General features: G+C 66.6%; 56 protein-coding genes and 1 pseudogene (1 of these 57 cut by a window edge). 35 read left to right on the top strand and 22 right to left on the bottom strand.

Features of this window, described 5'->3' with window-relative positions; all coding sequences use genetic code 11:
* From ffh to leuB, 9 genes are all read left to right on the top strand, one after another.
* Positions 1–500, top strand: partial view of a signal recognition particle protein gene (gene ffh / locus H261_RS07160; RefSeq protein WP_008615885.1) — the end only. Its footprint begins 865 nt before the window's first position; only the last 500 of its 1,365 coding nucleotides appear in the window; its start codon lies beyond the left edge, outside the window; its stop codon occupies positions 498–500.
* Positions 501–546: 46 nt separating this feature from the next.
* Positions 547–921: a 30S ribosomal protein S16 gene (gene rpsP / locus H261_RS07155; RefSeq protein ID WP_008615884.1), complete on the top strand. Its 375-nt coding sequence runs from the start codon at positions 547–549 to the stop codon at positions 919–921.
* A gap of 6 nt (positions 922–927) precedes the next feature.
* A complete protein-coding gene (rimM, locus tag H261_RS07150; protein WP_040475910.1) occupies positions 928–1,461 on the top strand; it encodes a ribosome maturation factor RimM in 534 nt (177 codons plus the stop codon).
* Complete coding sequence (gene trmD, locus H261_RS07145; protein ID WP_008615879.1) at positions 1,448–2,167, top strand: tRNA (guanosine(37)-N1)-methyltransferase TrmD; 720 nt, start codon at positions 1,448–1,450, stop codon at positions 2,165–2,167. The genes rimM and trmD overlap by 14 nt, the downstream gene beginning before the upstream one ends.
* A gap of 3 nt (positions 2,168–2,170) precedes the next feature.
* Positions 2,171–2,617 carry a 50S ribosomal protein L19 gene (gene rplS, locus H261_RS07140; RefSeq protein WP_008615877.1) on the top strand — a complete coding sequence of 149 codons (447 nt, stop codon included), beginning with the start codon at positions 2,171–2,173 and terminating at the stop codon, positions 2,615–2,617.
* Between the two features lie 172 nt (positions 2,618–2,789).
* Complete coding sequence (gene leuC, locus H261_RS07135) at positions 2,790–4,193, top strand: 3-isopropylmalate dehydratase large subunit (RefSeq protein WP_008615874.1); 1,404 nt, start codon at positions 2,790–2,792, stop codon at positions 4,191–4,193.
* 87 nt (positions 4,194–4,280) lie between these two features.
* Positions 4,281–5,567 (top strand): SGNH/GDSL hydrolase family protein, encoded by a 1,287-nt coding sequence (locus H261_RS07130; protein WP_008615872.1) that lies wholly within the window; start codon positions 4,281–4,283, stop codon positions 5,565–5,567.
* Positions 5,568–5,694: 127 nt separating this feature from the next.
* Positions 5,695–6,300, top strand: a complete 606-nt coding sequence (gene leuD, locus H261_RS07125; protein ID WP_008615871.1) for a 3-isopropylmalate dehydratase small subunit — start codon at positions 5,695–5,697, stop codon at positions 6,298–6,300.
* Between the two features lie 94 nt (positions 6,301–6,394).
* Positions 6,395–7,504, top strand: a complete 1,110-nt coding sequence (leuB, locus tag H261_RS07120) for a 3-isopropylmalate dehydrogenase (RefSeq protein WP_008615870.1) — start codon at positions 6,395–6,397, stop codon at positions 7,502–7,504.
* 186 nt (positions 7,505–7,690) lie between these two features.
* Here leuB and rbfA read toward each other — a convergent pair whose 3' ends face one another.
* From rbfA to H261_RS07090, 6 genes are all read right to left on the bottom strand, one after another.
* On the bottom strand, positions 7,691–8,122 hold the full coding sequence (gene rbfA, locus H261_RS07115) for a 30S ribosome-binding factor RbfA (RefSeq protein ID WP_008615869.1): 432 nt from the start codon (positions 8,120–8,122) through the stop codon (positions 7,691–7,693).
* A gap of 36 nt (positions 8,123–8,158) precedes the next feature.
* Positions 8,159–10,774 (bottom strand): translation initiation factor IF-2, encoded by a 2,616-nt coding sequence (gene infB / locus H261_RS07110; RefSeq protein ID WP_008615867.1) that lies wholly within the window; start codon positions 10,772–10,774, stop codon positions 8,159–8,161.
* A gap of 27 nt (positions 10,775–10,801) precedes the next feature.
* Positions 10,802–11,398, bottom strand: coding sequence for an RNA-binding protein (locus H261_RS07105; RefSeq protein ID WP_008615865.1), 597 nt, complete (start codon positions 11,396–11,398; stop codon positions 10,802–10,804).
* Between the two features lie 12 nt (positions 11,399–11,410).
* On the bottom strand, positions 11,411–12,922 hold the full coding sequence (gene nusA / locus H261_RS07100; protein ID WP_008615863.1) for a transcription termination factor NusA: 1,512 nt from the start codon (positions 12,920–12,922) through the stop codon (positions 11,411–11,413).
* A gap of 15 nt (positions 12,923–12,937) precedes the next feature.
* Positions 12,938–13,435, bottom strand: coding sequence for a ribosome maturation factor RimP (gene rimP, locus H261_RS07095; RefSeq protein ID WP_040475908.1), 498 nt, complete (start codon positions 13,433–13,435; stop codon positions 12,938–12,940).
* 158 nt (positions 13,436–13,593) lie between these two features.
* Positions 13,594–14,808 (bottom strand): 6-phosphofructokinase, encoded by a 1,215-nt coding sequence (locus H261_RS07090; RefSeq protein WP_008615859.1) that lies wholly within the window; start codon positions 14,806–14,808, stop codon positions 13,594–13,596.
* Positions 14,809–14,907: 99 nt separating this feature from the next.
* Here H261_RS07090 and H261_RS07085 point away from each other — a divergent pair, with 99 nt between their 5' ends.
* From H261_RS07085 to H261_RS07040, 10 genes are all read left to right on the top strand, one after another.
* The gene (locus H261_RS07085) at positions 14,908–15,120 is read left to right on the top strand and encodes a DUF1289 domain-containing protein (protein WP_008615858.1); all 213 of its coding nucleotides are present in this window, start codon (positions 14,908–14,910) and stop codon (positions 15,118–15,120) included.
* A 143-nt stretch (positions 15,121–15,263) separates the two neighbouring features.
* Positions 15,264–15,566: a 50S ribosomal protein L21 gene (gene rplU / locus H261_RS07080; protein WP_008615857.1), complete on the top strand. Its 303-nt coding sequence runs from the start codon at positions 15,264–15,266 to the stop codon at positions 15,564–15,566.
* Between the two features lie 31 nt (positions 15,567–15,597).
* Complete coding sequence (gene rpmA, locus H261_RS07075) at positions 15,598–15,867, top strand: 50S ribosomal protein L27 (RefSeq protein ID WP_008615856.1); 270 nt, start codon at positions 15,598–15,600, stop codon at positions 15,865–15,867.
* A gap of 76 nt (positions 15,868–15,943) precedes the next feature.
* Positions 15,944–17,164 (top strand): GTPase ObgE, encoded by a 1,221-nt coding sequence (gene obgE, locus H261_RS07070; RefSeq protein ID WP_008615855.1) that lies wholly within the window; start codon positions 15,944–15,946, stop codon positions 17,162–17,164.
* Entirely contained in the window at positions 17,161–18,273 is a 1,113-nt protein-coding gene (gene proB, locus H261_RS07065) for a glutamate 5-kinase (RefSeq protein ID WP_008615854.1), read from the top strand. The genes obgE and proB overlap by 4 nt, the downstream gene beginning before the upstream one ends.
* A complete protein-coding gene (locus H261_RS07060; protein WP_040475907.1) occupies positions 18,270–19,538 on the top strand; it encodes a glutamate-5-semialdehyde dehydrogenase in 1,269 nt (422 codons plus the stop codon). Before proB ends, H261_RS07060 begins: the two co-directional genes overlap by 4 nt.
* A gap of 154 nt (positions 19,539–19,692) precedes the next feature.
* Positions 19,693–20,304, top strand: coding sequence for a nicotinate-nucleotide adenylyltransferase (locus H261_RS07055; protein WP_008615851.1), 612 nt, complete (start codon positions 19,693–19,695; stop codon positions 20,302–20,304).
* On the top strand, positions 20,214–20,717 hold the full coding sequence (gene rsfS / locus H261_RS07050; protein WP_235062887.1) for a ribosome silencing factor: 504 nt from the start codon (positions 20,214–20,216) through the stop codon (positions 20,715–20,717). The genes H261_RS07055 and rsfS overlap by 91 nt, the downstream gene beginning before the upstream one ends.
* The gene (rlmH, locus tag H261_RS07045; protein ID WP_008615837.1) at positions 20,717–21,175 is read left to right on the top strand and encodes a 23S rRNA (pseudouridine(1915)-N(3))-methyltransferase RlmH; all 459 of its coding nucleotides are present in this window, start codon (positions 20,717–20,719) and stop codon (positions 21,173–21,175) included. The genes rsfS and rlmH overlap by 1 nt, the downstream gene beginning before the upstream one ends.
* Positions 21,176–21,258: 83 nt before the next feature.
* The gene (locus H261_RS07040; RefSeq protein ID WP_008615835.1) at positions 21,259–21,774 is read left to right on the top strand and encodes a hypothetical protein; all 516 of its coding nucleotides are present in this window, start codon (positions 21,259–21,261) and stop codon (positions 21,772–21,774) included.
* 180 nt (positions 21,775–21,954) lie between these two features.
* On the opposite strand, the gene H261_RS07035 is transcribed toward H261_RS07040, so the two are convergent.
* On the bottom strand, positions 21,955–22,653 hold the full coding sequence (locus H261_RS07035; RefSeq protein WP_008615834.1) for a class I SAM-dependent methyltransferase: 699 nt from the start codon (positions 22,651–22,653) through the stop codon (positions 21,955–21,957).
* On the bottom strand, positions 22,650–23,135 hold the full coding sequence (locus H261_RS07030; RefSeq protein ID WP_040475919.1) for a tRNA (cytidine(34)-2'-O)-methyltransferase: 486 nt from the start codon (positions 23,133–23,135) through the stop codon (positions 22,650–22,652). Before H261_RS07030 ends, H261_RS07035 begins: the two co-directional genes overlap by 4 nt.
* Positions 23,136–23,291: 156 nt before the next feature.
* On the opposite strand from H261_RS07030, the gene petA reads away from it, so the two are divergent.
* The 5 genes and pseudogenes from petA to H261_RS07010 all read left to right on the top strand — a co-directional run bounded on the left by petA (position 23,292) and on the right by H261_RS07010 (position 28,494).
* Complete coding sequence (gene petA / locus H261_RS07025; protein WP_040475906.1) at positions 23,292–23,846, top strand: ubiquinol-cytochrome c reductase iron-sulfur subunit; 555 nt, start codon at positions 23,292–23,294, stop codon at positions 23,844–23,846.
* Between the two features lie 11 nt (positions 23,847–23,857).
* A pseudogene (locus H261_RS25985) lies at positions 23,858–25,090 on the top strand (cytochrome b); the annotation flags it as partial.
* A gap of 12 nt (positions 25,091–25,102) precedes the next feature.
* Complete coding sequence (locus H261_RS25980; protein WP_322096290.1) at positions 25,103–25,855, top strand: cytochrome c1; 753 nt, start codon at positions 25,103–25,105, stop codon at positions 25,853–25,855.
* A 139-nt stretch (positions 25,856–25,994) separates the two neighbouring features.
* A complete protein-coding gene (gene msbA, locus H261_RS07015; protein WP_008615830.1) occupies positions 25,995–27,779 on the top strand; it encodes a lipid A export permease/ATP-binding protein MsbA in 1,785 nt (594 codons plus the stop codon).
* Between the two features lie 19 nt (positions 27,780–27,798).
* Entirely contained in the window at positions 27,799–28,494 is a 696-nt protein-coding gene (locus H261_RS07010) for a lysophospholipid acyltransferase family protein (RefSeq protein ID WP_008615829.1), read from the top strand.
* Between the two features lie 2 nt (positions 28,495–28,496).
* Here H261_RS07010 and H261_RS07005 read toward each other — a convergent pair whose 3' ends face one another.
* Entirely contained in the window at positions 28,497–28,898 is a 402-nt protein-coding gene (locus tag H261_RS07005) for a hypothetical protein (RefSeq protein ID WP_040475904.1), read from the bottom strand.
* A 30-nt stretch (positions 28,899–28,928) separates the two neighbouring features.
* Positions 28,929–29,384, bottom strand: a complete 456-nt coding sequence (locus H261_RS23265; protein ID WP_008615827.1) for a BPSL0067 family protein — start codon at positions 29,382–29,384, stop codon at positions 28,929–28,931.
* A 128-nt stretch (positions 29,385–29,512) separates the two neighbouring features.
* On the opposite strand from H261_RS23265, the gene H261_RS06995 reads away from it, so the two are divergent.
* The 7 genes from H261_RS06995 to H261_RS06965 all read left to right on the top strand — a co-directional run bounded on the left by H261_RS06995 (position 29,513) and on the right by H261_RS06965 (position 38,340).
* A complete protein-coding gene (locus H261_RS06995) occupies positions 29,513–30,787 on the top strand; it encodes a 3-deoxy-D-manno-octulosonic acid transferase (RefSeq protein ID WP_008615825.1) in 1,275 nt (424 codons plus the stop codon).
* Positions 30,774–31,751 carry a tetraacyldisaccharide 4'-kinase gene (lpxK, locus tag H261_RS06990; RefSeq protein WP_008615823.1) on the top strand — a complete coding sequence of 326 codons (978 nt, stop codon included), beginning with the start codon at positions 30,774–30,776 and terminating at the stop codon, positions 31,749–31,751. Before H261_RS06995 ends, lpxK begins: the two co-directional genes overlap by 14 nt.
* The gene (locus H261_RS06985) at positions 31,748–32,617 is read left to right on the top strand and encodes a lysophospholipid acyltransferase family protein (RefSeq protein WP_008615820.1); all 870 of its coding nucleotides are present in this window, start codon (positions 31,748–31,750) and stop codon (positions 32,615–32,617) included. The genes lpxK and H261_RS06985 overlap by 4 nt, the downstream gene beginning before the upstream one ends.
* Positions 32,614–33,528 carry an SAM-dependent methyltransferase gene (locus H261_RS06980; protein ID WP_040475902.1) on the top strand — a complete coding sequence of 305 codons (915 nt, stop codon included), beginning with the start codon at positions 32,614–32,616 and terminating at the stop codon, positions 33,526–33,528. Before H261_RS06985 ends, H261_RS06980 begins: the two co-directional genes overlap by 4 nt.
* Positions 33,529–33,577: 49 nt before the next feature.
* Positions 33,578–34,678, top strand: a complete 1,101-nt coding sequence (locus tag H261_RS06975; RefSeq protein ID WP_008615816.1) for a hypothetical protein — start codon at positions 33,578–33,580, stop codon at positions 34,676–34,678.
* Positions 34,679–34,843: 165 nt separating this feature from the next.
* Complete coding sequence (locus H261_RS06970) at positions 34,844–37,948, top strand: EAL domain-containing protein (protein WP_152426748.1); 3,105 nt, start codon at positions 34,844–34,846, stop codon at positions 37,946–37,948.
* A gap of 20 nt (positions 37,949–37,968) precedes the next feature.
* On the top strand, positions 37,969–38,340 hold the full coding sequence (locus H261_RS06965) for a response regulator (protein ID WP_008615806.1): 372 nt from the start codon (positions 37,969–37,971) through the stop codon (positions 38,338–38,340).
* A 27-nt stretch (positions 38,341–38,367) separates the two neighbouring features.
* On the opposite strand, the gene H261_RS06960 is transcribed toward H261_RS06965, so the two are convergent.
* Together H261_RS06960 and H261_RS06955 are read right to left on the bottom strand one after the other, a co-directional pair.
* Entirely contained in the window at positions 38,368–39,408 is a 1,041-nt protein-coding gene (locus tag H261_RS06960) for an alpha/beta hydrolase (RefSeq protein WP_008615804.1), read from the bottom strand.
* 22 nt (positions 39,409–39,430) lie between these two features.
* Positions 39,431–41,914, bottom strand: a complete 2,484-nt coding sequence (locus H261_RS06955; protein ID WP_235062885.1) for a sensor histidine kinase — start codon at positions 41,912–41,914, stop codon at positions 39,431–39,433.
* A gap of 118 nt (positions 41,915–42,032) precedes the next feature.
* Here H261_RS06955 and H261_RS06950 point away from each other — a divergent pair, with 118 nt between their 5' ends.
* Positions 42,033–42,611, top strand: coding sequence for a YqaA family protein (locus H261_RS06950; protein ID WP_008615800.1), 579 nt, complete (start codon positions 42,033–42,035; stop codon positions 42,609–42,611).
* Between the two features lie 545 nt (positions 42,612–43,156).
* Here the strand turns inward: H261_RS06950 and H261_RS06945 are convergent.
* The 10 genes from H261_RS06945 to H261_RS06900 form a co-directional block, all read right to left on the bottom strand.
* Positions 43,157–43,507 (bottom strand): phasin family protein, encoded by a 351-nt coding sequence (locus H261_RS06945; RefSeq protein WP_008615798.1) that lies wholly within the window; start codon positions 43,505–43,507, stop codon positions 43,157–43,159.
* A gap of 199 nt (positions 43,508–43,706) precedes the next feature.
* Complete coding sequence (locus tag H261_RS06940) at positions 43,707–44,138, bottom strand: CBS domain-containing protein (RefSeq protein ID WP_008615797.1); 432 nt, start codon at positions 44,136–44,138, stop codon at positions 43,707–43,709.
* Positions 44,139–44,255: 117 nt separating this feature from the next.
* Positions 44,256–45,641: a phosphoglucomutase/phosphomannomutase PgmG gene (pgmG, locus tag H261_RS06935; protein ID WP_008615795.1), complete on the bottom strand. Its 1,386-nt coding sequence runs from the start codon at positions 45,639–45,641 to the stop codon at positions 44,256–44,258.
* 1 nt (position 45,642) lies between these two features.
* Positions 45,643–47,271, bottom strand: coding sequence for an alpha-D-glucose phosphate-specific phosphoglucomutase (locus tag H261_RS06930; RefSeq protein WP_008615792.1), 1,629 nt, complete (start codon positions 47,269–47,271; stop codon positions 45,643–45,645).
* A gap of 63 nt (positions 47,272–47,334) precedes the next feature.
* The gene (locus tag H261_RS06925) at positions 47,335–47,721 is read right to left on the bottom strand and encodes a GxxExxY protein (RefSeq protein WP_008615790.1); all 387 of its coding nucleotides are present in this window, start codon (positions 47,719–47,721) and stop codon (positions 47,335–47,337) included.
* Between the two features lie 573 nt (positions 47,722–48,294).
* Entirely contained in the window at positions 48,295–48,765 is a 471-nt protein-coding gene (locus tag H261_RS06920; RefSeq protein ID WP_008615788.1) for a DUF2971 domain-containing protein, read from the bottom strand.
* 154 nt (positions 48,766–48,919) lie between these two features.
* On the bottom strand, positions 48,920–50,227 hold the full coding sequence (locus H261_RS06915) for a UDP-glucose dehydrogenase family protein (RefSeq protein WP_008615786.1): 1,308 nt from the start codon (positions 50,225–50,227) through the stop codon (positions 48,920–48,922).
* 13 nt (positions 50,228–50,240) lie between these two features.
* Positions 50,241–51,113 carry a UTP--glucose-1-phosphate uridylyltransferase GalU gene (gene galU / locus H261_RS06910; RefSeq protein ID WP_040475899.1) on the bottom strand — a complete coding sequence of 291 codons (873 nt, stop codon included), beginning with the start codon at positions 51,111–51,113 and terminating at the stop codon, positions 50,241–50,243.
* 101 nt (positions 51,114–51,214) lie between these two features.
* Positions 51,215–51,700 (bottom strand): J domain-containing protein, encoded by a 486-nt coding sequence (locus tag H261_RS06905; protein WP_008615783.1) that lies wholly within the window; start codon positions 51,698–51,700, stop codon positions 51,215–51,217.
* Between the two features lie 9 nt (positions 51,701–51,709).
* Positions 51,710–52,012, bottom strand: a complete 303-nt coding sequence (locus tag H261_RS06900) for an STAS domain-containing protein (protein ID WP_008615781.1) — start codon at positions 52,010–52,012, stop codon at positions 51,710–51,712.
* Between the two features lie 180 nt (positions 52,013–52,192).
* Here H261_RS06900 and H261_RS06895 point away from each other — a divergent pair, with 180 nt between their 5' ends.
* From H261_RS06895 to H261_RS06885, 3 genes are all read left to right on the top strand, one after another.
* Positions 52,193–54,148: an acetoacetate--CoA ligase gene (locus tag H261_RS06895; protein WP_008615780.1), complete on the top strand. Its 1,956-nt coding sequence runs from the start codon at positions 52,193–52,195 to the stop codon at positions 54,146–54,148.
* A gap of 62 nt (positions 54,149–54,210) precedes the next feature.
* Entirely contained in the window at positions 54,211–54,981 is a 771-nt protein-coding gene (locus tag H261_RS06890; protein ID WP_008615778.1) for a carbonic anhydrase, read from the top strand.
* A 7-nt stretch (positions 54,982–54,988) separates the two neighbouring features.
* Positions 54,989–55,789, top strand: coding sequence for a hypothetical protein (locus tag H261_RS06885; RefSeq protein WP_008615776.1), 801 nt, complete (start codon positions 54,989–54,991; stop codon positions 55,787–55,789).
* Positions 55,790–55,792 lie beyond the last annotated feature (3 nt).

The following is a 55,792-nucleotide window of genomic DNA, read 5'->3' as shown; positions in this document are numbered from 1 at the left end:
TCGCCGGGCGCATTCTCGGCATGGGCGACGTGGTCGGCCTGGTCGAGAAGGCCATGGAGACGCTGGACCAGGAAGAGGCCGAGCGTCTTGCCAAGCGCATGGAGAAGGGCAAGTTCGACCTGGACGACATGCGCAAGCAATTCGCCCAGGTCCGCAAGATGGGTGACCTGAAGGGCATCCTCGGCATGCTGCCCGGCATCGGCAAGATGGCCGGCGCGCTGAAGGACGCCAATATCGACAACAAGATGGTCGCCCGCCAGGAAGCGATCATCACGTCCATGACCAAGGCCGAGCGCCGCAATCCCGACCTGATCAAGGCGTCGCGCAAGAAGCGCATCGCCGCGGGCGCCGGGGTCGAGGTCCAGGACGTCAACAAGCTGCTCAAGCAGTATCAGCAGATGGCCGACATGATGAAGAAGGTCGGCAAGCTGGGTCAGAAGGGGCTGATGCGGCACGGCATCGGCGGCCTGCTGCCCCCCGGCATGAAGTTCGGGCGCTGACCGGCGCCCAAAGGTTATTCGGTTTCGAACAGAGGAAGACCTAAGAATGGCTCTGAAGATTCGTCTCTCCCGCGGCGGCGCCAAGAAGCGTCCGTTCTACAAGATCGTCGTCGCCGACGCCCGCGCGCCGCGCGATGGCCGCTTCATCGAGAAGGTGGGCACCTACAACCCCATGCTGCCGAACGACAACGGCCAGCGCTGGATTCTCGACGAGGACCGCGTCAAGCATTGGCTCTCCGTCGGCGCCCAGCCGACCGACCGTCTGGTCCGCTTCTTCGCCGACAAGGGCCTGATCGCCAAGCCGGCGCGGCCTGAGCAGACCAAGCAGCCCCAGCCCAAGGCCAAGGCGCTGCAGCGCGCCAAGGACCAGGCCGAGCGCGACGCGGCCGCCGCCGCCGCCGCTTCCGAAGCGGGCGAGTAATTCCCCATGGGACCTCGTGTCCGCGTCGGCGTGATCGTCGGCGTCCATGGGGTCCGGGGTGCGGTCCGCATCAAGAGCTTTACCGAGGAGCCGGCCGATATCGGCTATTACTCCCCGATGGAGGACGAGGCGGGCGGCACCAAATTCCGGCTGAAGGTGACGGGCGAGGTCAAGGGCCTGGTCATCGCCACGCTGGAGGGAATTGCCGACCGCAACGCCGCCGAGGCGCTGAAGGGCACCGGATTGTGGGTGCCCCGCGAGCGTCTCCCCGGCAGATTGGCCGAGGACGAGTTCCTCTATTCCGATCTGATCGGGCTGGTGGTGGAGGCGGTCGACGGCAAGAGGTTGGGCACCGTCAAGGCGGTGGCCGATTACGGGGCCGGTGACGTGCTGGACATCAAGCTGGAGCCGAAAGGCGACATGATGGTGCCCTTCACCAAGGACTCGGTGCCGGAAGTGGATATTGCGGGCGGTCGGCTGGTGGTGGTTCCGCCGGTCTACGCGCCCGATGAGAACGAGGAGAGGAATGGTGGAGCATAGGGACCCCTGGCGGGCCACATTGCTCACCATCTTCCCCGAGATGTTTCCGGGGCCGCTCGGCCTGTCTTTGGCAGGAAGGGCGCTGGAGGAGGGCAAGTGGGCTCTCGACACGGTGGATATCCGGAGCTTCGCTTCGGATAGGCACCGGTCGGTGGACGACTCGCCCTTCGGCGGCGGAGCCGGAATGGTGATGCGTCCCGACGTGCTGGACGCCGCCATCCAGGGCAGCCCGGCGCCGGGGCCTCTGGTGTACATGACGCCGCGCGGCCGGCTGCTGAACCAGAACCTGGTTCGTGAGCTGGCGGCGGGGCCGGGTGTGAGGGTTCTGTGCGGGCGTTTCGAAGGGGTCGACCAGCGGTTGCTGGAGGCCCACGGGGCGCTCGAGATCAGCGCCGGCGATTTCGTCCTTTCGGGCGGCGAGCCGGCGGCGCTGGTGATGTTGGACGCCATCGTCCGCCTGCTTCCCGGCGTGATCGGGAAGGAGGAATCGCTGGCGGAAGAGAGCTTCGAATGGGGATTGCTTGAGTATCCCCATTATACCCGGCCCCAGGTATGGGACGGGCGAACGGTGCCGGAGGTCCTGCTTTCCGGTCACCACGAGAAGATTCGCGCATGGCGGAAACGTCAGGCGGAGGACATAACCCGGCAGCGCCGGCCCGATCTCTGGGATCGGTACGTCGCGGCCAAGAACGTGAGTGAGGGTTGAGCCATGGTTAACATCATTGAGCAGCTCGAGAAGGAGCAGATCGAGAAGCTGACCGCCGATCGCGGCGTCCCCAGCTTTGCTCCGGGCGATACGCTGAAGGTCAACGTCAAGGTGATCGAAGGCAACCGCGAGCGCGTCCAGGCCTATGAGGGCGTCTGCATCGCCCGCAAGAACGACGGCCTGAACTCGTCCTTCGTGGTGCGCAAGATCAGCTACGGCGAGGGCGTCGAGCGTATCTTCCCGCTGTACTCCCCGAACATCGCCTCCATCGAGGTGGTGCGCCGCGGCGACGTACGCCGGGCCAAGCTGTACTACCTGCGCGACCGTCGCGGCAAGTCGGCCCGTATCGCCGAGCAGACCACCGGCCATTCCGGCAAGGTGGCCGCCGCCGAGCGCGCCGACGCCGCCGCCGTCAAGGCCGCCAAGGTCGCCGCCGCCAAGGAAGAGTAGTCTCTTCCTTTCGGTTCCTTGGTTCCGCCCTCGTATCAGCCTCCTTCCCGCCGGGAAGGGGGCTGTTCGGGGACCGGATGCTTGACTGGTTGGTGCGGCCTCTTAGCCCCAGGGGCGTTCGCGTCCCGAGATATCAGGCCGCCTGAGTGCTGCTTCATTCTAGGGATTCGACATGGCCAAGCCCCGCACGCTGTTCGACAAGATCTGGGACGCCCATCTGGTGGACGTCCAGGACGACGGTACCTGCCTGATCTACATCGACCGCCACATGGTCCACGAGGTCACCAGCCCGCAGGCCTTCGAGGGCCTGGAGATGTCGGGCCGCAAGGTGCGCCATCCCGAGATGACCCTGGCCGTGGCCGACCACAACGTGCCGACCACCGACCGCTCCAAGGGCATCGAGAACGAGGAGAGCCGGATTCAGGTCGAGACCCTGGAAGCCAACGCCCGGAAGTTCGGCGTCGAATACTTCGCCATGGACGACATCCGCCAGGGCGTGGTGCACATCGTCGGGCCGGAACAGGGTTTCACCCTGCCCGGCACCACCATCGTCTGCGGTGATTCCCACACCGCCACCCACGGCGCCTTCGGCTCCCTGGCCTTCGGCATCGGCACCTCCGAGGTGGAGCACGTGCTGGCCACCCAGACCCTGGTGCAGAAGCCGGCCAAGAACATGCGCATCACCGTGACCGGCAAGCCCGGCTCCGGCGTCACCGCCAAGGACATCGTGCTGGCCATCATCGGCAAGATCGGCACCGCCGGCGGGACCGGCTACGTGGTGGAATTCGCCGGCGAGGCCATCCGCGACCTGTCCATGGAAGGCCGCATGACGGTCTGCAACATGACCATCGAGGCCGGTGCCCGCGCCGGCCTGATCGCCCCCGACGACAAGACCTTCGCCTACATCGCCGGCAAGCCGCGCTCGCCCAAGGGCGCCGCCTTCGAGGCAGCGGTCAGCTACTGGAAGACCCTGTTCACCGACGAAAGCGCCCATTTCGATGCCGAGGTGACCCTCGACGCCTCCGCCCTGGTGCCGCAGATCACCTGGGGCACCAGCCCCGAGGACGTCATTCCGATCACCGGCACCGTGCCCAACCCCGCCGACATCAAGGACGAGGCCAAGCGCAAGGCCGTCGAGCGCTCGCTCGACTACATGGGCCTCACCGCCGGCCAGAAGGCCACCGACATCGCCATCGACGTAGTGTTCATCGGCTCGTGCACCAACGGCCGTATCGAGGATTTCCGCGCCGCCGCCGAGATCTTCAAGGGCCGCAAGGTCGCCCCGGGCGTCCAGGTCCTGGTGGTTCCCGGTTCGGGCCTGGTCAAGGAGCAGGCCGAGGAAGAGGGCCTGGACAAGGTATTCCTCGAGGCGGGTGCCGAATGGCGCGAGCCCGGCTGCTCCATGTGCCTGGCCATGAACGCCGACCAGTTGAAGCCGGGCCAGCGCTCGGCGTCGACCTCGAACCGCAATTTCGAGGGCCGCCAGGGCCGCGGCGGGCGCACCCATCTGGTCAGCCCCGCCATGGCCGCCGCCGCCGCCGTCACCGGCAGGCTGACGGATGTGCGGAGTCTGTAAGCGACGAGACCGGGCCACCGGAGCAGATGACGGGCTTTAAACCCGACAGGTCGAAAATGGTCCGGATATTCGGGGAGCAATGACGCAATGAGCCTGGAACGTGCATCTCCTGCAAAGAAGTTCTTTATTCTTTGCCTTGCTGCACTCATGCCGTTCATTCTTGCTGAGATCGCGCTACAGATTTACTACGGGCAGAAAGATGGGAATTTTTCGGAACGGAATGTGAAATTCACTCATATCCCGTATGTGGGCTATGCCCATAAGCCGAACTCCCGTGTCAAGAAAGCCCTGTTTTCCGATCGCCATGGCTTTGTGACCAATGGCGATGACGGAGACCGCGACCTGACCGTCAAGCCGGCCAATGAATTCCGGGTGTTTATCCTGGGCGGCAGCACGGTGGCCGGAAGCTGCGTCCCGGCTCCGTCCCTGAGCATCACCGCCCGGCTCGAGACATCCCTCAAGGAGATGTTCGCCGCAAACAAGATCAATCTTGTTCCGCACGTCATCAACGCGGGAGTCAGTGCCTATTTCTCGGCTCAGGAATCGGCACTGCTCGATCGAGTCATCACCGGCCTGGCCCCCGATTACATCATCATGTTCGATGGCGCAAACGACTTTTACAACTCATTCGGTGAAGGGTGGAGCGGCAGCGACATCAAGGGATTGCTGCGGTCCAATTACGGCGGCGATGCGCTGGCCCTTTATGATTCCTACAACAATATGTTCACCTTTGGGGGGCTGCTGAAGCAGCTTCCGATCATTCTGCAGGACCATCTGGCCCTGGCGCGCTTCACCATGGATAATTACAGACGGGTCCTGAACAAGCTCACCAAGGAGCGCGCCCGCGCCCGAAATATCCTGGAAAAGGGTGATGCCAGCGTCGAGATTCCGGTTCCTACCGCCGAGGAGCGGTTCGCTCCGCAGGTTGACCGTCTCGAGCGCAATATCCGTTCCTCCCTGTCCCTGACTCTCGGCTGGCCGCAGATGTCGTATGCCTACGTTCTTCAGCCCATCATGTATGAAGGCGTGCCCATGAGTACAGAAGAACAGGAAATTTTTGAAAATTGGGATAAGGGTGCCTGGGGCAAGGATACCGGGCCGCTGAAGGCTCGCGAGAAATTTTTTGGCCGCGTCGGAGAGCGCGTCACTGCTCTGGCAAAGAGCTATGCAAGCCAAAAGCAGTTGGTATTCTTGGATATGACGCATGCATTCGCGAGCAAGCCTGCCGACGTGACTTACGCATGCGACCATGTTCACTATACGCCGGCTGGATATACTGTGATTAATTCCGTCCTGGCGGATAAACTGGGACCCCACATCATGGAGGCCGCGCGGATGGCCAGTCGGCGCGGAGAACTTGATCGGAAGTTGTAAGGGCGATAATGGCTGCATGATGCGGGGTGGCGCCGCAGGCGCGGGAGCGATAATGTTCTCGCGGCGTTTGCGCCCCCGTCCCTTTCAGTCGAGGGAAGAGAATGAATCGAGGGAGACGGACGTAGTTATGGAAAAGTTCACCACTCTCACCGGCGTCGCGGCGCCGCTGCCCATGATCAACGTCGACACCGACATGATCATCCCCAAGCAGTTCCTCAAGACCATCAAGCGCACCGGGCTGGGCAAGAATCTGTTCGACGAGATGCGCTACACCCAGGACGGCAAGGAAGTCCCCGACTTCGTGCTGAACAAGCCGGCCTATCGCTCGGCCAAGATCCTGGTGGCCGGCGCCAATTTCGGCTGCGGCTCGTCGCGTGAGCATGCGCCGTGGGCCATCGGTGATTTCGGCATCCGCTGCGTCATCGCGCCCAGCTTCGCCGACATCTTCTTCAACAACTGCTTCAAGAACGGCATCCTGCCCATCACCTTGCCGCAGGAGCAGGTGGACAAGCTGCTGGACGACGCCAATCGCGGCGCCAACGCCATTGTCACCGTCGATCTGGCGCGTCAGGTCATCACCGGCCCCGACGGCGGCTCCATCGCCTTCGAGGTCGATCCCTTCCGCAAGCATTGCCTGCTGAACGGCCTGGACGACATCGGTTTGACGCTCCAGCGCGAAGGCAAGATCGCGGCGTTTGAGGAAGCCCGCAAGGTGTCCTCGCCCTGGCTGTAGCCAAGGGAATTCGTTTCCATCCGTTGCTTGACGGGGCCTCGCCCAGGCGTTAGGCAGGCATCCGATCGATATATCCTAGGTTCGGGAGAGTAGTATGGCCGCCAAGAAGCTTTTGATCCTTCCCGGTGACGGCATCGGCGTCGAAGTGATGGCGCAGGTCCGCCGGATCATCGACTGGATGGCCCGCAAGCGGAAGATCGAGTTCGAGATCACCGAAGGCCTGATCGGCGGCTCCTCCTACGACGTGCACGGCACCCCGCTGTCCGACGAGACCCTGGCCGCCGCCATGGCCGCCGACGCCGTGCTGCTGGGCGCCGTGGGCGGCCCCAAGTGGGACGACCTGCCCTTCGATGTCAAGCCCGAGCGCGGCCTGCTGAAGATCCGCAAGGAAATGGGCCTGTTCGCCAATCTGCGCCCCGCCACCGTGCTGGAAGCCCTGGCCGACGCCTCGACGCTGAAGAACGAAGTGGTCGCCGGCCTGGACATCATGATCCTGCGCGAGCTGACCGGCGGCCTGTATTTCGGCCAGCCGCGCGGCATCGACACCCTGCCCGACGGCACCCGCAAGGGCTACAACACCCTGGTCTACACCACGCCCGAAATCCAGCGCATCGGCCGCGTCGCCTTCGACCTGGCGAGGAAGCGCAACAAGAAGCTCTGCTCGGTGGACAAGGCCAACGTGCTGGAATGCACCGTGCTGTGGCGCGAAGAGATGATCAAGCTGCAGAAGGAGGAGTTCCCCGACGTGGAACTCAGCCACATGTACGTGGACAACGCCGCCATGCAGTTGGTGCGCAATCCCAAGCAGTTCGACGTGATGGTCACCGAGAACATGTTCGGCGACATCCTGTCCGATTGCGCCGCTATGCTGACCGGCAGCCTCGGCATGCTGCCGTCGGCCTCCTTGGGTGAAGCCGACGCCCAGGGCCGCCGCAAGGCCCTCTACGAGCCCGTCCACGGCTCGGCCCCCGACATCGCCGGCAAGGACATGGCCAACCCGCTGGCCACCATCATGTCGTTCGCCATGTGCCTGCGCTACTCGTTCGACATGGCCGCCGAGGCCGACCTGATCGAGAATGCCGTCAAGAACGTCCTGAAGGGCGGCCTGCGCACCGCCGACATCATGCAGCCCGGCAAGGCCAAGGTCTCCACCACCGTCATGGGTGAAGCCGTGGTCCGCGAGTTGGACAAGCTCAACGCCTGATCCTCAGGCGACGAAACGCGGCGGCGGTCCCGAAAGGGGCCGCCGTTTTGTTTTGGGGAAAGAAGATGCGAAGGGACTCGTCCCTTCGCGCATCCCTATTCCTTGTTTATAGGAAAAACTGAAGGTGCGGAAGCTGTGCTTCCGCGTGGGTGCGGGCGGCAGCCCGCTCGCGCCAGCGATCCCCTACTACTGCCCGTCGTCGCCGTCGGTGGGAAAGTCGTCGTTCTCGGCCGAAGCATGGGCGATGTCGCGCCGCACTTCCGGCGAGTTGAGGATCGAGTCGATGCGCGACGCGGTATCGAAGGTGGTGTCTTCCTGGAACCACAGATCGGGCACGGCGCGCAGTTCTACCATGCGGGCCAGTTCATGGCGCAGGAAGGCCTTGGCGCGTTTCAGGCCGGTCAGGATGGGGGCGACTTCGCCACCGCCCAGCGGCACCACGAAGACCGTGGCGTTGCGCAGATCGGGGCTGACCCGGACCTCGGTGACGGTGATGGCGCGGCCCTGGAGGTCGGGGTCGCGGAACTCGCCGCGCTCGATCACCATGGCGATGGCGTGGCGCAGTTCCTCGCCGACGCGAAGCTGGCGCTGGGACGGTGGCTTGGCACCCCGGCTCATGGCAAAGACTCCGCCGCGAGAGACACGATCACCCCGTTACAGGGTGACCGCGATCTCCTCGATCTCGAAGCATTCGATGACGTCGCCGACCCGGATGTCCTCGTAATTGGTGAAGGACATGCCGCACTCGTAGCCCTCGCGGACGTCCTTGACGTCGTCCTTGAAGCGCTTGAGCTGGGCGAGGTCGCCGGTATGGATGACCACGTTGTCGCGCAGCAGGCGCACCTTGGACCCGCGCTTGACGGTGCCCTCGGTGATCATGCAGCCCGCCACCTTGCCGACCTTGGTGATGTTGAACACCTCGCGGATGGAGGCGTAGCCCAGGAAGCGCTCGCGCAGTTCCGGCGCCAGCATGCCCGACAGCATCTTCTTCAGGTCGTCGGTGACGTCGTAGATGATCGAGTAGTAGCGGATGTCGACGCCGTCGCGCCGCGCCATGTCGCGGGCCTGGGGATTGGCGCGGACGTTGAAGCCGATCAGCAGGCCGTTGGAAGCCTTGGCCAGGGTGATGTCCGACTCGTTGATGGCGCCGACGGCGGCATGCAGGATGCGCACCTTGACGTTTTCGTTGCCCATCTTCTCCAGGGTGGACGAGATGGCCTCGATGGAGCCCTGCACGTCGCCCTTGATGACCACGGGCAGTTCCTGGGCCTCGCCCGACTTGATGGCCGAGAACATCTGCTCCAGGGTGCCGCGCTGGGCCAGCTTGGCCTTGGCCTCGCGGTCCATGCGCTGGCGGTAGCCGGCGATTTCGCGGGCGCGGCCCTCGTCCTCGACGGTGACGAAATCGTCGCCGGCGGCGGGGGTGCCCTGCAGGCCCAGCACCTCGACCGGAGTGGAGGGGCCGGCTTCCTTGATGGAATTGCCGTGGTCGTCGACCAGGGCGCGGACGCGGCCCCATTCGGCGCCGGCCACGAACACTTCGCCGACCCGGATCGTCCCCTTCTGCACCAGCACGGTTGCCACCGAGCCGCGGCCCTTTTCCATCTTGGCCTCGACCACCACACCCTGGGCGGCACGGGTCGGGTTGGCCTTGAGGTCGAGGATTTCGGCCTGCAGCAGGATGGCTTCTTCCAGCTTCTCGAGGTTCATGCGCTTCTTGGCGGACACCTCGATGGCCAGGACGTCGCCGCCCAGTTCCTCGGTCACCAGTTCGTGCTGCAACAGCTCCTGGCGGACCTTTTCGGTATTGGCGCCGGGCTTGTCGATCTTGTTGATGGCGACGATGATCGGCACGCCGGCGGCCTTGGCGTGGCGGATGGCTTCCACCGTCTGCGGCATGATGCCGTCGTCGGCGGCCACCACCAGCACCACGATGTCGGTCACCTTGGCGCCGCGGGCGCGCATGGCGGTGAAGGCCTCGTGGCCGGGAGTGTCGATGAAGGTGATCTTGTCGCCCGAGCTCATGGTCACCTGATAGGCGCCGATGTGCTGGGTGATGCCGCCGGCTTCGCCCGACACCACGTCGGTGGCGCGCAGCGCGTCCAAGAGCGAGGTCTTGCCGTGGTCGACGTGACCCATGACGGTGACCACCGGCGGACGCGAGATCAGCACCTCGTCGGTGTCGGCCTCGCCCTCCAGGCCGACCAGGACGTCGGCTTCGGACACGCGCTTCATGTTGTGGCCGAACTCGGTGACCACCAGCTCGGCGGTGTCGGCATCGATGTTCTGGTTGATGGTGGCCATCACGCCCAGGCGCATCAGGCACTTGATCACGTCGGCGCCGCGCACCGCCATGCGGTTGGCCAGCTCCTGCACCGTGATGCTTTCGGGCACGATCACCTCGCGGATGACCTTTTCCGAGCCCTTCTGCATGTGCTTCAGGCGCTCGCGTTCGCGGGCGCGCTTGACGGCGGCCAGCGAGCGGCCGCGCTCGGAGCGGTCGTCGTCGGTCAGCGCGTCGGTGATGGTCAGCTTGCCGGTGCGCCGCCGCGGTTCGGTGCGCTTGACCGGGGCGGGCTTGTGGGCGGCGGCGCGCTTCTTGGCGCGCTCCTCTTCCTCTTCCTCTTCCTCGGTGCGGCCGCGCGGCGCGGCGGGCGCATCGCCGGCCGGAGCGGCGGGTGCGCCGGCGACGGGAGCGGCGGGCTTGGGCTGGGCCGGAGCGGGAGCGGCGGCAGGAGCGGCCGGAGCGGCGGCGGGAACCGGAGCGGCGGCTTCGGCCGGGGAATCCTGACCGGATTGCGGCTCGGCGGCGCGCAGGCGCGCCTCGTCCTCGGCGAGGCGGGCGGCCTCTTCCTCGGCGACGCGATTGGCCTCGTCCTCGGCGGCGCGGCGGACGGCCTCTTCCTCGGCACGGACGCGGGCCTCTTCCTGCTGGTGGAGAGCGTCCTGCAGCGCCTTGGCGCGGGCGGCCTTTTCGTTGTTGGTCAGGTCGTGGGCGCTGGCGGCCCGCGTCGCGGCCTCCACCTTGGCCACGGCGGCGGCGAGATCGGCCTCGGCGATGGAATGGACGCCGTCCTTGATCTCGTGCATGGCGCCGCCGGCGCTGGAGAAGGTGCGCTTCTTGCGGACCTCGACGGTCACCACCTTGGATCGTCCATGGGAGAAGCTCTGCCGGACCTGGCCGGTCTCGACGGTCTTCTTCAGCTCCAGCTTGCCCGGCTGGGTCAGCTTCAGCGGGGCCTTACGGTCTTGATCCTGGGAATCGCTCATGTACGACTTCGTCTCTTCTGCAAAAAATCATCCGCGGAAACCGGCAAGCAACGCCGCGTCATCCTTGAGACGCTGCGCCAGCCTGCCCGGGGACACGCAGACATGAACGGCCGCATCGCGGCCAAAAACGGTGCCCAACTCGGCCCCGTCAAAAAGCTCGATCACCGGCACACCGGGTGCCATCGCCTGGACCTTGGCGCGCCCGTCGCGGGCGGCGTCCCTGGCCCCAAGAAGCAAGGCGGCGCGGCGGGACTTGATCTCGGCGCACACCTTTTCGAACCCACAGACCGCCTGGCCGGCGCGGCGCGCAAGGCCCAGGATATCCAGGCAGCGGCGCGCCAGAAGCACCTCGATCCGATCGGCCAGCCCCTCGGGCACCGCCACTTGGCGGCGGGCCGCCCGGGCGAAGGACCGTTTGGACACGGCCGTATTTACCACATCCCGGCTGGCGCTCAACCAGATTCCCCGTCCGGGCAGCTCATGGCCGGGGTCTGGAAACAGCGTACCATCGGGCGCCACGGCGAACCGCAGCAATTCCGCCTTGGGCCGCACCTGACCGGTGACGATGCACCGGCGCTCGGGTCCGACCTCTTCTTCCTCTTCCAGGTCGGGGGATTCGGCCATGCCGCCCCCCCCTTACTTGCCTTCCTCGAACCAGTGCGCGCGCGCCGCCATGATGACCGCGTTGGCCTCGTCCTCGCTCATGGCATCCTTGCCCAGGATGTCGATCAGCTCGTCGCCGGCCAGATCGCCCAGATCGTCCAGGGTCTTGATACCCTTGTCGCCCAGCTTGACCAGCATGGAGGGCGCCAAGCCCTCGATGGCGGCCATCTCGTCGGCGACGCCCATGTCCTTGCGCATCTGGTCGTAGCGCTCGTCCTGCTCGGCCAGGAAGTTCCGCGCGCGGGTCTGCAGCTCCTCGGCGACGTTCTCGTCGAAGCCCTCGATATCGGCGATGTCCTCGGCGGGCACGTAGGCCACCTCCTCCACCGACGAGAAGCCCTCGGTCACCAGCAGATGGGCGATGACGTCGTCCACGTCCAGGGCCTGGATGAACATATTGGAGCGCGAGCGGAATTCCTCGGTGCGGCGCTCGGATTCCTCGGCCTCGGTGAGGATGTCGATGTTCCACTGGGTCAGCTGGCTGGCCAGACGCACGTTCTGGCCGCGGCGGCCGATGGCCAGCGACAGCTGGTCGTCGGGCACCACCACCTCGATGCGGCCGGCTTCCTCGTCCAGCACCACCTTGGTGACCTCGGCGGGCGCAAGGCCGTTGACCACGAAGGTGGCGACGTCGGGCGACCACTGGATGATGTCGATCTTCTCACCCTGCAGCTCGGCCACCACCGCCTGGACGCGCGAGCCGCGCATGCCGACGCAGGCGCCCACGGGATCGATGGAGGAATCGTGGGACAGCACGGCGATCTTGGCGCGCGAGCCGGGGTCACGGGCCACCGCCTTGATCTCGATGATGCCGTCGTAGATTTCCGGCACTTCCTGGGCGAACAGCTTGGCCATGAAGATGGGATGGGTGCGCGACAGGAAGATTTGCGGCCCCCGGGGCTCCTGGCGGACGTCGTAGATGTAGGCCCGCACGCGGTCGCCGGTGCGGAAGGTCTCGCGCGGGATCAGCTCGTCGCGGCGCAGCAGGGCCTCGGCCCGGCCGAGGTCGACGATGACGTTGCCGAATTCGACGCGCTTGACCAGACCATTGCTGATCTCGCCGACGCGGTCCTTGTATTCGTTGAACTGGCGCTGACGCTCGGCGTCGCGCACCTTCTGGACGATGACCTGCTTGGCGGTCTGGGCGGCGATGCGGCCGAAATCGATGGGCGGCAACGGATCGACCAGGAAGTCACCGATTGCGGCGTCGGGCTTCTTCTTCAGCACCTGCTTCAGGGTCTGCTGGGTGGCCTCGTTCTCCACCTCCTCGACCACTTCGATGTAGCGGGCCAGCTGAATCTCGCCGGTCTTGCGGTCGATGTGGGCGCGAATGTCGTGCTCGTGGCCGTACTTGGAGCGACCGGCCTTCTGAATGGCCTGCTCCATGGCTTCGAGAACCTCGTCGCGGTCGATGCCCTTGTCGCGGGCGACGGCGTCGGCCACCTGAAGGAGTTCGGGGCGGGGAAGTGCGGCGATCCGTTCCATGGTCCTAATGCGTCCTCACTCTTCCTGGTCTTGCATGGTCGCGGCGATCAGTTCGTCGGTCAGCACCAGCTTGGCGCCACGAACGTCGGCCAGCGGAATGGCAACGTCCCCGGTCTCGACGGCGAGGAGCACATTGACGCCCGCCTCGTCCAGACCCAGCAGCTTGCCCCGGAACCGCTTGCGCCCATCGATGGGCTGGCACGATTCCATCTTGGCCTCGAACCCCGCCCAGGTGACGAAGTCCTTGGCCCGGGTCAACGGACGGTCGATGCCCGGCGAACTCACCTCGAGGGTATAGGCCGCCGAGATGGGGTCCTCCACATCCAGCAGGGCCGAAACCGCGCGGCTGATGTCGGCGCAATCGTCCACGGCCATCATCACGCCGTCTTTGCGATCCGCCATGATCTGGAGCGTGAGCCGCTGCTTTCCCTGCAGCTGCACCCGCACCAACTCGTACCCCATGGCGTCCAGTGACGGCGCGATCAGGGCCTCCAAACGGCTTTGAAGATCCATAAACCCTGTCGCCTTGCGACCTAACGTTGGTCCCTAAAAACGAAAAAAGTGGGCCGATGGCCCACCCTCACAATCCCGTCGGACGGGAATACAAGAATGTGTCTGGGCGTCAATATAGCCAAATCCGCGCCAGAGGCAAGAGTTTGTGGACTCGCCCCCTACCGCTTCAGAATCCTCGGCACCGAGTTGAGGCGCAGCCGGAAGGCGTCGGGCATGCCCGAGCCCAGCAGCGGCCGCAGATACATGCGGAAGGAATCGGTGACGTCGGTGCCCGATTCGGCGATGAAGTGATCCTCCATCACCCTGGTCTTGCCGGCCACCGCCTCGAGCGGCAGCAGCTTGTAGTCCACCGAGTAGAAGCCGGTGCGCTGGATGGTCACCGAGCCGTCCTGGTCGCCCCACATGGCGAACTGCACCGCCTTTTCCCCCACCTCGCGGGCTTCGCGCTGATCCACGTCCGAGACGCAGCCGATGAACGAGCGCTGCAGGTAGCCGAAGGTGTCGCCCCGCACCCGCTTGATCCCCAGCTTGTCCTTGACCTCGTCGCACAGCAGGTCGGACAGCGCCCCGGTGCCGGAAAGCTGCAGGTTGCCGTGGGCGTCCTTTTCCACCGCCTTGGACAGGGTGGAGACGATGGGAGTGCCGTCCTCGTCGTGGATTCCCTCCGACAGGGCGACGACGCAGCGGCCGTATCTGTCGTAGGCGGCCTTGACGTCGGCCAGGAAGCTCTCCACCCGGAAAGTGCGCTCGGGGATATAGATAAGGTGGGGGCCATCCTCGGGAAACTTCTTGCCCAGCGCCGAGGCCGCCGTCAGGAAGCCGGCGTTGCGGCCCATCACCACCGCCAGATAGACGCCGCGCAGCGCCGCGTTGTCGAGGTTGACCCCCATGAAGGCCTGGGCGACGAAGCGGGCCGCGGAGGGAAAGCCCGGCGTGTGGTCGTTGAGCACCAGATCGTTGTCGATGGTCTTGGGGATGTGGATGCAGCGCAGCGGGTAGCCGGCGTTGCGCGCCTCCTCCGAGACGATGCGCACGGTGTCCGACGAATCGTTGCCGCCGATATAGAAGAAATAGGCGATGCCGTGGGCCTTCAGCACCTCGAAAATCTCGTGGCAGTACTTGAGGTCGGGCTTGTCCCGCGTCGAGCCCAGCGCCGAGGACGGCGTCTGCGCCACCATTTCCAGGTTGTGGCCGGTCTCCTGGGTGAGGTCGAGGAAGTCCTCGTTGACGATGCCGCGCACCCCGTGATGGGCGCCGTAGACCAGGTCCACGTTGCGGAACTTCCTGGATTCGAGCACCGCGCCGACCATGGACTGGTTGATCACCGCGGTGGGGCCGCCGCCCTGGGCCACCAGAACCTTGCCGTGCAGCATGGAACGCCTCCCTCTTGGTGCCCGAACAGGATAGCCCCTTTTTGCCGGGCCGCCAGCGACCAATATGAGGGGAGGCCAACGCTTTGATGAGGACACCCCTTGCCAGCCCCGCCGCTCCGCATCTTCGACTCTCCCTGCAAATCCGTCTGCCGCATCGACGACCGGTTTGGCTGGTGCATCGGCTGCAAGCGCACCCGGGCCGAGATCAAGGCGTGGTCCACCGCCAGCGACGCCGAGAAGCAAGACATCCTGGCCCGCCTGCCCGTCCGCGCCGCCGCCGAGCCGGAAGTGCTGGCCGGAGGCGGTTCCTAGCGATCGGAATCGGTTAGCCGGGGTTCTTCGCAATCCGATTCAGATAGCCGTTGACTCTGCCCCGGGGGTGAGTATATTTCGGCCCTCTCGCGCTAGGCCCAAACCTTGCGCGTCACTATTTCTTTTGCTCAGGTAGAATCGTCATGTTCGCAGTCATTCAGACCGGCGGTAAGCAGTACAAGGTGGCTTCGGGCGACGTGATCCGCGTCGAGAAGCTGGGTGGCGAGGCCGGTGCCGAAGTCGTGCTCGATCAGGTTCTGATGGTCGGCGACAAGATCGGCGCCCCCGTCGTGGCCGGCGCCAGCGTGAAGGCCACCGTGGTGGCTCAGGCCCGTGGCGAGAAGATCATCATCTTCAAGAAGCGCCGCCGCCAGAATTCGCGCCGCAAGAACGGCCACCGCCAGGACCTGACGATCCTGCGCATCACCGATATTTCCGCCGGCTGATCGCCCGCGCCGGATACGAGGAGAGTAGACAATGGCTCATAAAAAGGCTGGCGGTTCGTCCCGCAACGGCCGCGACTCCGCGGGTCAGCGGCTCGGCGTCAAGAAGTTCGGCGGCGAGCTGGTCATCCCTGGCAACATCATCGTGCGCCAGCGCGGCACCAAGTTCTATCCCGGCACCAATGTCGGCATGGGCAAGGATCACACCCTGTTCGCCACCGCCATGGGCAAGGTGAGCTTCCAGCACAAGGCCGAGGGCCGCACCTTCGTGGTTGTGGAGCCCCTGCCGGAGGCCGCCGAATAAGGCCGTTCCCGGACGCTTGCGTTTTTAAGAAAGGGGAACGGTTCGCCGTTCCCCTTTTGCTTTTGGATATACCCCCATGAAGTTCCTCGATCAGGCCAAGATTTTCGTCAAGTCGGGCGACGGCGGCGCCGGCTGCTGCTCGTTCCGGCGCGAGAAGCACATCGAATTCGGCGGTCCCGACGGCGGCGACGGCGGGCGGGGCGGCGACGTCATCCTGGAATGCGTGGCCAACCTCAACACCCTGATCGACTACCGCTACCAGCAGCACTTCAAGGCCAAGATCGGCAATCACGGCCAGGGCCGCAACAAGACCGGCGGCAAGGGCGACGACGTGGTGCTCAAGGTGCCGGTCGGCACCCAGGTGCTGGACGAGGACAAGGAGACGGTGCTGGCCGACCTGACGGCCGCCGGACAGCGCATGGTGCTGCTCCGGGGCGGCGATGGCGGCTTCGGCAACATGCACTACAAATCGTCCACCAACCAGGCGCCCCGGCGCGCCGACGAGGGTTGGCCGGGCGAGGAGTGCTGGATCTGGCTGCGCCTCAAGATGATCGCCGACGCCGGTCTGGTGGGGCTGCCCAATGCCGGCAAGTCCACCTTCCTGGCCGCCGTGACGCGGGCGCGGCCCAAGATCGCCGATTATCCCTTCACCACCCTGCATCCCAACCTGGGCGTGGTCACCCTGGGCGAGGAGGAATTCGTCGTCGCCGACATTCCCGGCCTGATCGAAGGGGCGCACGAGGGCGCCGGCATCGGCGACCGCTTCCTCGGCCATATCGAGCGCTGCCGCGTGCTGCTGCACCTGATCGACGGAACCCAGGACGACGTGGCCGAGGCCTATCGCGTGGTGCGCCACGAACTGGCCGCCTATGGCGGCGGCCTGGACGAGAAGCCCGAGGTGGTGGCGCTCAACAAGTGCGATTCGCTCACCGCCGACGACATCGAGCTGAAGCTGATGGAACTGTCGGAAGCCTGCGGCCAGGAGGTCCTGCCCCTGTCCGGCGTGTCGGGCGTCGGCCTGAAGCCCATCCTGGCCCGCCTGTTCACCCATATCCGGGAGGCCCGCGAGGCCGAGCCGGAAGTGCCCGCCGCCTCGGCCATCTTCGGCGCCGGCAAGCGCGGCGCCCCCACCTTCCAGCAAAGGAAGCGCAAGGCCGAGGCGGAGGATGACCAGTTCGCCCGCGGCCATTGGGGCGCCGACGGCGAGTGGATCTGGCATGATGCCGAGGGCGGGGACGGGGATTACGACGACGAGGGCGCGGACCTGGACGACGAAGAGGACGAAGACGAGGAATGAACCCCCTCCGCGACGCCAAACGCCTGATCGTCAAGATCGGCTCCTCGCTGCTGGTGGATGACGCCACCGGACAGATGCGGCGCGGCTGGCTGGAGAGTCTGGCCGCCGACATCGCCGCCTGCACGGCGCGCGGCCAGGAAGTGATCGTGGTGTCGTCGGGCGCCGTGGCGGTGGGGCGGCGCAAGCTGGGCCTCGTCCCGCCGCTCAAGCTGGAGGAGAAGCAGGCCGCCGCCGCCACCGGACAGATCCGCCTGGCCCATGCCTGGCAGGACGCCCTGGCCCACCATGCCATCACCGTGGCCCAGGTGTTGCTGACGCTCGACGATTCCGAGAACCGGCGGCGCTATCTCAACGCCCGCTCGACGCTGGAGACCCTGCTGCGCCTGGGCGCCGTGCCGGTGATCAATGAGAACGACACGGTGGCCACCGCCGAAATCCGGGTCGGCGACAACGACCGCCTCGCCGCCCGGGTGGCGCAGATGGTGTCCGCCGACGCCCTGGTGCTGTTCTCCGACATCGACGGCCTGTATACCGCCGACCCGCGCAAGGATTCCGACGCCCGCTTCATTCCCGAGGTGCGCGAGCTGACCCCGGAGATCGAGGCCATGGCCGGCGACCCCGGCTCGGCCTACGGCTCGGGCGGCATGGTGACCAAGCTGGTGGCGGCGCGCATCTGCCTGTCGGCGGGCTGCCGCATGGCCATCACAAGGGGCGAGCCCATGCACCCGCTCAAGACCATCGAGGACGGCGGGCGCTGCACCTGGTTCCTGCCCAGTTCCGAGCCGCGCACGGCGCGCAAGCAATGGATCTTCGGCTCCATGAAGCCCGCCGGCACCTTGGTGCTGGATGCCGGCGCCGCCCGGGCACTGGCCCAAGGCCGCTCGCTGCTGCCCGCCGGCATCACCGAGGTCAACGGCGAATTCGAGCGCGGCGATTGCGTGCTGGTCAAGGATACGGAGGCCAAGGTACTGGGGCGCGGGCTGGTGGCCTATTCCGCCACCGATGCCCGCGCCATCATGGGCCGCAAGTCGGGGGAGATCGAGGCCATCCTGGGCTTTCGGGGCCGCGACGAACTGATCCACCGCGACGATCTGGTGATGGAGGGATGATGACCGCCAACCTCGATACCCTGATGACCGATTTGGGCCGGCGCGCCCGCGCCGCCGCCCGTGCGCTCGCCCTGGTCCCGTCCGAGCAAAAGGACAAGGCGCTGCGCGCCGCGGCGCAGGCCATCCGCATCGATGCCGGGCTGATCCTCGCCGCCAATGCGCGTGACATGGAAGCGGGCGAGGCCAAGGGGCTCACCAAGGCCATGCTCGACCGCCTGATGCTCGATCCGGCCCGCGTCGAGGCCATGGCCAAGGGGCTGGAGGACATCGCCCGGCTGCCCGATCCGGTGGGGCGCTCGCTGGCCGAATGGACCCGGCCCAACGGCATGCACATTTCCCGCGTCGCCGTGCCGCTGGGGGTGATCGGCATCATCTACGAGAGCCGCCCGAACGTCACCGCCGACGCCGCCGCGCTTTGCCTGAAATCGGGCAACGCCACCATCCTGCGCGGCGGCTCGGAAAGCTTCCATTCGTCCCAGGCCATCCTGACGGCGCTCTCGGGCGGTTTTGCCGCCTGCGGCCTGCCCGCCGACGCGGTGCAGATGGTGCCGACCACCGACCGCGAGGCGGTGGGCGCCATGCTGCGCCTGTCCGAGTATATCGACGTCATCGTGCCGCGCGGCGGCAAGTCGCTGGTCGAACGGGTGGTGGCCGAGAGCCGCATTCCCCTGTTCCAGCACCTGGAAGGCATCTGCCACACCTATGTGGACGGTTCCGCCGACCTGGAGATGGCCAGAACCATCGTGCTCAACGCCAAGATGCGCCGCACCGGCGTCTGCGGCGCCACCGAGACGCTGCTGGTCGATCGTGCCTGCGCCGGAACCCACCTCGCGCCCCTGGTCGCCATGCTGATCGATGCGGGCTGCGAGGTGCGGGGCGACCAGCCGGCCCAGGACGCCGATTGCCGGGTGTCGCCCGCCGCCGAAGCCGACTGGAGCACCGAATACCTCGACGCCGTCATCTCGGTGAAGGTGGTGGACGGGGTGGGGGCTGCGGTGGAGCACATCAACACCTATGGCTCGCACCACACCGAGGCGATCATCGCCGGGGACCCGAAAGCCGCCGAGACCTTCCTGCAGGGATGCGACTCGGCCATCGTGCTGTGGAACGCCTCGACCCAGTTCGCCGATGGCGGCGAGTTCGGCATGGGCGCCGAAATCGGCATCTCGACGGGCAAGATGCACGCGCGCGGCCCGGTGGGCGTCGAACAGCTCTGCACCTTCAAATACGTGGTGAAGGGCAGCGGCCAGACCAGGCCCGGCTGAGATTTTGCCGAGGAACACGGATGAACACGGATTGCGCCTCGCGCTCACGGATGGACACGGATCGGAGTGGAATAATGTCCACTTCACCGTCCATCCGTGGCCGGCGCAGCCGGCATCCGCGTCCATCCGTGTCCCGTGAAAAGCCGGAACCGTCATGACCCGCCCGAGGCTCAATCCCTGGGGCGAGCCCCGCCGGGCGCGGGTCGGCCTTCTGGGCGGCTCGTTCAACCCGGCCCATGACGGGCACCGGCACATCGCCCTGCTGGCCCTGCGGCTGCTGAGGCTGGACGAGGTCTGGCTGCTGGTCAGTCCGCAGAACCCCTTGAAGCCGGTGGCCGGCATGGCGCCGTTCCCCGAGCGCCTCGCCTCGGCCGAGGCGGTGTGCGCCGGCCATCCCCACTTGCGCCCCACCGCCATCGAGACGGAATTGGGCACGCGCTACACCGCCGATACCCTGGGCGTATTGCGGCGTCGCTTTCCCCGCATCCGCTTCGTCTGGCTGATGGGCGCCGACAATCTGGCCGGATTCCATCGCTGGGCCCGCTGGGAAAGCATCTTCCGCGCTGTCCCCGTTGCGATTCTGGCCCGCGGTCCCTATTCTGCCCGAACCCTGGGCGCCCAAGCGGCCCACCGCTTCGCCGGACGCCGCCTGCCCTCGCCGAGGGCCCGATTTCTGTGGCAAGGACAGCCGCCCGCCTGGGTGTTCCTGCACATCCGGCGCCACGCCGCCTCGTCTACCGCCATCCGCAACAGGAGAGAACCATAGCCCGCAAGCCCGCCGCCAAGGCCGAACAACCCGCCCCCGCCCCCAGTCTGGCGGAAATCGTCGCGGCCACCCTGGACGACCTGAAAGCCGAGGACGTCATCGTCCTCGACCTCAAGGGCCGCACCTCCATCACCGACACCATGGTCATCGCCACCGGCAAGTCGCAGCGCCAGGTGGGCGCCATGGCCGAATACGTGGAGAAGGCCCTGAAGCAGGCCGGCCAGAAGGTCACCACCGAGGGCATGCCCCAGTGCGACTGGGTGCTGGTCGATGCCGGCGACATCATCGTCCACCTGTTCCGCCCCGAGGTCCGCACCTTCTACAACCTGGAAAAGATGTGGGGCGCGCTGGAGGCCAAGGCCGACGCCCCCACCGCCAGCGCGGTGCGCGCCAAGGCCATCGAACAGGGCTGATGCGCCTGATCATCGCCGCGGTGGGCAAGGCCAAGGCCGGACCGGAGCAGGAGCTGTTCCGCCAGTACTGCCGCCGCCTGACGCCGCCGCCCGTCCTCAAGGAGGTGGAGGAGAAGCGTCCCCTCGCCGGCCCTCAGCTGAAGGCGCGCGAGGCGGAGCTTCTGCTGGCCGCCCTGCCCGAGGGCGCGGTGGTGGTGGCCCTGGACGAGAAAGGGCGCGACATGGGCTCGGTGGAATTCGCCGGCAAATTGCGCGGCTGGCGCGACGGCGGGGCCCAGGACGTCGCCTTCCTGATCGGCGGCGCCGACGGCCACGGCGACGCGGTGCGGGAAAGGGCCGGCCTGCTGCTGTCCTTCGGGCGCATGACCTGGCCGCACATGCTGGTCCGCGCCCTGCTGGCCGAACAATTGTGGCGCGCCCATTCCATCCTGGCCGGCCATCCGTACCACCGGACCTGATCCATGGGCATAGGACCTCTTGAAATTCTTGGGATCATGGCGCAAGGATGGCGGACCGGGAGTCGGCGCGGGTCCAAGGAGGGGTGGTGACGGAATCTGATATCCCGCCGGAAGAGCGGGCGGCATTCGAGGAATACGTTGTCAGGGTCGGCGGCACCAATATCAGCGCCCAGACCCTGCTCGCCACCGATTACCTCAACCACTTCAACGAAATCGTCATGCTGCTCGACATGGTGCCGGACATGCCGGACATGATCGAGGAATGCAAGATGTGGGCTCCGAAGAGCTACCAGGAGCATTTCGCCGATTCCACCTTCAAGGACAAGCTGCTGGCGGTGGAGGCCTATGACCGCGTGCCGTCCAAGTTCCGCCGCCCCTTCGAGGAGACCATCAACCACCTCAACACCCTGATCCTCGGCGGCGTCGCCAAGCTGGAGGACGAGATCGTCGGCGGCACCGACCCGGCGCTCACCGCCGAGCACGTCAAGGCCATCAGCCGCGCCGCCCAGGCCCTGATGGACTGCGCCAACGCCATCATCCACGGCTCGGACCGCGCCATGGCTCAGGTCGAGATCGATGGATTGCTGGGCGGGTCCTAGGCTGTATCGACATTCAGGAAATTCGGCTGATTTCAGGCCAGAGCGTCTTCCTGACAGAAATTTCAGCCACAGGTAAACACAGATGAATTGAGAATATTCCTTATCTGTGTCCCGCGTAGCGGGAATCTGTGTTCATCTGTGGCCCGTTTTTCGTCCCATCCGCTTGAATGTCGATTGGCCCTAAATCTTCCTGGCCACCCAGCCGCCGAAGCACAGCGCGCGGAAATAGGGTTCCGGCCGGCCGAAGCCGGTTTCGGCCAGCAATTCGGCCAGGCGGGCCTCGGTGACCGGGAAGATGTCGCGGTCCACGTGGCGGAAGCCCTTTTCCACCTCGGCCTCGGGAATCCCCGCCGCCAGTTGCAGGTGCCGCCACCAGCCGCGCAACTGCTGCTGCCACGCGTCGCTCCAGGCGCCGAACAGGTCGGCGAGGATCAGGGGGGCGCCGGGCTTGAGATGGGCGGCGATCTCGTCGAGCAGGGCCTTCTTCGCCCCGTCGTCCTTGAGGAAGTGCATCACCAGCAGCAGCGAGGCGGCGTCGAAGGGCTCGAACTTCGGCAGATCGCCGACCTTGACGGGATAGAGCCGCACCCGGGCGGTGAGGTCGTGCTCCTTCACCTTGGCCTCGGCGTGGTCGAGCATCTCCTTGCTGGGATCGACGCCCACCACCGAGAGGTTGGGGCAGCTTTGCGCCAGGGCGATGCATTCGGCCCCCGTCCCCGCCCCGATCACCAGGGCGCGGCCACGGCCGGAGGTGGTTTCGGCGACGATCTGGCACGACAGGACGTGCAGGGCGTCATAGCCGGGAATGGCCTCCCTCACCCGCCGGTCATAGGCGGCGGCGCGGTCGGCGTCCCAGTGCCGGACGGTATCGTGACTCATGCCTGCTCGTCCCCCTCGCCGGGAAATCCGTCCAGTTGGCGCAACGCCTCGGCGGTAGCGACGGACGCCGCCAGGGCCACGTTGAGCGAGCGCGCCCCGGCCCGCATGGGAATGCGGATACGGGCATGGGCCCGTTCGGCCACCTCGCGCGGCACGCCGGAGCTTTCCCGCCCCACCATGATGGTGTCTCCCGCCTGGAAAGGAAAGCGGTCATGGCGCATCTCGGCCCCGGTGGTGAGCAGCACCAGCCGGCGCCCCTCGGCGGCCAGGGCGGCGGCGAAGGATTCCCAGGACGAATGACGGGCGTAGCGGGCCTGATCGATATAGTCCATTCCCGCGCGCCGGACTTTACGTTCATCAAGGACAAAGCCGCAGGGTTCGATTATATCCACCGCCACGCCCAGGCAGGCGGACAGGCGCAGCAGCGTTCCCGCGTTCTGCGGGATGTCCGGCTGGTAAAGGGCGAGACGGAGAAGATCCAAGGGGGGAGTCCCGGCGGCGAATTCGGCGTGCGGTGTGATGGTGCTTTGCAGCAACGTCATATTAGCCGTCGCGCATGCATGTCGAGACGGCTGTTGAATCGACTCTGACGATGTGGTTAATAGTCGCGCTTCCGCGGGCCAACAAGAGGATTAATCATGGCTGATCAGGCACACAATGCCCAGCCCTCGTCGGTGGACGGGCAGACACGGCGGGACTTCCTGCTGTATGCCACCTCCGCCGTCGGTGCGGTGGGGACCGGTTTGGCACTTTGGCCGTTCGTGCATAGCATGAACCCGGCCGCTGATACTTTGGCGCTTTCTACCACCGACGTCGATATCTCGGCCATCAAGCCGGGACAGTCCGTCACCGTGGTGTGGCGCGGCAAGCCGGTCTTCGTCCGGCACCGCCTGCCCGAGGAAATCGCCGACGCCGCCAAGGTCAACACCGCCGACCTGCGTGAACCCGAGACCGATACCCAGCGCGCCAAGAAGCCGGAATGGCTGGTCCTGATCGGCGTCTGCACCCATCTGGGCTGCGTGCCGCTGGGCCAGAAGCCCGCCGACCCCAAGGGTGAGTTCGGCGGCTGGTTCTGTCCGTGCCATGGGTCGCACTACGACACGTCGGGCCGTATCCGCAAGGGTCCCGCACCGTCCAATCTGCCGGTGCCGCCTTATCAGTTCACCACCGACACCACCGTCCGGATCGGCTGAGGGGACCCGTCATGAGCGACTTCAAGAGCAACAACAAGGTGGTCAACTGGATCGAAGAGCGCCTGCCCGTCTTCTCGATGATGCAGCACAGCGCGATCGAATATCCGACCCCCCGCAATCTGAACTACTGGTGGAACTTCGGTTCGCTGGCCGCGGTGATGCTGATCATCATGATCCTCACCGGCCTGTTCCTGGCCATGAACTATTCCTCCCACACATCGCTGGCCTTCGACTCGGTCGAGCGCATCATGCGCGACGTGAATTACGGCTGGCTGCTGCGCTACCTGCACGCCAACGGCGCCTCGATGTTCTTCATCCTGGTGTACATCCACATCTTCCGCGGCCTGTACTACGGTTCGTACAAGTCGCCGCGCGAGATCCTGTGGTTCATCGGCATCGCCATCTTCCTGGCGATGATGGCCACCGGCTTCATGGGCTACGTGCTGCCCTGGGGCCAGATGTCCTTCTGGGGCGCCACGGTGATCACCAACCTGTTCTCGGCCTTCCCGGTGGTCGGCGATTACATCGTCACCCTGCTGTGGGGCGGCTTCTCGGTGGACAATCCGACGCTGAACCGCTTCTTCGCGCTGCACTTCCTGCTGCCCTTCGTCATCGTGGGCCTGGTCGTGCTGCACGTCTGGGCGCTGCACACCGTCAAGTCAAACAACCCGCTGGGTATCGACATGAAGGGGCCGCAGGATTCCATCCCCTTCCACCCCTTCTACACGATCAAGGATCTGTACGGCATCGGCCTGTTCCTGATGTTCTACATGGCCTTCGTGTTCTGGGCGCCCAACTTCTTCGGCGAGCCCGACAACTACATCCCGGCCAATCCGATGGTGACGCCGCCCCACATCGTGCCCGAATGGTACTACCTGCCGTTCTACGCGATCCTGCGCGCCTTCACCTTCGACCTGCCGCTGCTGCCGGCCAAGCTGCAGGGCGTGCTGGCCATGTTCTCAGCCATCCTGATCCTGTTCGCCCTGCCCTGGCTGGACAGCTCCAAGGTGCGCTCGGCCAAGTTCCGTCCGCTGTACCGCCAGTTCTTCTGGCTGTTCTTCGTGGACTGCATGGTGCTGGGCTATGTGGGCGGCAAGCCGGCGGAAGGCGTCCTGATCAAGGTCGGCCAGTTCTGCACCGCCTACTACTTCGCCCACTTCCTGCTGATCCTGCCGCTCCTGTCGCGCATCGAGAAGCCCAAGCCGCTGCCCGCCTCCATCGCCCAGCCGGTGGTCAAGGCCGCCGCCCTGCTGGCCATGATCGGCTTCGGCATCGCCGGCTTCGGTGGCCAGGCCCAGGCCAGCAGCGCCGGCATGCCGGAGTTCAAGAAGCCGGCCGCCGCCTTCTCGTGGGAAGGCATGTTCGGCAAGCATGACCAGGCGGCGCTCAAGCGTGGCTGGCAGGTGTTCCACGACGTGTGCGCCAACTGCCACTCCATGAAGCTGGTGGCGTACCGCAACCTGGCCGACATCGGCTTCACCGCGGACGAGGTCAAGGCGTTCGCCGCCGAGAAGGAAGTCCCCGACGAGCCCAACGACGAAGGCGTGGTCAACAACCGCCCCGCCCGTCCGTCGGACCGCATCGTGCCGCCCTTCGCCAACGACAAGGCCGCCGCGGCGGCCAACGGCGGCGCCCTGCCGCCCGACCTGTCGCTGATGAACAAGGCGCGTCCCAGCGGCCCCTACTACGTCTACTCGCTGATGCTGGGGTACGAGGACGCCGCCCCCGAGGGTCATCCGATCCCCGAAGGCAAGTTCTTCAACCACTACTTCCCCGGCAACGCCATCAGCATGCCGGCGGTGATCAGCGACGACATCGTCGCCTATGCCGACGGCACCAAGGCGACCAAGGAGCAGGTGGCCTACGACATCGTGACCTTCCTCAACTGGGCCGCCGAGCCCGAGTTGGACGCCCGCAAGTCCATGGGCGTCAAGGTGATGGTGTTCCTGGCCCTGCTGACCGCCCTGATGTACGCGCTGAAGCGCCAGATCTGGAAGGACGTGCACTGAGGAGCGGGCCCGCGCCTCGAAGCATATCCCACCTGAACGGTACGGCCGTCCTCCTAACGGAGGGCGGCCGTTTCGTTTGGCCCTTGCGCCCCGCCGTGATATGGTCCGCCCGCGCGTGCCGTCTTGGGGCCATAGTCCGTTGAGCAAGCAGAAGATTTCCCTCGATCATTCCACCTGGGTGCTGGTGCGCCGCCTATTCAACGAGGGCATGCGCCCCTACATGGGCAAGGTGATGGCCGCCGTGTTCTGCATGGTGGTGGGCGCCGCCGCCAATGCCGGCTACGCCCTCTTGATGGACCCGGTGGTCAACAAGATCTTCACCGAGAAGCGCCCCGAATTCCTGGTGCCGCTGGCGGCCGCCGTGCTGGCCACCTTCGCGGTCAAGTCGGTGTGCAATTACGGCGAGGCGGTGTTCCTGTCCAAGGTCGGCCTGCGCGTCATCGCCGACATGCAGTCGCGCCTGTTTTCCCACCTGATGCGGCTCGACGTCGCCTTCTTCCACGCCAATTCCACCGGACGCATCCTGTCGCGGCTGACCAACGACATCTCGCAGATGCGCTTCGCGGTGTCCGACGCCCTGACCGGCGCCGGCAAGGACGCCTCGTCGGTGCTGTTCCTGATCGGCGCCATGTTCTACCAGGACTGGCGGCTGTCGGCCTGGACCTTCTTCATCTTCCCCATCGCCATCCTGCCCATCCGCAAGCTGGGCCGGCGCATGCGCAAGGTCACCGCCAACACCCAGGAGCACATGGGCCAGCTGACCACCTATCTGGAGCAGGCGGTCCAGGGCATCCGGGTGGTCAAGGCCTATGGCATGGAGGATTACGAGAAGCGCAAGGTCACCGCCCTGGTCGAGATGCTGCAGGACCTGATCTACAAGGCGGCCCGGGTGCGCGCCGCCTCGTCGCCGATCATGGAACTGCTGGGCGGCATCGCCATCACCGTGGTGATCCTCTACGGCGGCACGCGGGTGGTGGCGGGCGAGACCACGCCGGGCGCCTTCTTCTCGTTCATCACCGCCCTGATGCTGGCCTACCGCCCCATCAAGTCCCTGGCCGCCATGAACACCAACCTGCAGGAAGGCCTGGCGGCGGCGGCACGGACCTTCTCGGTGCTGGACACCCAGCCCAGCATCGTCGAGAAGGACGGCGTCCCCGACCTGGTGGTGCTGGAGGGCAAGGTCAGCTTCGATGGCGTGTTCTTCACCTATGACGGCGCCAAGGCGGTGCTGGACGGCATCGATCTGGCCGTGCCGGGCGGCAAGACGGTGGCCCTGGTCGGCCCCTCCGGGGCCGGCAAGTCGACGGTGCTGAACCTGCTGCCCCGCTTCTACGACGTCACCGACGGCCATGTTCTGGTGGACGGCCAGGACGTGCGGGGGGTGAGCCTGGCCAGCCTGCGCGCCAAGATCGCCCTGGTCAGCCAGGAAATCACCCTGTTCGACGACACTATCCGCGCCAACATCGCCTATGGCCGCTTCGGCGCCACCGACGAGGAGATCGAGGCCGCCGCCCGCTCGGCCGCCGCCCACGACTTCATCGTCGGCCTGCCCGAGGGCTACGACACCGTGGTGGGCGAGCGCGGCCTGAACCTGTCGGGCGGCCAGCGCCAGCGCCTCGCCATCGCCCGGGCCATGCTGAAGAACGCCCCCATCCTGCTGCTGGACGAGGCCACCAGCGCGCTGGACACCGAATCCGAGCGCCAGGTGCAGACCGCCCTGGAACTGCTGATGAAGGGCCGCACCACCATCGTCATCGCCCACCGCCTGTCCACCGTGGTCAACGCCGACCTGATCCATGTGCTGGACAAGGGCAGGGTGATCGAATCCGGCGACCACAACGCCCTGATGGCCAAGGACGGCACTTACGCCCGCCTCTACGCCATGCAGTTCGCCGAGGAAGCCTCCAAGGCCGACGGAGGCTGAAGCCCATGGACGCCATGCCATGAGTTGGGCCAAGCGCATCGGCAAGAGCGAGGGATTGCGCGGGCTGTTGTGCTGGCTGGGCTCGCTCTATATCCGCTTCGTCTTTCTCACCGGGCGCTGGAGCGTGGTCAACGGCGGCCATGCCCAGGCGCTGTGGAATGCCGGCCAGCCCTTCATCCTGGCCTTCTGGCACGGCCGCATCCTGATGATGCCCAGGTCGTGGCGCTCAAGCGTGCCCATTCACATGCTGATCAGCCAGCACCGGGACGGCCAGCTGATCGCGCGGACCGTGTCACATTTCGGCATCGACACCGTCCAGGGCTCCACCACCCGGGGCGGCAGCGCGGCGCTGCGCGCCATGCTGAAATTCCTGAAGAACGGCGAGTGCGTCGGTATCACCCCCGACGGCCCCAAGGGGCCGCGCATGCGGGCCAGCGACGGCATCGTGGCGGTGGCCCGGCTGGCGCAGGTTCCCATCCTGCCCGCCACCTTCGCCACCAGCCGCCGCAGGCTGCTCTCCAGCTGGGACCGCTTCGCCGTGGCCTTGCCGTTCTCCACCGGAATCTTCGTCTGGGGCGACCCGATCCTGGTGCCCAAGGAGGCCGGCGAGACGGCCATGGAAGCCGCCCGCCAAGCGGTGGAGGACAGCCTCAACGCCATCACGCGGGACGCCGATGCCAGGGTGGGGCAGGATACGCCGGAGCCGGCCTCATGATTCTAGGGCCGCGACGTACACCAGATGCGCAAATAGACCTGATCGATTGGTCCGCCGGTACCGGGTTCGACCGGTTGGGGGCGCAAAACCTCTCGGGCCAGCCAGTCGCAGCGGATGAGAAGGCCGGGCACCATGAGGATCAACGCGCTATGGTCGCCCTGGGGGCTACGATAGGTACAGCGCAGTGCGGTATCCCGTTCCCGCCATTTCTCAAGGTATTGGGTCTGATGCCGGATATCCCCCCGCCGCTGTTCGACGCCATCGACTTCGTCGCCGGCGTCGTTACCCGCTCCGCTCAGGACTTGTTCGGGATGATCGGGATTCCGCAAAGGGCAGTCCACCACGGCACCGAAGGCCGGCGTGGCAGCGACAATCAGGGCAATAAAAGACAAAAAACGAAGCATGGACATGTCTCCAGGCCCATGCTGCCACACTCACTTATGTTTGATAACGGAATAGCGTTCGGCTCGGCCTCCGAATTGGATAAATCGTTTCTGCGGATCAAGGTCCTTCGCCTGATCCAGCACCCAGATTCCCGGCGTGATGCCCTTGGTTCCGTATTGGATGAAGACGGCGGCATGGTTGCCGCTCGATGCATTGCGGTAGCGGCCATCGACGAAGGTGGCGATGGGCGTGCCGCGCTCCACCGGCGGATCTCCGAAATTCCGGATGGGCGGACCTTCCTGCCAGTCGGCGGCGCGGCCCACTTCCGGCGCGAGGTGCTTGACCAGCGCGACGCATTCGCTGCTCTCGCCCACCTGCTTGCCGTCGGCGATGACCTTCGCCATCCTGGCTTCGAAGTCCTTGACCACATATCCGTGTTCCGAGGCGGTCTTGGACCAGCGCCCATGGTCATCGCGGGGCTGGGCGGGGTCGTAGGTGTTCGGCATGGCGAAACTCCAATGAAAAAAACTGCCCGATGGGGGCAGCTTGGCTGTGGACGTAATTATGGCGTTGATGTACCCAGCCTAGTCGCCAACGACAATGTTGTCAATTTGTTCTCTTTTCCGGAGGCGGTATGATCTACCGCCTGTACCGGGGACTGACCACCATGGGCGGGCCGCTGATCGCCGCCTATCTGGAGCGGCGCAAGGCGCGCGGCAAGGAAGACGCCGCCCGCTTCGCCGAGCGCCTGGGTCATCCCGGACAGCCCCGCCCCGCCGGGCCGATAGTGTGGATGCACGGGGCCTCGGTGGGCGAGGCGCTGTCCATGCTGCCGCTGGCCGAACGCCTGATCGCCCGGGGCCTGGGCGTGCTGATGACCACCGGCACAGTCACCTCGGCCCGCCTGCTGGCCGAGCGGCTGCCCGCCGGCGCGATCCACCAGTACGTGCCGGTGGACCGCATCGCCTATGTGCGGAGCTTCCTCAACCACTGGCGGCCCGATCTGGCGCTGTGGGCGGAATCGGAATACTGGCCCAACCTGCTGGCCGAGACCCGCCATCGCGGCATTCCCCAGGTGCTGATCCAGGGCCGCATGTCGGCCCGCTCCTTCGCCTCGTGGAAGAAGGTTCCCGGCTTCATGCGCAAGATGCTGTCGGGCTTCGCGCTGTGTCTGGCCCAGACCGAATCCGACGCCGGGCGCATCCGCGCCCTGGGGGGGCGCGACGTGCGCTGTCTCGGCAATCTCAAATACGCGGTGGCGCCGCTGCCCTGCGACGGCGCGGCGCTGGAGAGCCTGAGGACCGCCACCGCCGGGCGGCCCCTGTGGCTGGCGGCCAGCACCCATCCGGGCGAGGAAGCCATGGCCGGGCGGGTGCACGCCGCCCTCGGCCTTGCCGGCCTGCTGACCGTCGTCGTGCCGCGCCACCACACGCGGGGGCCCGAGATCGCCGCCGGGTTGCGGGCGCAGGGGCTGGCCGTGGCGCTGCGCTCGGCCGGCGAGGCGGTCGCCGCCGGAACCCAGGTCTACGTGGCCGACACCATGGGCGAACTGGGACTGTTCTACCGCCTGGGCGGCCCGGTCTTCGTGGGCAAGAGCCTTTGCGCCGGCGGCGGCCAGAACCCCTTCGAACCGGCCCTGCTGGGCGCCGCCGTGATGTTCGGCCCGCTGATGGACAACTTCCCCGACATGGCGCCGTCCATGCTGGCGGCGAAAGCCGCGCTGCGGGTCGGGGACGAGAACGAACTGGCGGCGGCGGTCGGCGCCCTGCTGGCCGACCCGCCGGCCCTGCGGGCGGCGGGCGCGGCGGCCCAGGCCTGGGCCGAGGGCGAGGCCGGAGTGCTCGAGCAGGTGGAGCAGGCGCTCTCCCCCTTCCTCGCCCCCCTGGAGGCCGGCCATGCGCGCCCCTGACTTCTGGCGCAGGGACACCGCCCTGTCCCGCCTGCTGAACCCGCTGGGGGCGGTCTACGGCTGGGCGGTACGCCACAACCTGGAGCGGGCCGAGGAATACCGCCCCGCCGTGCCGGTGATCTGCGTCGGCAACATCGTGGCCGGCGGGGCCGGCAAGACGCCGGTGGGCATCAGTCTGGCCCGGCGGCTGATCGCCGCCGGCCGCAACCCCCATTTCCTCACCCGGGGCTATGGCGGCACCGAGGTGGGGCCGCGCGCCGTCGACCTCGACCGCCACGACTTCACCCGCGTCGGCGACGAGGCGCTGCTGCTGGCCCGCGAGGCGCCCACCTGGGTGGCGCGCTGGCGCCCCGACGGCGCGGTGGCCGCCGTGGAAATGGGCGCCGAGGTGATCATCATGGATGACGGCTTCCAGAACGGCTCCATCGCCAAGGACCTGTCGCTGGTGGTGGTGGACGGCGAATACGGCTTCGGCAATGGCCGCGCCATGCCGGCCGGGCCGTGCCGCGAGCCGCCCGGCCAGGGGCTGGCCCGCGCCGACGCCATGGTGGTGATCGGCGAGGACCGCAGCGGGCTGGCCGGACTGGCCCGCGCCCACGGCCTGCCGCTGCTGGCCGCCCGGCTGGTCCCCGGCCCCGAGGGCGCGGCGCTGTCGGGCCGCAAGGTGGTGGCCTTCGCCGGCATCGGCCGGCCGGAAAAGTTCTTCGCCAGCCTGAAGCAATGCGGGGCGCGCCTTACCGCCGACCATTCCTTTCCCGACCACCACCCCTTCGCCCGCGCCGAGATCGAGGCGCTGCTGGCCGAGGCCGAGGCCAACGAGGCCCAGGCCGTCACCACCGCCAAGGACGCGGTACGGCTGCCCGCCGACCTGCGCGCCCGCGTCGCGGTGCTCGGCGTGACGCTGGACTGGGAGGACCCCTCTCTGCTAACTCCCCTGTTCGACCGGATCGGAGTGCGGGCATGAAAGGCAAGGAACTGCGCCAGCGGCTGGAGGCCCTGGGCGCCCGTGCGGTGTGGGGGCTGTTCGCCCTGCTGCCGCTGGATGCCGCGTCGGGCCTGGGCGGCTGGCTGGGCCGCACCGTCGGCCCGCTGCTGGGCGGCGTCAACCGGGTGGCGCGGCGCAACCTCAAGGCCGCCTTCCCCGACAAGGGCGACGCCGAGATCAACGCCGTCATCCGCGCCATGTGGGACAATATCGGCCGGGTGGCCGGCGAGTTCCCCCACCTGAAGCGCATCGCCGCCGAACGGGTGGAACTGATCGGCGGCGAGAACATCGACCTGCTGAGGGACGACGGCCAGGCCGGCATCTTCATCTCGGGCCATATCGGCAACTGGGAGATCAACGGCGCGGTGGCGGCCCGGCACGGCCTGCCCCTGCATCTGGTCTACCGCGCCGCCAACAACCCTTTTGTGGAGGATCTCTATCGCCGGGGCCGCGCCGACGCCTGCCACGCCCTGATCCAGAAGGGATCGGAAGGCGCCCGCCAGGCGCTGCTGGTGCTGAAGAAGGGCGGCCATCTCGGCATGCTGGTGGACCAGAAGATGAATGACGGGGTGCCCATCCCGTTCTTCGGCCGCGACGCCATGACCGCCCCGGCCCAGGCCGCCTTCGCCACCAAATTCAAGTGTCCGCTGGTCCCCGCCCGGGTCGAGCGCCTCAAGGGTGCCCATTTCCGCCTCACCGTCCTGCCGCCCATGGACTTCCCCCACACCAACGACAACCACGAGGACAACCGCCTGCTGCTGGTCCGCATCAACGCCCTGCTCGAAGACTGGATCCGCGAGCGGCCGGAGCAGTGGCTGTGGGTCCACCGGCGATGGCCGGAATGAGCGAGTCCTTCACCGCCTATCTGGCCGCCCCCGGCTTCGAGGCCGATTTGCGGGTCGAACTGGGCGAGGTCAGTGCCGAATACGGCCGCCTGATGCTGTCGCCCGGTCCGGCCAAGCCGGCCGCCTGGGCGCAGAATATCTGGACCCGGCCCCAGGTGCTGGAAGTGGCCTCCATCGGCGCGGCAGCCAAGGCGCTGAAGGCCATCCAGCGCAACTGGTGGCCCTACGAGTTCCATCTGCACCGCCGCACCGCCCTGCTGGTGGAGAAATTACCCAAGGTCTCGGCCAGGCCGCTGACCTTCGGCGATCCGGCCCCCACCGCGCCGCTGGGCTCGTTCACCTGGATGGACGAGGGCCATGTGCTGGCGGCGGCGGCCTGCTCCAGCCCCTTCCCCAACGGTGAACCGGTCTTCGTCGAGGACCGCGTCACGCCGCCCAGCCGCGCCTATCTCAAGCTGTGGGAGGCCCTGACCCTGGCCGGGGAGATGCCGGGGCCGGGCCAGACCTGCGTCGACCTCGGCGCCTGCCCCGGCGGCTGGACCTGGGTGCTGGCCTCCGCCGGCGCCCGGGTGATCAGCATCGACAAGGCACCCCTGGCGCCCAACGTCGCCGCCATGCCCAACGTGGAGTACCGCCAGGGCAGCGCCTTCGGGCTGGAGCCCACCGAGATCGGGCCGGTGGACTGGCTGTGCTCGGACGTCATCTGCTATCCCGAACGCCTGCTGCGGCTGGTGGAGCGCTGGCTGGAGACCGGGCTGGCACGCAACTTCATCTTTACGCTGAAATTCCAGGGTGACACCGACCATGCCACCGCGCAGGCCTTCGCCGCCATTCCCGGATCGCGTCTACTGCACCTGGCCCACAACAAACACGAGCTGACCTGGATGCGACTTGCCACCCTATGCCCTTAGGAGTAAACCAGTAAGCTTCGGGGAACATCCTGCCGGGACCTATCGCCTCATGTCTGTCGCCAAGCTTCCGCCGCCGGTGGAGATCGATACCGAGACCAAAAAGGGAGTCATCGAGGGGCTGAAGAAGGTGCTGGCCACCTTCCAGCAGGCCGGTCTGGTGGACCCGGGCATCACCTACCAGCAGGTGATCTCCGACCCCGACGTGCTGCAGGCCTTCATCAAGACCTTCCAGGCCAAGCGCGACATGGTCGACGACGTGGTCCGCGCCAGGGACGGCGACGGGCCGGTGCGCGACGAAAGCACGCCTTTGGTGTGCGGCATCAGCCTGGGCCAGATTCAGCAATTGCTGGTGCGGACCTGCGCCAAGAAGATTTTCGAGGCCGACAAGCCCATGGAGACGGTCACCGAGACCGTCACCAAGACTTCCATGTTCGGCCTGATCAAGAAGACCGAGCAGATCGAGCGCCAGGCGGTCGATCCGGTCGAGGAACGCAAGATCCGCGAGCTGTCGCGCTACATCGCCTTCGGCTGGCAGCTGCCGCTGCTCGAGACCTACCGCGCCAGGCTTTCCTATCCCCAGATCATCGAGATCGGCGAGGATATCGTGGCCCTGCCCACCATCGCCCATATCGAGGCGGTGGCCCAGTTCGAGCCCGACAAGCTGAAGAAGGTCAAGGCCGCCGTAGGCGCCGATTTCGGCGCCATTCTCGCCGAGCGCCCCCAGGCCATCGGCGGCATCTCGGTGTGGAACCGGGACATGTTCGAATTCTTCCGCAAGACCCTGGGCGACCACGCCTGGGCCTTCTTCGCCCGCGACCCGGCCTTCTTCAACGTCTGCGCCGCGCTGGACAAGTCGGTGGCCAAGATCTTCGGCGACATGCTGTGCTACATCGCCGCCGAGAACCTGCAGGAAATCCAGCGCCTCAACATCGACAAGGTCGAGGTGATGGTGCACTCGCTGAAAACCGGCTTCGGCCCCCGCGCGCCGGAAATCCTGGCCATCCCCGCCTTCGCCAAGGATATCCTGCGCAAGGTGGTGGACAACCTCCTGCACATGACCCAGGACAAGGACAAGCTGATGCTGGCCTTCGGCCTGTCGATCAAGGCCATGGTCCCGGCCGTGGACGAGTGGCTGGCCAAGCGGCATTGATGCCGGGCGACTCTTCCCCGGTCCCGGGCGGATACCCGATTATTTCGGGAACACCGGAAAACTGTTTGACCGAAACGATAATCCGCTTCCTGGTACGACCGGAACCGTCCATGCCATTCGCTGAATATTTACAATAGGCCACGGATGCTGCATGGTCATTCGATCATGAGTTCGGGCGCCGACATCCTGCGATTGCTGATTATCGAAGACAACCCTGGGGACCAGCGGTTGATCGAGATCGAGTTGGCCGACGCCCAGCCCACCTGGAAGATATCCGGCCGCCGGGCCCTGGGCGAGGCTGCCAAGGACGCCCCGTTCGAGGCCTTCGACTGCATCCTGTCCGACCTGGGCCTGCCCGACGCGTCGGGCATCGAATCGGTGCTGCAGCTGAAATCCTGGGCGCCCGACAAGCCCCTGGTGGTGCTGACCAGCCTGGACGACGAGCGGATGGCCCAGGAAGCCATCCGGGCCGGCGCCCAGGATTACGTGGTCAAGTCCGACGCCGGCCTGACCCTGCTGCCCCGCGTCATCCGCCACGCCATCGAGCGCCAGCACGCCCAGACGGTGCTGGAGGCCTCGCACCGCACCAGCCAGGCCCTGCTGGACGCCAGCCACGACATCGCCATGCTGCTGGACGCCGAAGGGCGCATCCTGACGCTGAACACCGAGGCCGAGCAGTACCTGAACGCACCGCCCGACACCACGGTGGGACAATCCATCTTCGACCTGCTGCCCGAGGCGCTGGCCGAGCATCGCCGCTCGTTCCTGGCCGAGGCGCTGGAGACCGGGCGCACCGTCCAGTTCGAGGATACCGACGGCATCCACTGGTTCGCCAACCGCCTGCTGGCGGTGGCCGGTGTCGGAGCGGGCGAGCACCGCTGCGCCATGTTCTCGCGCGACATCACCTCGGAGCGGGCGGTAGCGGCCAAGCTGGCCGAGGCCAAGGAAGAGGCCGATTTCGCCAACCGCGCCAAGACCGAGTTCATGGGCCGCATGAGCCGCGACATCCGCACGCCCTTGAACGACGTCATCGGCTTCGCCGAGATGATCTCCGCCGAGATGCTGGGCACCATCGCCCAGGCCGGCTATCGCGAATACGCTGAATCCATCCTCAATTCCGGCAGCCAGATCCTGAAACTGCTGGACCGCATCACCGACGTCTCCATGCTGGAATCGGCGCTCTTGAAGGACCAGGCGTCCTACCGCGATCTGGTGGAGCTGTCGCCCGACCTGATCTGCGTCTGCGTCGACGGGGTGATCGAGCGCATCAACGCCGCCGGACTGGGCATGCTGCGCGCCCCCTCGGTCTCGGCCTGCGAGGGCAAGCCTTTCTCCGAGTTCGTCCACCCCGACTACCGCGCCATCTTCGAGGGCGGCCTCGACACCCTGTACGAGGAAGGCCACCCCCTGCCGGTCAAGGTGGTGACCTTCGCCGGACGGGTGCGCGACGTGGAGCTGTCGGCGGTGCCGCTGCGGCGCGAGGCCCACAACGCCACCCTGCTGGTGGGACGCGACACCACCGAAGTCACCGCCGCCATGCGGGCGGTGGCGGCGCGCGAACACCGCATCCGCGCCATCATGGACACCGTGCTGGACGGCATCGTCACCATCGACGAGGACGGCACCATCCTCAACGCCAACCTGTCGGTGGAGCGCATCTTCGGCCATTCCCTGTCGGAGCTGATCGGCGCCAACGTCTCGACCCTGATGCCCGAACCCGATGCCGGCAAGCACGACGGCTACATCAGGAACTACCTCGCCACCGGCATCGGCGCCATCATCGGCGTCGGGCGCGAGGTGATGGGCAAGCGCAAGGACGGCTCGCTGTTCCCGGTCCACCTGTCCGTCTCGGAACTGCGCGTCGAGAAGCGCCGCCTGTTCACCGGCACCATCCGCGACCTGACCGAGAACAAGCAACTGGCCCAGCGCGTCGCCTATCTGGCCAACCACGATCCGCTGACCGACCTGCCCAACCGCACCCTGCTGACCGACCGCCTCGGCCAGGCCATCGCCATGGCCCGCAACGCCGGGCTGCACGTGGCGATCATCACCGTCGACCTGGACGGCTTCACCACCATCAACGATTCCATGGGCCACGACGTGGGCAATTCCCTGCTGCGCGAGACGGCGCGGCGCCTTGCCCAGGCGGTGGCGTCGGGCGGCACCGCCGCCCGTCTGGCCGGCGACGAGTTCGCGGTGGTCATCGCCCAGGTGCGCGAGATGGACGAGGTCACCGCCGCCGTCCAGCACATCCACGACATCCTGAACAAGCCCTACACCATCCACGGCTCCGAGATGGTGGTGCCGGTGGACATGGGCGTCTCGGTCTATCCCCGCGACGGCGACGACGCCCTGGAACTGCTGCGCAACGCCGAGATGGCGCTGCACAACGTCAAGCGCCGCAGCGACCAGCGCATGGGCTATTTCGACGCCGCCATGTCCTTCGCGGTGACCGAGCGCATGACGCTCGAGCGCTCCATCAAGGATGCGCTGCGCGCCGGCCAGTTCGAGCTGTTCTACCAGCCGCAGGTCCGCCTGGCCGATTACGCCCTGGTGGGGGCCGAGGCGCTGATCCGCTGGCGCCATCCCGAGCTGGGCATCATCACCCCGGACAAGTTCATCCCCGTCGCCGAGGAAACCGGCCTGATCGTCCCCATGGGCAGCTGGGTGCTGCGCCAGGCCTGCACCCAGCTGCGCCGGTGGAACGATTCCGGCATGGTCGGCCTGCGCCTGGGGGTCAACATCTCCGGCCGCCAGTTCCGCGAGGCCGACCTGGCCGACATCGTCGCCGACTGCATCTCGGAGACCGGGGTCAATGCCAGGGACCTCGACCTGGAACTGACCGAGAGCATGCTGATGGCCGACGGCGAGGGCACCCTGAAGCTGCTGCGCTCGCTGGCCAAGCTGGGCGTCACCCTGTCCATCGACGATTTCGGCACCGGCTATTCCTCGCTGGCCTACCTCAAGCGCTTCCCGGTGGACACCGTCAAGATCGACCGCGCCTTCGTGCGCGACCTGGATCAGGACGAGGACGGCCGCGTGCTGGTCAACGCCATCATCTCGCTGGCCCATTCCCTGTCGCTCAAGACCATCGCCGAGGGCGTCGAGACCGAATCCCAGGCGGCCCTGCTGGCGCGGCACGGCTGCGACGAGATCCAGGGCTACATGATCGGCCGGCCCATGCCCGCCGCCGACTTCACCACCTTCGCCAAAAGCTACCACCCGCGCGGCCCGGAAAAGGTCGGGGCGTTGCGGGCGGGGCACAGTTGAATGACTGAGAGGATCGGGTCATGACCGGCACCGTCGTCGTCGTTGAGGACAACGCGATGAACATGAAGCTCCTGGAGCAGGCGCTGACCATCGCGGGCTACACCACCGTCAAGTCGTCGGACGGCGACGGTCTGGTCGACCTAGCCGCCGGCAGCGGCGCCGGCGTCATCCTGATGGACATCCAACTGCCCAAATATTCCGGCATCGACCTGCTGAAGCAGCTGCGCGCCGACGACCGCACCAAGAACGTGCCGGTAGTGGCGGTGACCGCCTTCGCCGACCCGGATTCGGTGGCCGGCTTCATGGAGGAAGGCTTCAACCAGGTCATCACCAAGCCCATCTCCATCCGCAAGCTGCTGGACGAAGTGGCGCGCTATTGCGGCGGGCAGTAGCAGGCCGCAATAGCGCAATGGGCCGCCCTACCGCCGCGGTGCCGGGGATTCCAGGAACTCGGCCACCGCCTGATAGAGCTGGCGGCGGTTCTTCTCGATCAAGGCCGCGTGGGTGGCCTCGCCCACCATGACGTAGCGCTTGTAAGGCGAGGAGGCGAGCTTGTTGAACAGCTTCATGCCCATGGCCGGCGGCGCCTCGGCGTCCCATTCGCCCTGGATCACCAGGGCGGGCACCGACAGGCGCTCGGGGTTCCAGCGCGGCTTGCCCGACGCCCAATAACGCATGGTGTCGAGCACCACGCCGTTGGGGGCGCGCACCGTGTTGAGGGTGGCCGGCTCGGCATCGCTGGCCAGGGTGGCCTTCAGCCATTCGCCGAAGACGGCCTTGGGCAGCACGCCGTCGCGCTTGGTCTCGGGCACCGCCTTCAGCCAGATGTCGCGGGCGTCCTTGGGGTCCACCTGGCGCCAGGCGGGGACCCGCGCCAGATCGGCATCGGTGGGCGGCGGCACCTCGCGCAGCCATTGCGGGGCGTAGAGCACCAGGCGCTCGACCTTGTCCTGGGCGGTGTTGGCGAAGGTGCCGGCCAGGGTGGCGCCCCACGACCAGCCCACCAGCACCACCTTCTGGGAATTGCGCCGCGACAGGATGAAATCCACGGCGCGGCTGACGTCGTCGACCGCCTCGGCGGTATCGACCACCGGGGGGTTGGCCTCGGGGGCCTGCTTCATCTCGGGCGGGCGCCCCGACTTGCCGTAGCCGCGGATGTCGAGCGTATAGACGTCGTAGCCCCGCGCCGCCATCCAGTCCATCCAGCTCTGGCCGTCCACCGCCATGTCGAAGGAGGAATGGGCGGGATAGGTGGCGCCGTGGAGGAACAGCACCGTCTTCTCGGGCTTGACGTCGTAGAGGGCCGCCGGGTGCTTGTTGCGGATGTAGAGCTTCTGATCCGGCCACTTGCTGCCGATCATGAATTCCTCGGTCACCGTTTCGGCCCGGGCGGTGCCCGCCGCCCCCGCCAGCATCGCGGCGGCCAGAAGCCCCAGCCGCCAGCCCGTTCTCATGGTCATCGCCCGTCCGCTCCCTTATTGATCACGCCGCTCCGGCCCCCACCGGCAGGCGCACGGTCACCACCGTACCCTCACCGGGGACGGAAGCCAATTCCACCCTTCCGCCATGCAGGTCGACGAAGCGCTGGACTAAAGCCAGGCCGATGCCGGAATCGTCGTCGGCCCGGCCGGCCGGCAGCGCCTCGCGGCGTCCGCCCAGGGCGAAGCCGCCGAACAGACGCTCCTGCTGCTCGTCGGACAGGCCCGAGCCGGTATCGCTGATGGTGAGCGCCAGTTCCGTCGCCCGCCGCTCGGCCCGCACGGTCACCCTGCCGCCCGAGGGCGTGCGCTTCAGGGCGTTGCCCAGCAGATTGAACAGCACCTGCCGCAAACGGCGTTCATCGGCGACGATCCAGCCGATATCCAGCGGGCAGTCGAAATCCAGGTGCAGCTTCTTCTCCCGCACCCTTTCCCGCACCAGCCCCAGCACCCCCGACAGCATGGGATGAATATCGACGGTGTCCAGCTCCAGGGCCATCTGCCCGGCCTCGATGGCGGCGAGGTCGAGGATGTCGGAGATCAGCGCCTGCAACCCCTGGCCCGCCTCGGTGATACCGCGGGCGTATTCGTGCTGGCGCTTGTTGAGCTTGCCGAAATACTCGGCGGCCAGCATCTCGGAAAAGCCGATCACCGTGGTCAGCGGCTTCCTGACCTCGGCCGAGACATTGGCGATGAACTCGCTCTTCAGCAGGTCGGCGGCGGCCAGCGCCTCGTTCCGTTCCCGCAGCGCGCGCTCGACCCGCGCCGAATCGGTGACGTCCAGCCAGGTCAGCAGCATGGCGCCGTCGGGCAGCGGCACCGAGGCGAAATCCACGATGGAATCGTCCAGGCGCTCGACCCGGCCGCTCTGGGGCGCCCTGGTGTTGAACAGGGCCATCAGGCGCTCGCGCACCTCGGGCCACACCGAGGCGCGCTCGGCGCCGCCCTCGAAATAGGGGCGGTGGGCCTCGACCAGTTCGGCCAGATGGGGTTCGGCCTCCAGCATGGCGGCGGGCAGGTTCCAGATACGGGCATAGGCGGGGTTGTAGAGCCTGAGCCGCCCGTCGCCCCGGAACACCGCCACGCCCTCGTGCAGGTGGTCCAGGGTTTCGCGCTGCACCGCGAGCGCGGTGTTGAACGAGCGCTCCAGCGCCAGGGTGTCGGTGACGTCCTCGTAGGTGAAGATCAACCCGCCATAGGGATGGGCGGCGATCATCCGGCGCAGGGTGCGGCCGTCGGGCAGGTGCAGCAAGGTTTCGGCGGCGTCGATCAGCGAGATGAAGCGCTTCAGTTCGTCTTCCTTGTAGGCGCGGTAATCGGCCACCTCGGGCAGCAGGCGGCGTTCGCGCAGCGAGTCCAGCACCGCGCCGTAGGTGGGCTGGGCCGACAGCCACTCGGCCTCCAGCCGCCACAGCCGGGTGAAGGCGGTGTTGAAGAAGGTCAGCCGCGTGTCGGTGGAGAAGATGGCGATGGCGGTGGCCAGATGCTCCAGCACCTGGGCATGGGCGCTGGCGTGGCGGGCCAGTTCTACCTGCAAATCTTCGATGCGGGTGAGGTCCAGGGCGTAGCCGGCGGTCAGCAGCCCGCCGTCGCCGGCCTCGAACGGCGCCTCGGTGATCTCGGTGAAGCGGCGCTGGCCGCCCAGCACCAGATGGAAGGATTCGGCGCGGGGCTCGCCCGCCGCCCGGGCGCGGGCCGCCAGGGCGCGGGCTTCGCGCACCGAACCGTCCGAGGCCAGTTCGATCTGCCCCGCCACCGCCGCCTGGGGCGAGGCCACGTCCACCGCCCTAGCATAGGCCCGGTTGACGTGCAGCAGGGACAGGTCGTCGTCGCGCACCCAGACGGGAATGGGCAGCACGCCCAGCAATCCCTCGATCCGCTCGCGCTCGCCGGCCAGCCCGGCCAGGCGCGAGGCCAGTTCCGCCTCGAAGGCAGCGCCCTCGGTGACGTCGTGCATCCAGATCAGGTCGGCCAGGCCCTGGCCGTCGGGTCCCGAGGCCCGCACGCCCACGGCGCGGACCCGGCGGCCGCCGTCGCGCAGGCGCAGTTCCAGTTCGAAGCCCTGGCCCTCCTCGCGCAGGCGCCGCGCCGCGTCGTCCAGTTGGGCGGCATCAGCGGCGGCGAAGGATTCCAAGACGTCGGTGAAGGTGGACTCGGTGCCGCCGAACAGCCCCAGCAGAACGGCGAGGCGGCGCGAGCAGGTCTCGCGCTCGGTCCCCAGCCAGGCGTAGAACCCGTCGGGCGCCGCCAGCAGGCTCTCGCCCAGCCGCTCGGCCAGGGTGGCGGTCCGGCCGGCCTCGGCGGCCATCGCGGCCATGCGCCAGCGCAGCAGCGCCAGCGCCGCCACGGCGGGGACCAGCACCAGCAGGGCGCCGGTCCCCAGCGACAGGGGATCGAAACGGAGCTGGACCAGGGCGTGCGCCTCCTCGGCCACGGCGTTCCCCGCCGTCAGCATCACGCCCAATCCCGCCGCGAGTCCCGCGCGCATTCCCGATTCTCCCCAATACGGCCCCAAAGTGCCGGTGAGCGGCGGAAAAGACAAGGGGCGGTTGCCCCTTTGCCTTCCGGCTGCTACACCTCGGCCGCTGTTCCGAGGAGGGCTTGTTATGCTGAAGGGCGTTTACGACTGGATGATGGCCAAGGCGGCCCACCGGCACGCCATCTGGTGGCTGGCCTTCATCTCGTTCGTGGAAAGCTCGTTCTTCCCCATTCCGCCCGACGTGATGCTGATTCCCATGGTGATCGCCGCCCCCACCCGCTGGCTGCGCATCGCCATGATCTGTACCATTGCTTCGGTGGCCGGCGGCTTCCTCGGCTATGCCATCGGCGCCTTCGCCATGGATTCCATCGGCATGGCCATCCTGGGCGCCTTCCACCTGCAGGAAAAGTTCCAGGCCTTGAAGCCGATCATCGACGAATGGGGCGTGTGGTTCATCATCGTCAAGGGCGCCACCCCCATTCCCTACAAGCTGGTGACCATCACCGCCGGCGCCTTCGATTTCGACCTGGCCAAGTTCACCTTCGCCTCCGTGGTGGCGCGCGGCATGCGCTTCATCCTGGTGGCGGCGCTGCTGTGGAAGTTCGGCCCGCCCATTCGCGATTTCGTCGAACGCCGCCTGACCCTGGTCACCAGCGTGTTCATCGTGGTTCTGGTGGGCGGTTTCCTCGTGGTCAAGCTGCTGTAGCAGGCCTTCGCGAACTCCTCCTGGCGAGCCGTTGATAACCTTCGGCTTCCGGCGCAAAGACCTTGCCCAATCACCGCTATTGAATTATTCTATTTCTCACTCTGGCGTTCGCCCCAGCTCCCCCCACTCCGCCGGGGCGGGCCGTCAGGGCCCCACCGCTCAATCTCAGGGAGACGGGTGGGAAATGGGCATCGCTCGCGCCACCCTCCCCCCATACGGGGCGCGAAGCTGCCACGGGCGGCGAGGGACGGAGCCGAGAGAATCGGCCCCCATCCCTCGCCGGCCCATAAATTCTCCGATGCCGGCCACCAGAACAGCCCGCCATCCCGACGCCGGGATGGCTGCATGGAATGGGAATATTGATTTCAGAAAGAAAAAGCCCCGGCCTTGGGAGGAAGGCCGGGGCTCGTGGCCGTCGTCGCAAATGTCCGGAAGCAGCGGGATGGGGGGGGAGAGCCCCGGACATTCATAAGCGACGGCGGTCTTTTCGATCCGGGTCCGGCGCGGCGGGAGGAGAGGCCGCGCCGGACCCTTGGGGATCGAAGTTAGGCGGCAACCTTGGTCAGCGCGGCGAAGCGAGCCTGGATCGGCTCGACCGCGGCGGTCAGGGCCGAGGTCGACAGCTCGGCCAGCTTGCGGCCGTCGGCGATGGCGTTCTCGAGGGTCTCGCGGGCCAGCTTGCCCTGCAGGTCGGCCAACTCGGCCGGGCTCTTGACCGAGAACAGCGCCTTGACGGCGGCATCGGCCTTCTTGACGTTCTCGGCGATCAGGGCCTGCTGGGCCTTGGCGATCTCTTCGAAAGCCTTGACGGTGGCGGCGCTGGACTTGGCGAAGGCGTCGGCATTTTCCTTGCCCAGGGCCACGAACTTCTCGAAACCGTCGATCTTGATGGTCATGTGCGTATTCCTTATCAGAGGTGGGCGCGTTGTGCGCTGCAACATGACGCCAATCTAACAGAACCATGCCGCAGTGCAACATGATTTTTGCACTGCAACATAACCGTCTTGCATGGAGGGGATGCGAAAATGCGAACACCCCCGGAAAGCAGGGTTTCCGGGGGTGCGGAAGATTTCCGGCGACTGAGGCCAAGAAAAACTACCGGGTGGCGACGACGTCGCGCAGCACGTTCATCTCCGTCTGGGCCTCGGTCAGGCGGAAGTTCACCGCGTCGCCGATGGAGACGATGCCGATCAACTCGTCCTTTTCCAGCACCGGCAGATGGCGGATGCGGCGTTCGGTCATCACCCCCATGATGGTCTTGACGCTGTCGCCGGGCGAGCAGGTCACCACCGGGCTGGACATCACGTTGCGCACCGGCATCTCCAGCGCGGCCTTGCCGTACTGGGCCAGGCCCTTGACGATGTCGCGCTCGGACAGCACGCCCTGCAGCTTGCCCTTGACGTCGCAGACCACGGCGACGCCGACCTTCTTGTTGGTCAGCAGCGCCGCGGCGTCAGCCACCGAATGCTCGGGGCGGATGGTGAAGACGACGCTGCCCTTGGTCTTCAGGATGGTTTCAACGGACATGGCTGGTCCCCCTTGATGTCTTGGCTTTGTTTTTATACGGCGGGGCGACCGGTCCCAGACCCCCTACCTTTGAATAGGACCAGTCTGAAACCGAAGCCGGAGAAATTCAAGCCGTCATCAGTGGGTAGGCCCAAGGCTGACGCCGCTGGCGGCCAACTGGTCGGCCAGGGTCCGGCGCAGGCGTTTCAGTCCCTCGGGACTGGCCGCCTCGCAGCGGGCCACCAGCACCGCCTGGGTGTTGGAGGCACGCAGAAGCCACCAGCCGTCCATGGTATCGACCCGCACGCCGTCGATGGCGGAGAAGTCGGCGCCCTCGGCCTCCAGCCGGGCTCTGACCTCGGCCACCACGGCGAACTTGCGCTCCTCCGGGCAGTCGAAACGCAATTCCGGGGTGTTGACCATGTGGGGCAGATGGTCGCGGCGCTGGCCGATGGTCATGTGATCCCAGCGTGCCACGATGCCCAGCAACCGGATGGCGGCGTACAGGGCGTCGTCGAAGCCGTAATAGCGGTCGGCGAAGAAGATGTGGCCGCTCATCTCGCCGGCCAGGGGCGCCCCGGTCTCGGCCATCTGGGTCTTGATCAGCGAATGGCCGGTACGGCCCATGATGGGGTTGCCGCCCATGCGGCGGACCTCGTCGAAGAACACCCTGGAGGCCTTGACGTCGGCGATGACGGTGGCGCCGGGCTGGGTCTTCAGCAGATCCTCGGCCAGGATCACCAGGATCTGGTCGCCATAGAGGATGCGGCCCTCGCCGTCCACCACGCCGATGCGGTCACCGTCGCCGTCGAAGGCGATCCCCAGATGGGCGGATTCGGTCAGCACCTTGTCCTGCAGCGCCACCAGGTTGTGGGGCTCGGTGGGGTCGGGATGGTGGTTGGGAAAGCGCCCGTCGATCTCGCCGAACAGCACGGTGTGGGTGCCGGGCAGGCGCTTGACCAGGGCATGCAGCACCTCGCCGGTGGCGCCGTTGCCGCAATCCCACACCACCCGCAGATCGCGTTCGCCGTCATAGTCCTGGGCCAGGCGCGAGACGTATTCCTCGAACACCGAATCCTCGATCGCCTTGCCTTCGCCGGTGGCGAAGTCGCCGGCGAAGGCGATGGCGCCCAGCGACTGGATATCGGCACCGAAGAACGGCCGGCCGGCCAGCACCATCTTGAAGCCGTTGTGGTTGGGCGGGTTGTGGCTGCCGGTCACCATGATGCCGCCGTCGGCGTCCCTGACCTTGGCGGCGAAGTACAGCATGGGGGTGGGGCCGCGCCCGATGCGCCGCACCGTGCAGCCCGAGGCGATCAGGCCCCGGGTCAGCGCCTCGGCCATCTCGGGGCTCGACAGCCGTCCGTCCCAGCCCAGCGCCACCACATGGCCGCCGTTGCGCCGCATGCGGGTGCCGAAGGCCTTGCCGATGGCCTCGGCATCGGCTGCGAACAGGGTCTCGCCGACGATGCCGCGGATGTCGTATTCGCGCAGGATGGTGGGGTGAAAGGTGTGTGCGGTCATGTCAGGTAATCACCGTCGGTTCTTGCCGCCCGGTCCTCGCCTCGATCTCGGCCAGATCGCGGGCGATGGCGATGAGGTCGGCCAGGGCTGTCTGCGGATCAATATGATGCCGGGTCGGGTCGGGCTCGAAGCGCTCGATATAGACGCGGAGCGTGGCGCCCTCGGTGCCGGTGCCCGACAGGCGGAAGACGATGCGCGAGCCGTCCTCGAACACCACCCGGATACCCTGCTTCTTCGACACCGAACCGTCCACCGGATCGGTGTAGGCAAAGTCGTCGTTGAAGGCCACGGTGTAGGCGCCGAGCTTCCGCCCCTTGAGCGGAAGTCCCCGCAGATGCTCCATCAGCCCCTCGGCGGCGGCGGCATCGATGCCTTCGTAATCGTGGCGGGAATAGACGTTGCGGCCGTATTCCGTCCAGTGCGCCGTGACGATGTCGGCGACGCTTTGCTTGCGCACCGCCAGCACGTTCAGCCAGGCCAGCACCGCCCACAGCCCGTCCTTCTCGCGCACATGGTCCGAGCCGGTGCCGAAGCTTTCCTCGCCGCAGAAGGTGGCAAGCCCGGCATCGAGAAGGGTGCCGAAGAACTTCCAGCCGGTGGGGGTCTCCCAGGCGGGAATACCCAGTTTGGCGGCCACCCGGTCGGGGGCGGCGCTGGTGGGCATGGAGCGCGCGATGCCCTTCAGGCCGTTCCGATAGCCGGGGCAGAGCGTGGCGTTGGCGGCCAGCACCGCCAGGGAATCCGACGGCGTCACATAGAAGTCGCGGCCGAGGATCATGTTGCGGTCGCCGTCACCGTCCGAGGCGGCGCCGAAATCGGGCGCGCCTTCGCCGGTCAGCGCTTCCACCAGATCATGGGCATGGACCAGATTGGGGTCGGGGTGGCCGTGGCCGAAATCCTCCAGCGGCACGCCGTTCATCACAGTCCCGGCCGGCGCGCCCAGGCGGCGCTCCAGGATTTCGGTGGCGTAGGGACCGGTCACCGCGTGCATGGCGTCGAACTTCATGCGCAGGCCGGACGCGAAGGCGGCGCGGATGGCGGCGAAGTCGAACAGGCTTTCCATCAGTTCGGCGTAATCGGCGACGGGGTCGAAGACCTGCACCTCCATGCCCCCCAGCGAACGGGTGCCCAGGGTATCCAGGTCCACATCCGCCGCCTCGACGATCCGGTAGGCCCCGATCACCTCTGTCCGGGCATGGATGGCCTCGGTGATGGCCTCGGGGGCCGGGCCGCCGGCCGGGATGTTGTACTTGATGCCGAAATCCTCAAGGGGGCCGCCGGGATTGTGGCTGGCCGACAGGATGATGCCGCCGAAGGTCTTGTACTTGCGGATGACGGCCGACGCCGCCGGGGTAGAGAGGATGCCGCCCCGTCCCACCATCACGCGGGCGAAGCCGTTGGCGGCGGCCATCTTCAGGATGGTCTGGATGGCGGTGCGGTTGTGGTAGCGGCCGTCGCCGCCCAGCACCAGGGTCTTGCCCGCGACGTCGCCGATGGAGTCGAACACCGCCTGGACGAAGTTCTCCAGGTAATGGGGCTGGGCGAAGACCTTGACCTTCTTGCGCAGACCCGATGTGCCGGGTTTCTGGCCGGAAAAGGGGGTGGTGGAAACGGTTTTCACGGCGGCCATGGAGCAAGCTTCCCTAGTACGATGATTGCCGGCGAGGACGATTGTGATCTTGGGGCATGTTGCTCATTTCGCCAACACCACCCGACGGATTTCCAGCTTCGGCCGCCCGAAATTCAGCAGCAGCCCCACCGGCAGGGTGCTGGCCTTGAGGTCGTTGAGGACCTGCGCCGCGTGGGACTGCGCCAACCCGTCGATGGCCTTCAGTTCCACGATCACCCTGTCTTCCTCCACCAGATCGGCCACGTAAAGGCCTACCTGCCGTCCACGGTAATGGACGGGGAAGGGCTGCTCCTTCCTGACGGCAATGCCGTCCAGGCTCAGTTCCTCGAACAGGGCGTTACGGTAGACGACTTCCAGGAAGCCATGGCCCAAGGCGTTCGCCACAGCAAAGGCCGCGCCGATGATGCGTTCGGTCAGTGCATTCAGGCCGGATTCTGCTTCAGACAGCATGGGACGTCGTGGCGGGTGGGGCGATGGGGTGGTCGAGGCGAGGACAACACGGATGAACGCGGATGTCCACGGATGAATGGGACGGATTGTTCAGACCAATCTGTGTTTATCCGTGCTGCTCTTGCTGCATGCAGAGGTGCGGGCGACGGGGATGAGGTAACACGGATGGACGCGGATGTTCACGGATGAAGGGGATGATCAACGATAGGAGGCCTCGGATAGATCCACATCGACACGCTCATGGCCGTGCTTGGCCAGGAGGTCTTCGATCACGTATTTTGGGGTGTTATTTCTGGGGCCGAGAACGACCCTCTTGATGGGTGATCCGCCATTGTGGCAAAGCCGCGCGGCCAAGAAAGGGACAATCCCATTCCCTGATACCCTGTGCTGAAGAACATCAGCCAAACTGTTTTCTCGCTGACTTGGTGTAAAGTACTGAACAAGCGTACGATATTCATTCTCTTCACAGAATTTTGGATTCTTTATGAGAAATAGTGCGTATGGGTTGCTAACTATAAAGACGGAAGTTTTTTGATCTATTAATTGCGCAATTGCTTCTCTTGTTAATTTTGCTTAATTTTCGGCGGTAATTGATGAGATTTCTTCTATGAGCCCTAAAATAAGTTGCTGCCGCTCATCTAATTTGTAACGAACTCTGTCAAAGCCCGCCATGTGGTGGCGGAATCCGAGGTTTGGGCGTGATGAAAGTTTCAAATATTCGGCCGAGAGGCCAATGGCTACTCCAGAGGCATTGTCGGCGCATGCTCTCCATTGGCTCAGGCTGTCATGGTCCCCGGACACGCAGAACCCGAGCGCCCGAGTCTTATCTATGATTTCATCCAGATATCGCATCGGGATGTCGGTCTCGATACCGCTAGGCTTCAGGGAATCATTGATTATCTTCTTCACCCACCGGCCTTCCTGGCTGTCGTTGGACAGGCTGAGATCGGACAGCCGGATGGTGCCGCTCTCGATGATCGAGAGGAAGGCGGCATTGCTGCAATAGTGGTAGAGAATCTCGGGGGTGTCCGGTTTGTCGCCCATCCGCGTTCATCCGCGCTGATCTGTGTTCATCCGTGTTGCCAGCCGGAGTCGGCTGCAATCAACACGTCTGCCGCAGAATGGATGATCTGCGAAAACAAGAATGCGGGCAACAAGTGCCCGCATTCCCGTCGTTCCAATAAACCGGTGACGATGCCTACGGCCGGCCGATGCTGGTGTAGGCGAAGCCCAGCTCGGCCATCTCTTCCGGCGCATAGACGTTGCGCAGGTCGACGATGGCCGGAGAGGCCAGCAGCGACTTGACCTTCTTAAGGTCGAGGGCGCGGAACTCGTTCCACTCGGTGATGATCACCGCGCAATGGGCGCCCGGCATGGTGGCGTAGGCGTCCTTGCAGTATTCGACGCCGGCAGGCAGCAGCTTCCTGGCCTCCTCCATGCCCTCGGGGTCGAAGGCCTTGACGGCGGCGCCGGCTTCGACCAGGGCCGTGACGATGTCGATGGACGGCGAATCGCGCATGTCGTCGGTGTTGGGCTTGAAGGTCAGGCCCAGCACCGCGACGGTCCTGCCCTTGACCGAGCCGCCGCAGGCGGCGATCACCCGCTCGGCCATCTGCTTCTTGCGGGCGTCGTTGACGGCCACCACCGTCTCGACGATACGCAAGGGCGCGTCGTAATCCCGCGCGGTCTTGACCAGGGCCAGGGTGTCCTTGGGGAAGCACGAGCCGCCGTAGCCGGGACCGGGATGCAGGAACTTCTTGCCGATGCGGCCGTCCAGGCCGATACCCTTGGCCACGTCGTGGACGTCGGCCCCCACCTTCTCGCACAGATCGGCGATCTCGTTGATGAAGGTGATCTTGGTGGCCAGGAAGGTATTGCCGGCGTACTTGATCAGCTCGGAAGTGCGGCGCGAGGTGAAGGCGATGGGGGTCTCGATCAGGTAGAGCACCCGATAGAGTTGCTTCATCACCTTGCGGGCCTTCTCGGATTCGGTGCCGATCACCACGCGGTCGGGCCGCATGAAGTCGTTGATGGCCGAGCCTTCGCGCAGGAATTCCGGATTGGAGACCACGTCGAACTCGGCATCGGGGCGGCGCGCCCGGATGATGCGCTCCACCTCGTCGCCGGTGCCCACCGGCACGGTGGACTTGGTCACCACCACGGTGTAGCCGGTCATGGCATCGGCGATTTCCTCGGCCGCGGCATAGACGTAGGAAAGGTCGGCATGGCCGTCGCCGCGCCGCGACGGGGTGCCCACCGCGATGAACACCGCGTCGGCATCCTTGACCGCCGCCTTGAGGTCGGTGGTGAAGGCCAGCCGGCCGGCTTCCACATTGGCGGCGACCATGTCGTCCAGGCCCGGCTCGTAGATGGGCATGACGTTCTGGTGCAGCTTCTCGATCTTGGCGGCGTCCTTGTCGACGCAGGTGACGTCGATGCCGAATTCCGAGAAGCAGGTTCCCGACACCAGACCCACATAGCCGGTGCCGATCATGGCGATGCGCATGACGCTCTAGTCCTCAGCCGTGAAAGCGGGTGATCAGGTCGCGGGCGGCCTCGGCCGTGTCGTCGCGGGCCAGGGCGAAGGCCAGGTTGGCTTCCAGCCAGCCCACCTTGTCGCCGCAATCGTAACGGGTGCCCTCGAAGCGCAGGCCGTGGAAGGGCACCATGCCGATGGTCTGGCTGATGGCGTCGGTCAGCTGAATCTCGCCGCCGGCGCCCTTTTCCTTCCTGTCCAGCACGTCGAAGACGGCGGGATGCAGGATGTAGCGGCCGATGATCGACAGGGTCGAGGGGGCAACCTCGGGGTCGGGCTTCTCGACCAGACCCTTGGCGCGGGCCAGGCGGCCGTTGTCGTGCTCCACGTCCAGGATGCCGTAGCGCCTGGTGTGCTCGCGCGGCACGTCGGAGACGGCGACCACATGGCCGCCCACCTCGGTGTGCACGGCGGCCATCTGCTTCAGGCAGGCGGTCTTGGACAGGATCAGGTCGTCGGGCAGCAGCACGGCGAAGGGTTCGTCGGCCACCAGGTCGCGGGCGCACCACACGGCGTGGCCGAGGCCCAGGGGCTCGGATTGCCTTGTATAGGAGATCTGGCCCGACTTGGGCATCCACGAGGTCACCGCCTCGACCAGATCGAACTTGCCGCGTTCCTTGAGGATGCGCTCCAGCTCGGGGTTGTGGTCGAAATGGTCCTCCAGCGCGTTCTTGCCGCGCCCGGTGACGAAGATGAAGTGCTCGCAGCCGGCCGCCGCCGCCTCTTCCACCGCGTACTGGATCAGCGGCTTGTCCACCACCGGCAGCATTTCCTTGGGCATCGCCTTGGTGGCGGGCAGGAAGCGGGTGCCCATGCCACCCACGGGGAACACGGCCTTGCGGACTCGACGAGTCATCGAACACTCCTGAAAGCTTTGTCTCGACCGCCCGGCGCTCTTGGCCGCGCCTCGTTCCGGTCGCGGCATGTTTTGCCATGCCCGCGCAACGGAAGCAACGATTACCCCAACAGGATGTCGCGGGCCTGATTGAGGCGGGCGGCGATCCAGGTGGAACCGCCGGCATCGGGGTGGGCCGAGCGCATCAGGCGGCGGTGGGCCTCGCGGATTTCGTCGGGGGTGGCGCCGGGGGCGAGGCCCAGCACCTCGAGGGCCTGGGCGCGGGTCATGGCCGTATCGGCGGGGGGAGAGGGCGGCGGCGGGGCCCCGGCGCCGGGGCGCGTTCCATTGGCCAGGCCGCGCAGCGTCCGCCACAGCTGATGCAGGCGCATGGCCCGGCCGATCCACGGCGACAGGCCGGCGATGATGGCGAATAGCCCGGCCAGCTTGCCGGTGAGCACCAACGCCACGCCGCCGATCACCAGGGCGGCGAGGACGGCGCCGGCCAGCACCTTCTTCGCCTTGTCGGGCGGCGCCTTCCGCCACCAGCGCCACCCCCACCACAGGGCGAGCGCGCCGCCGACCGCCAGAGCCAAGCGAAGAAGCATGGACGTGGACTACTCGAAATCGAAGCTGGAATCGCCGTCGGTCAGTTCGAACAGGCGCCGGACATTGCCCGCCGCCCCGCGCAGGGTCAGGCGCCGCCCCTTGCCGACGATCTCGTCCTTGGCGAGGTGCAGCATGCCCAGCCCGACGGAATCCACCCGTCCGACCTTGGCCAGGTCGAAGACGACCCGCGATGCAGTGATCGAGTTGATGTCGGTGATCAGACCGTTCATCTGGCTGGTGACGGTATAGTCCATGGTCCCGTCGAGCCGGACGGTCAGGGTGTCGTCCTGGTGGGAGATGGAAATGTTCATGTGAAGCCTGGATTCCTCGAATGGATAGCCGATGAGTATGCTACGACTTTGCTCTCCGCTCCAGGGATTGAATCAGGCAAATTGTGTCCTGACTATAGGTAGTCCCCGCAGGATCAACCCTTGGCGCGGCTGCGGCTTCGCCGTAGAATCGAACGAATGATCGTAAAGCGCGGAGGAAGCATGTCTGTTCTGCTGTGGCAACCGTCCAAGGAGCGGGCCGAGGCTTCGGCGCTTGCCCGGTTCATGCGCCAGGCCGACGCCCGCTTTCATGCCGGGGCGACCGATTACCAGGCGCTGTGGCGCTGGTCGGTGGACCGGCCCGACCAGTTCTGGTCCCTGGTGTGGGACGAGGCGGGAATCATCGGCGATGGCCCCGGCGCGCAAGTAGTGGACGATGCCGGCCGCATGCCCGGCGCCAAATGGTTCCCCGCGGCAAGGCTCAATTTCGCCGAGAACCTGATGCGGCGCAGCGATTCCGGCGATTCCATGGTCTTCTGGGGCGAGGACAAGGTGAAGCGCCGCCTGTCCTTCGCCGACCTGCACGCCCTGGTGTCGCGGATTCAACAGGCCCTGAAGGCCGCCGGGGTGGGCCGGGGCGACCGGGTGGCGGGCTACATGCCCAACATGCCGGAATCGGTGGCCTTCATGCTGGCCTCGGCGTCCCTGGGCGCCATCTGGTCCTCGGCCTCGCCCGATTTCGGCGTGCAGGGGGTGCTGGACCGCTTCGGCCAGATCGCCCCCAAGGTGCTGGTGGCGGCCGAGGGCTATTTCTATTCCGGCAAGACCCTGGACTGCCTGGACAAGCTGGCCGCCATCGTGCCGGGCATTCCCTCGCTGGAGGCGGTGGTGGTGGTGCCCTACACCCGCGAGGCGGCGGATATTTCCGCCGTGGCCAAGGCGGCGCATCTCGGCGACTTCCTGGCGCCATTCGCGGCAAAGGCGGTGGAGTTCCTCCGCTTGGCCTTCGACCATCCGCTCTACATCATGTATTCGTCGGGCACGACGGGAGCGCCCAAGTGCATCGTCCACTCGGCGGGCGGAGCGCTGATCCAGCAATTGAAGGAACACCTTCTGCATTGCGACGTGCGCCGGGACGACCGGGTGTTCTACTTCACCACCTGCGGCTGGATGATGTGGAACTGGCTGGTGGCCGGCCTGGGGGCCGGGGCCACCCTGCTGCTCTACGACGGCAATCCCAGCCATCGGGGCGGCAACATCCTGTTCGACTTCGCCGATGCCGAGGGCATGACCCTGTTCGGCACCTCGGCCAAGTGGATCGACGCCATCGCCAAGATGGGCCTCGAGCCCATCAGGACCCATTCCCTGAAGACGGTGCGCACCATCTGCTCCACCGGCTCGGTGCTGGCGCCCGAGGGCTTCGACTACATCTACGGCAAGGTGAAGGCCGACGTGCAGTTGGCCTCCATCTCGGGCGGCACCGACATCGTCTCGTGCTTCATGCTGGGCAACCCCATGGGCGCGGTCCATCGCGGCGAGATCCAGGCGCGCGGCCTCGGCATGAAAGTCGAGGTGTTCGACGAGAACGGCCAGTCGCTGGAAGGCCGGAAGGGCGAACTGGTCTGCACCCGGGCTTTCCCCTCCATGCCGGTGGGGTTCTGGAACGACGACGGCGGCGCCAAGTACCGCGCCGCCTATTTCGAGAAGTTCCCCGGCGTGTGGACCCACGGCGACTGGGTGGAACTGAACCCCGCCACCGGCGGTATCATCGTGTTCGGCCGCTCGGACGCCACCCTCAATCCCGGCGGGGTGCGCATCGGCACCGCCGAGATCTACCGCCAGGTGGAACAGATCGACGACGTGCTGGAAAGCCTGGTGATCGGCCAGGACTGGCAGGGCGACGTCCGCGTGGTGCTGTTCGTGCGGCTGCGCGACGGGCTGAAACTCTCGCCCGAACTGGAGGCGCATATCAGGCGGCGCATCCGCGACAACACCACGCCGCGCCATGTGCCGGCCAAGGTGGTGCAGGTGGCCGACATTCCCCGCACCAAGTCGGGCAAGATCGTCGAACTGGCGGTGCGCGACGTGGTGCACGGCCGCGCCGTCAAGAACAAGGAGGCGCTGGCCAACCCGGAAGCGCTGGATCTGTTCGCCGGACGCCCCGAGCTGGAGGAGTGATGGACGGCGGATGGATTCAACGATAGCCTTTCCGCCCAAAGTATTTGACGGGAGGGGCTGTCATGGATCGTCGTTCATTCCTCAAGGGCGCCACCGGCGCCGCCTGCCTGTGCGGCAGCTGCGGCGGCTCCATCGCCCAGGCGGTGGCGGCCGAGGGGGCCCACTGGGCCTATGAGGGGCATGGCGGTCCCAAGGAATGGGGCATGCTGTCGCCGGAATACGCCGCCTGCTCCATGGGCCGCGAGCAATCGCCCATCGACCTGACCAAGCCGGTGGCGGCCATCGTCGGCGACCCGCTGACCGCGTGGCGGCCGGTGCCGCTCCGGGTGCAGAACAACGGCCACACCATCCAGGTGGACTGCGCCGGCGGCGGCAGCCTGATGCTGGACGGCAAGTCGTACGACCTGCTGCAGTTCCACTTCCATCACCCCAGCGAGCATACGGTGGACGGGGCCTTCTTCGACATGGAGTGTCACTTCGTCCACAAGACCGCCGACGGCGGTCTGGCGGTGCTGGGCGTGATGATCGCCAAGGGCGCCGCCAATCCGGCGCTGGAGGCCATCTGGCAGGTGATGCCGGCCAAGGGCGGCGAAAGCGCCACGGCGGCCTCCATGCTCGATCCCGCCATGCTGGTGCCCAAGGACCCGGTGACCTTCCGCTATGCCGGGTCGCTGACCACGCCGCCCTGCTCGGAAGTGGTGCAGTGGGTGGTCTACCGTCAGGCAATCACCGCCTCGGCCGAGCAACTGGCCGCCTTCGCCAAGCTGTTTCCCAACAATGCCCGTCCGGTCCAGCCGCTCAACCGCCGCAAGCTGCTGCTCGACGTGATGTGAGGTGGTGATGACCCATCGGTTTCCGCTCATCCTGCTGCCGCTTGGCGCCGCCGCCCTGCTGGGAGGCTGCGCCTCGCCCCGGCCCGTGGACGGCTCCTGGCACCACGGGACCTGGATCGTCACCGACGCCTTCGCCTCGAGGGCGGTGAGCGACGCCGCCTCGGCCCCGCGCGGCCAGGCGGTTCCCATGGACGCGGCCCGCGCCGGCGACGCCGCCGGCCGCGTCTGCCCGTCGCCGCGCTATGGCGAGGAGCGGGCGCCGCTCAATACGGTGATCGGCGCCGCCGCTCCCGCCGGGGCGGGCCTGGACGAGACGGTCGCCGTCCTTGCCGTGGAATGCGCCGGCCAGCCCTTCGCCCGCTATGCGGTGATGGGCGACGGCGCCCTGCTGACCCGGTATGGCGGCTGGGTGCTGCGCCTGGAGCATGGCGAGAAGCTGGCCGCCAATCCCGCTCCCATGATGGCCGAGCCGGCAGCGCCGCCCATGGCGCTGGCCGCCGCCCTGCCGCCCCCCGCGCCGCCGCCCGCTCCCGCTCCGGCCGCCGCCCCGGCCGCCGGGGCACCGCGCAAGCTGGTCTATCTCGCCTCGTACAAGACCGAGGATTGGGCCCGCAAGGGCTGGGGCATCCTGGCCGGGCGCTCGTCCACCCTCAAGGCCTCGGAACCGGTGATGAAGAGCGTCGAGCTCAAGGGCAAGGGCAAGTTCGTCCGCCTGTTCGCCGGAGCCAGGGACGACGGCGCCGCCAAGGCCATCTGCACGGAGCTGGGCAAGACCATCGCCGAATGCGGCGTGGCCGGACGGGATTAGGGA

Source organism: Paramagnetospirillum caucaseum (genome assembly GCF_000342045.1).
Taxonomy (GTDB): Bacteria; Pseudomonadota; Alphaproteobacteria; order Rhodospirillales; family Magnetospirillaceae; genus Phaeospirillum; species Phaeospirillum caucaseum.
This window is presented reverse-complemented; position numbering and strand designations above follow the sequence as displayed.

What these genes read in the sequence shown, in the direction of transcription:
- H261_RS07055 (WP_008615851.1), top strand. Translation starts at nt 19,693, where the DNA reads ATGACCCGCCCGAGGCTCAATCCCTGGGGCGAGCCCCGCCGGGCGCGG.
- H261_RS06920 (WP_008615788.1), bottom strand. Translation starts at nt 48,765, where the DNA reads ATGGGCGACAAACCGGACACCCCCGAGATTCTCTACCACTATTGCAGC.
- H261_RS06940 (WP_008615797.1), bottom strand. Translation starts at nt 44,138, where the DNA reads ATGTCCGTTGAAACCATCCTGAAGACCAAGGGCAGCGTCGTCTTCACC.
- H261_RS23265 (WP_008615827.1), bottom strand. Translation starts at nt 29,384, where the DNA reads ATGCCGAACACCTACGACCCCGCCCAGCCCCGCGATGACCATGGGCGC.
- trmD (WP_008615879.1), top strand. Translation starts at nt 1,448, where the DNA reads ATGGTGGAGCATAGGGACCCCTGGCGGGCCACATTGCTCACCATCTTC.
- H261_RS06970 (WP_152426748.1), top strand. Translation starts at nt 34,844, where the DNA reads ATGAGTTCGGGCGCCGACATCCTGCGATTGCTGATTATCGAAGACAAC.
- H261_RS06955 (WP_235062885.1), bottom strand. Translation starts at nt 41,914, where the DNA reads ATGCGCGCGGGACTCGCGGCGGGATTGGGCGTGATGCTGACGGCGGGG.
- proB (WP_008615854.1), top strand. Translation starts at nt 17,161, where the DNA reads ATGAACCCCCTCCGCGACGCCAAACGCCTGATCGTCAAGATCGGCTCC.
- rimP (WP_040475908.1), bottom strand. Translation starts at nt 13,435, where the DNA reads ATGGATCTTCAAAGCCGTTTGGAGGCCCTGATCGCGCCGTCACTGGAC.
- petA (WP_040475906.1), top strand. Translation starts at nt 23,292, where the DNA reads ATGGCTGATCAGGCACACAATGCCCAGCCCTCGTCGGTGGACGGGCAG.
- H261_RS06980 (WP_040475902.1), top strand. Translation starts at nt 32,614, where the DNA reads ATGAGCGAGTCCTTCACCGCCTATCTGGCCGCCCCCGGCTTCGAGGCC.
- rplU (WP_008615857.1), top strand. Translation starts at nt 15,264, where the DNA reads ATGTTCGCAGTCATTCAGACCGGCGGTAAGCAGTACAAGGTGGCTTCG.
- H261_RS06890 (WP_008615778.1), top strand. Translation starts at nt 54,211, where the DNA reads ATGGATCGTCGTTCATTCCTCAAGGGCGCCACCGGCGCCGCCTGCCTG.
- H261_RS06895 (WP_008615780.1), top strand. Translation starts at nt 52,193, where the DNA reads ATGTCTGTTCTGCTGTGGCAACCGTCCAAGGAGCGGGCCGAGGCTTCG.
- nusA (WP_008615863.1), bottom strand. Translation starts at nt 12,922, where the DNA reads ATGGAACGGATCGCCGCACTTCCCCGCCCCGAACTCCTTCAGGTGGCC.
- pgmG (WP_008615795.1), bottom strand. Translation starts at nt 45,641, where the DNA reads ATGACCGCACACACCTTTCACCCCACCATCCTGCGCGAATACGACATC.
- H261_RS07130 (WP_008615872.1), top strand. Translation starts at nt 4,281, where the DNA reads ATGAGCCTGGAACGTGCATCTCCTGCAAAGAAGTTCTTTATTCTTTGC.
- H261_RS07035 (WP_008615834.1), bottom strand. Translation starts at nt 22,653, where the DNA reads ATGAGTCACGATACCGTCCGGCACTGGGACGCCGACCGCGCCGCCGCC.
- H261_RS07005 (WP_040475904.1), bottom strand. Translation starts at nt 28,898, where the DNA reads ATGCTTCGTTTTTTGTCTTTTATTGCCCTGATTGTCGCTGCCACGCCG.
- rpsP (WP_008615884.1), top strand. Translation starts at nt 547, where the DNA reads ATGGCTCTGAAGATTCGTCTCTCCCGCGGCGGCGCCAAGAAGCGTCCG.
- H261_RS06915 (WP_008615786.1), bottom strand. Translation starts at nt 50,227, where the DNA reads ATGCGCATCGCCATGATCGGCACCGGCTATGTGGGTCTGGTGTCGGGA.
- infB (WP_008615867.1), bottom strand. Translation starts at nt 10,774, where the DNA reads ATGAGCGATTCCCAGGATCAAGACCGTAAGGCCCCGCTGAAGCTGACC.
- H261_RS06900 (WP_008615781.1), bottom strand. Translation starts at nt 52,012, where the DNA reads ATGAACATTTCCATCTCCCACCAGGACGACACCCTGACCGTCCGGCTC.
- H261_RS07010 (WP_008615829.1), top strand. Translation starts at nt 27,799, where the DNA reads ATGAGTTGGGCCAAGCGCATCGGCAAGAGCGAGGGATTGCGCGGGCTG.
- rimM (WP_040475910.1), top strand. Translation starts at nt 928, where the DNA reads ATGGGACCTCGTGTCCGCGTCGGCGTGATCGTCGGCGTCCATGGGGTC.
- H261_RS06945 (WP_008615798.1), bottom strand. Translation starts at nt 43,507, where the DNA reads ATGACCATCAAGATCGACGGTTTCGAGAAGTTCGTGGCCCTGGGCAAG.
- H261_RS07090 (WP_008615859.1), bottom strand. Translation starts at nt 14,808, where the DNA reads ATGCTGCACGGCAAGGTTCTGGTGGCCCAGGGCGGCGGCCCCACCGCG.
- rbfA (WP_008615869.1), bottom strand. Translation starts at nt 8,122, where the DNA reads ATGAGCCGGGGTGCCAAGCCACCGTCCCAGCGCCAGCTTCGCGTCGGC.
- lpxK (WP_008615823.1), top strand. Translation starts at nt 30,774, where the DNA reads ATGCGCGCCCCTGACTTCTGGCGCAGGGACACCGCCCTGTCCCGCCTG.
- H261_RS06960 (WP_008615804.1), bottom strand. Translation starts at nt 39,408, where the DNA reads ATGACCATGAGAACGGGCTGGCGGCTGGGGCTTCTGGCCGCCGCGATG.
- leuD (WP_008615871.1), top strand. Translation starts at nt 5,695, where the DNA reads ATGGAAAAGTTCACCACTCTCACCGGCGTCGCGGCGCCGCTGCCCATG.
- H261_RS25980 (WP_322096290.1), top strand. Translation starts at nt 25,103, where the DNA reads ATGATCGGCTTCGGCATCGCCGGCTTCGGTGGCCAGGCCCAGGCCAGC.
- H261_RS06965 (WP_008615806.1), top strand. Translation starts at nt 37,969, where the DNA reads ATGACCGGCACCGTCGTCGTCGTTGAGGACAACGCGATGAACATGAAG.
- rlmH (WP_008615837.1), top strand. Translation starts at nt 20,717, where the DNA reads ATGCGCCTGATCATCGCCGCGGTGGGCAAGGCCAAGGCCGGACCGGAG.
- obgE (WP_008615855.1), top strand. Translation starts at nt 15,944, where the DNA reads ATGAAGTTCCTCGATCAGGCCAAGATTTTCGTCAAGTCGGGCGACGGC.
- H261_RS06950 (WP_008615800.1), top strand. Translation starts at nt 42,033, where the DNA reads ATGCTGAAGGGCGTTTACGACTGGATGATGGCCAAGGCGGCCCACCGG.
- H261_RS07060 (WP_040475907.1), top strand. Translation starts at nt 18,270, where the DNA reads ATGATGACCGCCAACCTCGATACCCTGATGACCGATTTGGGCCGGCGC.
- leuC (WP_008615874.1), top strand. Translation starts at nt 2,790, where the DNA reads ATGGCCAAGCCCCGCACGCTGTTCGACAAGATCTGGGACGCCCATCTG.
- H261_RS06975 (WP_008615816.1), top strand. Translation starts at nt 33,578, where the DNA reads ATGTCTGTCGCCAAGCTTCCGCCGCCGGTGGAGATCGATACCGAGACC.
- rpmA (WP_008615856.1), top strand. Translation starts at nt 15,598, where the DNA reads ATGGCTCATAAAAAGGCTGGCGGTTCGTCCCGCAACGGCCGCGACTCC.
- rplS (WP_008615877.1), top strand. Translation starts at nt 2,171, where the DNA reads ATGGTTAACATCATTGAGCAGCTCGAGAAGGAGCAGATCGAGAAGCTG.
- galU (WP_040475899.1), bottom strand. Translation starts at nt 51,113, where the DNA reads ATGACTCGTCGAGTCCGCAAGGCCGTGTTCCCCGTGGGTGGCATGGGC.
- H261_RS06885 (WP_008615776.1), top strand. Translation starts at nt 54,989, where the DNA reads ATGACCCATCGGTTTCCGCTCATCCTGCTGCCGCTTGGCGCCGCCGCC.
- H261_RS06905 (WP_008615783.1), bottom strand. Translation starts at nt 51,700, where the DNA reads ATGCTTCTTCGCTTGGCTCTGGCGGTCGGCGGCGCGCTCGCCCTGTGG.
- H261_RS06925 (WP_008615790.1), bottom strand. Translation starts at nt 47,721, where the DNA reads ATGCTGTCTGAAGCAGAATCCGGCCTGAATGCACTGACCGAACGCATC.
- leuB (WP_008615870.1), top strand. Translation starts at nt 6,395, where the DNA reads ATGGCCGCCAAGAAGCTTTTGATCCTTCCCGGTGACGGCATCGGCGTC.
- H261_RS06985 (WP_008615820.1), top strand. Translation starts at nt 31,748, where the DNA reads ATGAAAGGCAAGGAACTGCGCCAGCGGCTGGAGGCCCTGGGCGCCCGT.
- H261_RS07105 (WP_008615865.1), bottom strand. Translation starts at nt 11,398, where the DNA reads ATGGCCGAATCCCCCGACCTGGAAGAGGAAGAAGAGGTCGGACCCGAG.
- H261_RS06995 (WP_008615825.1), top strand. Translation starts at nt 29,513, where the DNA reads ATGATCTACCGCCTGTACCGGGGACTGACCACCATGGGCGGGCCGCTG.
- H261_RS06930 (WP_008615792.1), bottom strand. Translation starts at nt 47,271, where the DNA reads ATGGCCGCCGTGAAAACCGTTTCCACCACCCCCTTTTCCGGCCAGAAA.